A 57,671-nucleotide genomic window follows, 5' to 3' on the forward strand; every position below is an offset into this window, starting at 1 on the left:
AGCTAACCCACGAAAAGCGGAGGCTAACACCGTGTGGGAGTCATTATGTCTATATACCCTAAGGAAATTATGCGATTTACTCTAGCTTTTTTAATCTTTTTGTCACCTTTTTCTGTTGCTCAAGAGGTTAAAACAGAGTCATTTACTATTAATTTACCTGACAAATTAAAAGTCCAAACTGATAAAGTCAGACGTATTTTAGCTTTTGGTCCGAAACATAATCCTTTTATTAGTATTGAGTTTGGGAAAGGCGTTAATGAACAATATTCTGATATTGCTTTAAGAGTAAAGGATACACTAGCTTCAATGGGGGGACGCCTCTCACCAAAAAGTTGCGGTGATGGCTGTGAAGCCATGTATGGAAAAGCTCAAGTGAAAAATGAAGGTTTAACTTTATATTCTTATTTTTATCTTGTAAAAAGTAATAAGCAAAGCTTTATAATCTCGGTTGCTTCTCAAACCAAAATTGAGTCGGGAGAGCTTGAAGTAACCAATATTGCTAAACAGATTTTGCAATCGGGTATATAACAAGTTGCTTAAACGGACACAAACAGCTGGCTGTGCTCGTTCCTCGCAAATTATAGCCAGCTATTTTTAGCCGCTTAGCAAAGCGTTATAACTCACGGAGAGTTTGGTGAAAGATTCTATGTTATTTACTATCCTTGCGGGTGTTAGCATATTTATTGTAGGGCAATTTTTTCTTAAACTTGTACTCGAACCAATTGTTGAGTTTAAAAAATCTCTAGGTGAACTGTCAGCTTTTTTCTTAAGAGAGCAATCTAAAATTACGAATGCCCATTGTACTGTAGAGATAGAGCATGAATTAAAAGGGCTTGCATCAACACTACTATCTACAAAACAAGCTATTCCATTCTATTCGTTTTTCTCTATGTTACGCTGGCTGCCATCGACGAAAGATTTATACAGTGCATGTGGCTCTCTTAATCTTATTTCATATTACGTAATGCCTAATAATCCAGATATTGAATCCAAACCTGATACTTGTTTTAAAATTAGAGATGAAATGAGTAAAATAGCTAAATGTTTAAATGTAAAAATATCATATAGTGAGTTATAACAAGCCACTCAAGCGGGACTAAAACAGTTGGCTACTTTCGCTTCGCTCTGTATTATAGCCAACAATTTTTAGTCCCTTAGTGGGGCGTTAAGTTGCTATCAGAATCGAGAGTTATGCGAGCATTTAAAGTAATAAACCTTAAAAAAGAAAATAAGCTAAAAAGTCAATTTTCACAATTTTTAGTTCCGTACCTCGAGTACGAAGAAGGGTTTAATCACTTTTCCAGAATTTGTGTCTTCGATCATTTCCTAGATTCTGAAGAAGCTATTAAGTTAATTGACAATATATCCAAAGAAGAAAGGATAAATAGAGATATAAAATGGTCTGCTTTATATAAAGCTATAAGTAATAAATTTGATATTTATATGCTTAAGTACAGAAGTGGTAAATTAATATTTAAAGAACCTAGAAGTTCAGAGTTATTGTGTAGAAGATTGGGCAGAATGGATATTGATGGGCATGTTTGGTTTGTAATTCCCGAATTAGATCTTTGTTACCAACAAAATTGGGACGACACTCATTTAGTTTACTATCAAGATCCCTCGAAGCTCGAGGGCTTTTTAAATATAGTTTATGACTCTGGTTTGTATTGGCTAAATTAGCAACTTAACAAGTCATTGCAAAGGACAAAAAACAGCTGGCTGTTTTCGTTCCTCAACATTTTAGCCAGCAATTTTTTGCCTCTGAATGAGGCGTTAGAAAGCCTATGAAGAATTTGAGTTACCTTTTAACTTTGTTGTTTTTATTTGGTTGTGGAAAGAAAGAGCCTGACATTGTTTGGGATTGGGGGTATTTACCTTCATCAGAAATATCTAACTCTAAACGGGAACAATGTGCTCACGAGTATTACCAGTCTTTTCCAATTTCGACAGATAGTGGAGAAAGCCTTAGGATTGGACATAGTTCTATTTCCGGCCGTTCTCATAAATACTATATTGGTTCTGGTTGTATGGTTGCTACTGTAAGCACAAGAGTCTATTTAGATGCTGACAAACAAGCTAATAATTTTTACTCGGTTTCTGTCTTAATGCCAACTTTAGATGATAGGTGCAGGAGTAACTCTTATATACCAGCATGTAAGGAAAGCTTAGTTAGTCACACTGTCTTATTTTCTAGAGATATTTCAGCTAGTGAGATTGGTGACTATTTTAAAAGTAAGACTATGAATCAAATCGTAAGTTACGACGAACACAGTCGTGTTGTATCTTTTCAACTCAGAAATAAAAGCCTTGAGTATGGGATGCAGGCTTTCTAACAAAACAAATTAAAAGTGCGGACAAAAAACAGTTGGCTTTGTTCGTTCCTCACAAATTTTAGCTAACTATTTTTTGCCGTTTATTTGTTTTGTTATACCTTTAGATGACTTTAAGCAGCTAGTCATAAACTTAAACATTCATGCACTAAATATAAGGATTTATCATGGCAAAATATAGTATTTCGTATGCTCGATATAAAATTGATGCAAAAGGAAAAAAAGGAGGAGTAACAAGCACAAGTAAAACTGTTGATGCACCTACCCCTGAGGTTGCTATGACAATGATTCAAAGTCAGCATCCCGATTACACAATTGAATATCGTAAAGTTCAAGAAAAGTAATCTTAAAAAAGTACTACTGAATAAGGAAAGTTAAGTCATGAAAGAAAATCTAACATCAGAAAACCATAGAGAAATGGAAAAGTTTTTGTCTAGGGTTTTGGATGGGTATAAAAGCGGAAATATTTCAAAGTCTGATGCTGTTAGTGGGCTTGCTCATGTAATGGCCGCTTTAGATATTAATAATACACCAGAGGCTATTTCTTGGTTTAATCAAAACGAGCTAGATTTTTTTAAAGATCCAACAGATATAAGTTCATAGCAATTAAATGGCAGGTATAACAAGTTGCTTAAACGGAAAAATAACAGTTGGCCATCGCTTCGCGATTATAGCCAACCATTATTTTCCGCTTAGCAAGGCGTTAGCTGCATCGAATATGCTAATTTTCTCTACGTGATAAAATAATAAAAGGAAGTTTCTCTCTTGAAAAAATTATCTATTTACCTCTTTAACTTATTGTTGCTAACTATATTGTCTTTATGCTTTTTGAGTTGGTACACAGGCTCGGGAATTAGAATTTCAGATGGAAGATATTTAGGCTATTCTGCAAAAACTAATGAATGGCTTATGTTTGAATACCAAAACATCCCCGTTTTGCATGATGGCCCATACGTATTTCGAAACAATGGCAATCGATTTGCCAACTACATTACTGGAGATAACAACTCACCCGCCAAACTCTCTCGTGTTGATATTAAATATACCGTTTCGGTGACTGTAGATAATCAGTTCAATACTAACTTCACTGTTAATCTCAGAAATAGCTATCCTCGTTCAGAGTTAGACATTCCGAGCCCTGCTAGATATTTAGCAATTTCGGATATGGAAGGTAATTTTGATGCAATGATAAACCTTCTAAAATCAAACGGTGTTATAAATGATTCGTTAGAGTGGAGCTTTGGTTCAAGCCATTTAGTGCTTATTGGTGATATGGTCGACCGAGGAAAAAACGTAGTTCCTTTATTATGGTTAATTTACAAGCTGGAAGCAGAAGCTAAGTCAGCCGGAGGCTATGTTCATTACATTTTGGGAAATCATGAGCGTTATTTATTAGATGGTAGAGTTAAATCAGCAGCTAAAAAATATTATGGAACATTTCGAACTACAGGAATGTCTCCTCGGGAATTGTGGTCTGAAGATTCCGAGCTAGGGAAATGGCTGCGGAGTAAGCCTGTTATGTTAAAGGTGGGTAGTACATTATTTGTACACGGTGGCGTTTCGCCAAGAGCTTTGACCTACAACTTGTCGTTGGAAGATATAGATGCAGAGGCGGAGCGTAACTTTGTCATTGGCGATACAGTTAGGCGAAATATTGATAACAGTATTATTCATGGCTCTGATGGCCTTTTGTTCTATCGAAACCTAGCAAAAGATATGAGTAAATATGAACTCGGCGATAAAGTTGGTGTTGATCATGTAGATAAAGTACTTTCAGAATTTAAAGTCAATAGATTAGCGATTGGACATACTTTAGTACGTAATATTGGCCACGATTATGGTGGTAAAGTTATACGTGTTGATGTACCTCATTCAGAGGGTACAAGTGAAGCTTTGTTAATGGAAAACTCTTCATTTTGGGTGGTAGATAACAAAGGAAAAAAATCACCTTTAGGCAAGTTATAAAGCAGCTAACAAGGGTTTTCAAGTCGGACAAATTACAGTTGGCTTTTTGTTCGTACCTCACTTATTTTAGCCAACAGCTTTTGCCGCTTAAAACGGCGTTATGCTTTTAATAGGGGGCAGTGTGATAATTCACTTCACCAGAAAGTTTGATTACCTTAAATCTATTTTGTCTTTTTGTTCATTTAGGCTGAGCTATTGTGGTGAGTACTTTGGTGATAATACAGGCAAAGTAATTTCTAGAGCCGCACATCCAATGGTATCTTTCAGTAACTATAACGATGAAGAATTACATACAAAGATCGTAACGTACGGTGGGTATGGTATCGCAATTAAAAAAAGTTGGGCTGTCGAGCACGGGCTAAGTCCAGTCAACTACGTTGAGAAAAACTCACCCGTTGCACAAGGATTAGTCTCTTTATTGAAAGCACGACAAAATAAAAAAATACCTAGCTCACTTCGCTTACCAATCATTCAATTGAAATGTTTCACCAAGCATGTCTATGGCTTTAATAGCAAGTTCAACGAGCCTAGCTTCGATTTCAAAGCAGAAAATGAATGGAGGTTTGTTCCTAGCCTAAAGCAGATAGGTCGCAATAAAATATCAGAGAACTTTTCCACCTACGACAAGAACCAGCAGAAATATAATAAACGGTTAGAAAAGTACCCGTTACGATTTTCTCTTACTGACATAGCTTTTGTTTACGTAAAATCGGAGATTGAGAGAAATGAAATAATTACACAAACTGGTTTGCTAGCATCTCAAGTCAAGCTGAGGCTATGGGTAGAAAAACATAACAAGTGATGAAAAGAAAATTACAGTCGGCTATAATTTTCCACTTAGGTAAGCGTTATGTGATCAAGGAGAGTCTCACAATGATATTTGAATACATTCCTCAGGTTTTGGGGATATTAGCTTTATCAATCTATTCAGTACGTAGGTTTAAAAATGGATATGATGAGAAGAATTTCTTTAATGTCGCTACTATTTGGGCTGTAGTAGCTTTAATAACGTTTTGTTTTTCAATCATGTCTTTTGTTGTTCTCAATATATATTTTGGCGTTATTTATTGCGCTGTTTTTGGTGTTTCAATTGTTGTTGCTATGAAATTTCGTAACACAGAAAAACAATAATAAGTAAAACACCCATTCTAATTTTGCACTTTCAATTAGAATCGAGTACACATCGATTAGATAAGCTAAGTTGGCTTCACTTCAAAAGGAAAGTATATTTTTGTTAAACCGTACGGTTTTTTATTATGTACTTTTATTAAAAATATCTTCTAATGTTAAACTACAAAAAACTTAACTACTTAATATAGCCATGGTATTTTACATTCCTCTATTACAGCCTCATTTTAAACACATTGAAATTGGCGATACGTTAACATCGCTTTGGAGTGGGTGTGGCAGTATTGTTCAGTGCCAGCTTGATGATGAGCCTTGTGTCGTCAAGGCAATTAAAATACCAAGCCACATACACCATCCTAAAATTAAACAAAGTGAAGTTGCACTTAAAAGAAAGCAGTACTCCTATAGTGTTGAATGCACTTTTTATAAGCTTTATAGTCCGCATTTACCAAAACATGCGCAAAGTATTGAATGTATTGGTGCAATTAATAAAGACGATGAATATGCGTTAGTGTTTAAGGACTTCACCAAACATGGGTTTACTAAAGCAGGGCCACAACATGTTAAAGCTATATTAAAGTGGCTTGCGCACTTTCATGCGTTTAACTTAAGTAAACCCGCAGATGGGTTATGGCAGCAAGGCAATTATTGGCATTTAAGCACGCGGCCAGATGAGTTTAATAAATTAAGTGAACACGCCGATAAAAAGTCCGATATTAGAAGTGCTGCACATAAAATAGATAAAATATTGCAAACATCGCACTATAAAACGCTGATTCATGGCGATGCTAAACTTGCCAACTTTGCGGCTGATGAGCAAAGTGAAATACTAGGGTATGACTTTCAATATGTGGGTGCTGGGGCAGGGATTATAGACGTGATGTACTTTATGACCAGTTGCTTTAATGATAAGCAGCTACATGATCACGCAGATGAATATTTAGCTTATTATTTTACGCATTTAAAAAGTGCGCTTAAAATTTATCAGCCAACTATTGATGCTGATGATGTTACTGCACAGTGGCAAGCATTATGGCCGCTAGCATGGGCTGATTTTTATCGCTTTTTAGCAGGCTGGAGCCCTGAGCATTTTAAAATTAATAGTTACATGCTTAAGCAGGTAAATATCACGTTAGCGAGTAACATTTAATAAACACAATGGGTTGATGGCTTGCATAAATATCAAGCAAAACAATGCATTTTGGCACGACCTATGAAATCTTTACTTAAACTACAGGTCAAATGACCTTTTTTAATATAAAATACTGCAAATTCTTGTATCAGTAGGTTTATATCATGGCAATTCACGTTATTTCTCACCCTCTTGTTCAACATAAACTAGGCCTAATGCGCGCACACGGTATTAGTACTAAAAGCTTTCGTGAATTATGTTCTGAAGTTGGAACCTTATTAACTTACGAAGCAACTAAAAACCTACAGTTAGAAGATAACGAAATTACAGGCTGGGATGGCAATAAATTAAAAGTAGAGCATATTAAAGGTAAAAAAATTACCGTAGTGCCTATTTTACGCGCTGGTCTTGGTATGATGGACGGAGTTATGCAGTTATTACCAGCAGCTAAGGTGAGCGTTGTTGGCCTTGAACGTAATGAAGAAACACTTGAGCCAGTTCCATATTTTGAAAAGCTCGTTGGTAATATTGATGAGCGTTTAAGCTTAGTGATTGACCCTATGCTTGCCACTGGCGGCTCAATGATTGCCACAATCGATATGCTTAAAAAAGCAGGCTGTAAAGAAATCAAAGTAATTGTACTTGTTGCTGCGCCAGAAGGTGTGGAAAAAACATTAGCTGCGCATCCGGATATCGAAATATTTACAGCTGCTGTCGATAGTCACTTAAACGAAAAGGGCTATATTATCCCTGGTTTAGGCGATGCGGGCGACAAAATATTCGGTACTGTTTAGGAGTATTCAGTGCAAAATAATGACACCTTTTCAGTAAAAACTATTTTAACGGGCGCGCAAATGTTGTTTGTAGCATTTGGTGCGCTGGTATTAGTGCCACTTTTAACGGGCTTAGATCCTAATGTTGCGCTTTTTACCGCTGGCATTGGTACTTTGCTGTTTCAGGTAGTGACTAAAGGCCAAGTGCCTATATTTTTAGCTTCATCGTTTGCTTTTATTGCACCCATTATTGCTGCTGTGCAAATGTGGGGCGTGCCGGCCACTATGGGCAGCTTAATGGCCGCAGGCTTTGCCTATATGCTTTTAAGCTTATTAGTAAAATTTAAAGGCGTTGCAACGCTTCATAAAATTTTACCACCTGTGGTTGTAGGCCCAGTAATAATGGTTATTGGTTTAGCGCTTGCACCTGTTGCTGTAAATATGGCGATGGGTAAAAGTGGCGACGGTAGTATCCAAATTATTGATTACACCAGCGCTATTTATATTTCGTTGTTTTCACTGGTGGTTACGCTTATTTTTGCAGTGTGGGGAAAAGGCGTATTTAAGCTCATACCCATTCTGGCAGGGGTTGTAGCAGGTTATTGTTTATCGCTTGCTATGGGGGTTGTGCAATTTGATGCGGTATCTAATGCACAGTGGTTTGCTGTACCAAATTTCACATGGCCTGAGTTTAAATGGCAGGCTATTTTGTTTATGGTGCCTGTAGCAATAGCACCTGCAATTGAGCATATTGGCGATATGATGGCTATTAGCCAAGTAACCAATAAAGACTTTTTGAAAAAGCCTGGGCTTCACCGTACGTTGTTTGGTGATGGCCTTGCTACTTCGGCTGCATCGTTATTTGGCGGCCCGCCTAACACAACTTACTCAGAGGTAACGGGAGCAGTTATGCTTACCAAAAACTTCAATCCTAAAGTAATGATGTGGACAGCCATTATCGCCATTATTTTAGCCTTTGTTGCTAAAATGGGATCTGGCTTACAGACTATACCTGTACCTGTAATGGGCGGCATTATGATTCTACTTTTTGGCTCTATTGCTGTAGTGGGTTTAAATACATTAGTAAAGTCGGGCGATGATTTAACCGCGCCGCGTAACTTAAGTATTGTTGCACTTATTTTAGTGTGCGGTATTGGCGGTATGCATATAGGTGGTAGCCAATTTAGTTTAGAGGGCGTAAGTTTATGCGCTATTTTAGGTATTGTACTCAACCTTGTATTACCTAAGGCGCAGCCTCAAGAGAGTTAGTAGTGCACATAAGTTAAAAGTATTGCACCAAAATAGCGCATTTTCAATGCGCTATTTTTTTAACCTACTAATAAATATACAAAAATAATAATGGTCTAGTATCTGCATTTAATTTCAACAACGCATTGTATGCAAAGGAGTTACTATGTCAGAGGCCAATATTGTGGATATAACCCCGTTTTTAGCAAAACACCAACTGCCTTTAAAGTATCAATATTTGAGTGAGCAATATTTTGTTCCACTCGCGCATGACATCCTCGAATCTAAAAAAACAAATACTCCTATTTTTGTTGCCATAAATGGATGCCAAGGCTCAGGAAAAACAACACTCGCCGATTTTTTAGTTACGTGGTTTTCTAAAAACACACCTTTTAATAGTGTCGCGTTGTCTATTGATGATTTTTATTTAGCAAAAAAAGCTCGTAGTGAGCTTGCCAAAGATGTACATCCTCTTTTTATTACTCGCGGGGTTCCGGGGACTCACGACGTAGCATTAATGAATAGCACAATAACTAATTTACTGGCAGGAGAGGTAAACGTACCGCTCCCACGTTTTAATAAACACGAAGACGACTGTGTGCCAGCAAGTGAGTGGCTTACAAACGAAAAGCCAGTTGATATTGTTATTTTAGAAGGGTGGTGTGTAGGCAGTGAGCCACAACCGCTGTTTTCATTGAGTGAGCCGCTTAACGAGTTAGAGCAAAAATTTGATAAAGAAGGCGTTTGGCGCCGCTGTGTAAATAGCTGTTTGGCAAACGAATATAAAGCCGTTTTTAACCTAATTGATTACACCTTGATGCTAAAAGCACCGAGTTTTAGTGATGTTTTTACATGGCGACAAGAGCAAGAACAAAAGCTAATAGCCAAAGAAGGTGAAGGCTCAGGCACCATGACTAATGAGCAATTGGTGTACTTTATTTCTCATTTTGAGCGAATTACACGTGAGAACTTAAACACACTGAGCGCTAAAGCAAACGCTTTAATCGAACTTGATAGCAACCGCGATATTAGCGGTATGCACCTAACAAGTGATGATACCCTTCAACCGATTATTTTTACAGATTTAGATGGCACATTACTCGATCACGCTGATTACAATACAAGTAATATCAGTGAGTTGTTAAAGCAGCTACAAAATGCGCATATTCCGGTGGTGTTTAATACCAGCAAAACATTTTGTGAAGTTATAGAGCTTAAAAACGATTTAAATATTCAACAACCCTTTATTGTAGAAAATGGCGCTGCTGTTTACATTCCAGAAGATTATTTTGAACTCAAGCCTATTGGTTGTAAAAAAGTAGGCGCGTACTGGTGTTATGCAATGGCAAAGCCGTTATCGAGTTTATTAAATGATTTAAATACTTTAAAGGCGGATTATAAAGCGCATTACAAATTATTTAGTGACTTATCGAGTGAGCAAATATCAGAGCTTACTGGCCTTAGCGATGCACAAGCAAGACGCGCACAAACCCGCGATTATTCAGATCCTCTTTATTGGTATGGCAACGACGAATTACTTACAACCTTTGTAAACGATGTAGAAGCCCTCGGTTACGATATTAAAATTGGCGGGCGCTTTATACACATTGCCAAAAATACCGATAAAAGCGCTGCACAGCAGTGGTTAGTTAAACAGTTTACCCATCATTTCAGAAAGCCTCTCACGGTCATAGCACTGGGTGATAGCGATAACGATAAGCAAATGTTAGAGCACGCAAATATCGCCATTATTATCGCCAATCCGGCCAGTAAAAAGCCGGTTAAATTGTCGCACAACAAAGCACGATACTCTCAATCACCGGCACCGCTGGGCTGGATTGAAGAAATAACATCGTTGCCGTGTATAAGCAGTATTTTAAGTATTTCTGAGGAGCAAAAATCTCATGGCTGATTTTTATCAAAATGGCATTATTACAACATTACATAATATTGCCGACAGACCTATAGAAGATCTAGAAAAAGAGCTACTTACTTTTAGTAAGCAGCGCCCAATGGGATTAATACTACCTTCGTTATTTAGTGAATTAGAAGGCCCTGCGCTACAAAATATAGTTAGCGAGTTGCGCGAAGTACCATATTTATCACAAATCACGATAGGCTTAGATAGAGCCGACGAAGCACAGTACCGCCATGCACTTGGCTTTTTTAAAGAGCTAAACCAAAATCATAAAGTATTATGGAACGACGGCCCACGCTTACAAGCGCTTGATAAAGAATTACAAGAGCTAGGTGTTGCACCACGTGAGCTGGGTAAAGGGCGTAATGTGTGGTATTGCATGGGCTATAAATTAGCTACAGCAGAAGTAGAGTCTATCGCACTGCATGATTGCGATATTTTAACCTACGACAGAAGCCTACTTGCTCGCTTAATTTACCCCGTTGCGCATCCGCGTTTTAACTATGAATTTTGTAAAGGATTTTACCCTCGTACTGCTAATGGAAAAATTAATGGCCGCGTATCACGCTTATTAGTAACGCCGTTACTTCGTTCGTTTAAAACAATTTTAGGTAATACTGATTATCTTGAATATATGGATTCATTTAGATATCCGCTTGCAGGTGAGTTTTCGTTTAGACGTGATGTATTAAACGATATTCGTATCCCAAGTGACTGGGGCCTTGAAATAGGTGTACTAAGTGAAATGTATCGTAATTATTCACATAACCGTTTGTGCCAAGTAGATATTGCCGATAACTATGATCATAAGCACCAAAAGCTTTCACTTGATGACCAAAGCGCAGGCTTGTCTAAAATGTCGATTGATATCACTAAGGCATTGTTTAGAAAGCTGGCAACGCAAGGCGTTACGTTTACGAGCGAAACTATTCGCTCACTAAAAGCAACGTACTACCGTATTGGTTTAGATTTTATAGAAACCTACCATAACGATGCGCTTATGAACGGGTTAACACTTGATGTACATCAAGAAGAAAAAGCAGTAGAAATGTTTGCACAAAATATTATGGAAGCAGGCCAACACTTTTTAGAAAACCCAATGGAAGCGCCATTTGTGCCAAGTTGGAACCGTGTTGTATCAGCAATGCCAGACGTATTTGAGCGCTTAAAAGAAGCCGTAGATCTAGATAACGAAGAATATAGTTAACCTGCGTACAGGTTAACTAGCCTATAAGTCTAAACAATAAATATTAGGGGCGCGTGTGATTTCAGTTAGCGAATTATTTTTACAACGAGTAGAGCAACATCTTCATATTATTTATGAGGGGGTTGAGCTGCCTTTATCGGTTACTGAGCTTTCTCAGCAACTCATAAAAATTATATTAGGTAGCAATGCACTGCGTGACCCAACGCCTCATACAAACCGGTGGGATGAACAAGATATTGTATTGATTGCTTATGGCGACTCTATTATTAAGCACGATGATAGTGAATTTGCAGTATCGAGCCCTATAGAGGCACCGCTTAAAACATTACACAGGTTTATAAAAGAGCAATGTGATATGCAGCTTAATGCGCTGCATATTTTGCCATTTTATCCGTATAGTTCAGACGAAGGCTTTGCCGTAATGAACTATGTGCAAGTGAATGAGTCGTTGGGTGATTGGGGAGATATTAAAAACATCGCTAAAGATGTAAAGCTAATGGCGGATTTAGTTATTAACCATTGCTCAAGCAGAAGTGTGTGGTTTGAAAATTTTTTAAACGACTTACACCCGGGTAAAGACTACTTTAAAACGGCTAACTTAACCGACGATTTAAGCCAAGTTGTACGTCCGCGAACCTCATCGTTATTAAATACGGTAACTACGCCAAGCGGCGAAAAACACGTGTGGTGTACGTTTAGTCACGATCAGGTTGATTTTGACTTTGGCAATCCAGATGTACTTAAAGAGTTTGTGGGAATAATTAGGCATTACTTAGATAATGGCGTACGTTTATTTAGACTCGATGCGGTCGCGTTTTTGTGGAAAGAGCTTAATACAAGTTGTATTAACTTGCCGCAAACACATGAAGCCGTAAGGCTAATGCGAACGCTTATTGAGCACGCAGAGCCCAGCGTAGTTATTATTACCGAAACCAATATTCCAAACCAAGAGAACTTATCTTATTTTGGTAATGCCAACGAAGCGCACAGTATTTATAACTTTGCACTGCCGCCTTTATTACTACATACATTACTTAGTGGCGATAGTACTGCAATTAAGCACTGGATGATGAGCATGCCGCCTGCGCAAAATGGTACGGCATACTTTAACTTTATAGCCTCACACGATGGAATAGGGCTCAGACCAATTGAAGGTTTATTACAACCCAGCGAAGTGGCTTCACTAGTAAGTACCACTATGCAATTTGGTGGTCGGGTATCTATGCGTACTAGTAACGATGGCACGCATACACCTTATGAGTTAAATATCGCTTTATTTGATGCAATGCAAGGTACGCACAATGGCCCAGATAAGTTTGGCCTTGAGCGGTTTATGTGTGCTCACGCCATTATGTTTGCGCTTGAAGGTATCCCAGGGCTTTATATTCATAGTTTGTTGGGTACAACTAACGACTACGAGCGCTTTGAAAACTCTCAGCATAATCGTGCGATAAATCGTCATCGTTGGCAAGAGTCAAAGTTATTGGCTGCAATTGGTGAGAAATACAGTCATCACCATAAAGTGTTTAATGGTATAAAAAGTTTATTAGCTGTACGCAAAAAGCAAAGTGCCTTCCACCCAAATGCTACACAGTTTACGTTGCATTTAGCGGGGGGATTATTTGGTTTTTGGCGACAAAGTATAGACAGACGCCAAAGCATATTTTGTGTTTATAACATTAGTGATAAACCACAAATACTTACATTGGCCGATTTAAACTTAATTAACACCCAAAAGTGGTTTGATTTGGTGGCAGATAAAACGATTGAAGAAAGCCAATTAACAATAGAGCTAGAACCATACCAAAGCGTGTGGCTGAGCAATATAAAATAAAATGTATAAAAAAGGCTCGCAGTGCGAGCCTTTAATTTAACTAAGTTATTTAATTATAAGCTGTAGCTTAAGTTAATGTAGCCAAAGCGGCCAATGTTGTCGTAACTTGCGCTACCCGCGCTTGTACCACGTGAACCGTACGGAAGTTTACGATTAAATACGTTATCAACACCTACTTTAACTGCTAAACCGCTATCGAAGTTATAACCGACTGTCATATCGGTAATAAAGTATTTACCGTAAGACATTTGATTACTTGGGTTCGGGTTGTTTTCAAGCTCAACATTTGTATATAAATCTACTTCACTTAAAAAGCGTGTTTCAACTGTTGAGAAAAAGTTATCCATAACATAACTTACAGATAAGTTAGTTTGCCACTTAGCTTCACCGGTTGTACCTGCGTATTCAATGTAGTTACTAGGGTCGTCTTGGAACGGGTAATCTTTGCGTTCAATTAAATATGTACCAATTAAGCGAGTTTTAAAGCTACCTTCAAGCGCTTCAAAGTCGTAACCTAGTTCAAAATCTATCCCTGATGCTTTTTGGCCAGCAACATTTAATACAGAGTTTTGAATTAAAGTAATTTCGCCACTTGCATTACGTGTAATTAAGTTACAGTACTGATTGTTTATACCTGTTGCGCTATCAACACAGCGATCAAGAATGTCTTGCGCGTCAATTGTGTCAATTGCATCTTCAAGTTCAATTTCCCAATAATCAATAGTAAGTAGCGCGTTTTCTAAAAACTCGGGTTGGTAAACAATGCCTACAGTTGTACTTGTTGACTCTTCGCCTTTAACATCGCGGTTACCACTGCTTAAACCATCTAAAGTGGCTGAATCGTAATCTGAATTAAAGTCACTCGCTACGCCTAATGCGGCACAGTTTGCAGTACGTGTTGCACCGTTTGATAAGTCACCTAAGTTTTCAGCGCGACAAGGGTCGTCTACATTGTAAAAAGTTTGACTCGGTGCACCAAATACTTCACTAATGTTTGGCGCACGAAGTGCTGCAGATTGAGTTACGCGTACACGTAGCTCATCATTTACAGTCCAATCAAGACCAAGTTTCCAGCTTGTGGCTTCGCCAATCGTACTGTAGTCAGCATGACGTACCGCAGTATCAAATACTAAGTCTTGAATAAGTGGCAAATCAGTTAAAATTGGCATCGTCGCTTCAAAAAATACTTCGCGTACGTTGAACGAGCCTTTATCTTCGCCCAGTGCGTTAAAGAAAGTACCTTCTGCGTTATCTGGCTCTTTTGTTTCGCTCTCTTCTTTGCGGTATTCTGCACCAAATGCAACACCTACATAACCTGCTGGTAATTCAAAAATAGCGCCATTAGCAAGTGAACCAGAAACAACCGTTTGCTTAATAGTTGAAGTGCCAACAGATACCGTATTTATGTAATCAATGGCTTGTTGAGATGGTGCACCAAAACCCATAATATTTACAGGAACACAGCCATCAGCTTGGGCTGCAGCACTACGACATACTACGTTACCATCTGTATCTTCAACGGCATCAAGTGCATTAAAGTAGTTAGCTAAAATCATGTTAGCGCCGTTTTCACGCTCTAGATCAGTTTGGCCATAAACAACTGATGTATCTAATTCCCAATCTTCAAATACAGTACCTTTTAAGCCGGTAACAAAACGCGTAGTTTCACGGGTGTTGTTTTCTACGCGGCGGCCAAGGTCGGTCATCATGCGGTTAACCATGATTGAATCAACACCTTCCTCTTCCATACGTGCTTTAATGGCTGGGTCTAGGTAAGGGTTGTCGATTTTAATGCTATTGTCGCTGTCAAAAAAGAAAAACGCAGGTTGACCGATGCTTTCGCCTTGGCTATTTACGTATTTTGCATCAAAGTAAACGTTTAAGTCGTCGGTAACATCGTAGTTAACTTTAAAGTTTACGTTGTAGCGCTCGAATTCAGGTTGAATTTCTTCAAATTGACCAAGATTAAACGAATCACAGTTTGCACACGACAAGCCATCTACATTATCACCTATGTATAAGTCGCGAGCGCTGCTGTCGGCGTTAAAGCTATTTGTATAGCCATCTTCAAGTGCGTAAACACCGGCGTTATTAATGGCGTAATAACCAGCATTAGGTGTTAAGATTTTGTCAGGGAAGGCTGCGCTATCTTTGTTTTCATCTGTTTGGGCTTGATTACGTAAACTACTAAACGAAGTGCTAGTCCATGGGTGGTCAAGTGCGTTTAATGAATCTTGGCCTGAGTACTCAATAGCAAAAGCTGCATTACCACGACCGTTATTAAAGTTAGAGCCGTACGAGAACGTCGCTTTTTCGTTGTTGTAGCTGTTTAAATCGGCAAAACCTCTGGTAACACTAAAGTCCATACCTTCAATATTGTCTTTTAATATAAAGTTCACAACACCTGTAACCGCGTCAGCACCGTATACAGCGGACGCACCACCTGTGATAATTTCTACACGCTCAACCCATACACTTGGAATCGTATTTGTATCTACTGATTGAGAGCCTGCAGAGCTTGATACATGACGCTTACCATTTACAAGTACTAAGGTACGGTCTGTACCCATGTTACGTAAATCAAGAATATTTAAACCAGCAGTACCAATAAAACGGCCCGAGTTAGCCATAGAATATGTATTGCCAAGTGCTGGTAAATTGTTAAGTGCTTCACCAATGTTTACAGCGCCAGTATTAATAAGCTGTTCACCGCTTATAACCGTTACTGGTGCAGGTGCAATAGCACCTTCACGTAAAATACGTGAACCCGTTACTTCAACACGTTCAATTTTTGTTGCTTGCTCATCTTGTGCAAGCACTGAATTACTTGCTGTTGCAGCAGCAGTAATTAATGCACATTTAATGCTAGTAGAAAGTAAATTATGACGTTTCATGTGTTTCCCAAAGGAGGTTTTTAATAATTAAATACAATATTTATTTTTACTGAATACAGTGTGTATTTGGTAAAAGCCTATAACTTTTGTTATGAGGCCGGCGATTATTGCATGCTGATAATTTTATTAAAAGAAGCTAACTTACTGTAAAATAAGCAACTTGAAATAATCTGAATATCTATTATTGCCTTTTTTGCACTAGTTTGGGGTTGTAGATTAGGTGGCTTTTTATGCTGAATTTACATGGTGGATTTACTTTGTATTCATGCTGTTTATATTTTTATAGTTTTTATAATTTTAGAGGTGGTTTTTTTAGCAATTATTTTTTAGTTAAAAATACTTAGGATTATTCTAATTAATATAGAAAGCAGATGTTGAGTGTTATATATACATAGTTGTAAGTATTGTGTATGTAAATTCCGTTTTAAAAAGATATTAATGTAAGGCTTTACTCTCAAAAAAATCGAAGTTTGAATATTTTTCATCATTAAAGTCCAAAAAGCTTTGATGGTGTAAACCCCCTTTACAGTTTTGATGGCCTCAATTGCTCCTTAAGTTACTTTAGCGCGTAAACTTGGTACAATTTAGCTGTTTTTAATTAATAGGTTTGACCATGAAGTATTTAGTTATTATTTTTACATTGTTGTTTAGTTCAATGTCTTTTGCACAGCAGGAAGTCGATCTTGAAATAAATATGAAGAATACGGGCCTTGCGTATAAACAAGCAGTGCAGGCAACTCAACTTAGTGAATTTAATACTGCGATTGATGAATTTATAAAGCTGATAAAAGTAAGTAAAACCGCGAAGTTCTACAAAAAAGCTGAACAGTCGTTACAAGGCCTTGATAAAGTGATTGCCCAAGCTGAACTTGCTAAAAAAGCAGCGAACGAGCAGGGGTTAAGTGCGGCAAAAGAACCGTTAAAAAATATAGATAATTTACGTAAAAAATATCATGAGTTACATGAGCCTCCAGGTTTTTTTGAATTATTGTTCGGCTCATAAACCTAAACTACATGTATCTTTAGTAGCTACTTTTAAGCTAATTGCGTGAAAAGTATCTGCGGTAATAAATATAAGGAAACACAATGGAAATTTCAGTTTCAATGTTAGAAGGCCAAAAGCAAAGCGCTAAATTTGGCGACCTAGAAGTAATAAGCGATCAGAGTGTTAGCGCCGGTGGTAATGCAGAGCACCCAGAACCGTTTGATTATTTTTTAGTAAGTATGGTTTTGTGTGCAGGTTTTTATGCACGTAAATTTTGTGAGCAGCGTGATATTTCAACGCAAGGTATGACGCTTACTCAAAATAATGAAAACGTAGACGACAATGGTAAGAAGTTATTTTCAATTGAGATTAACCTACCAGACGGTTTTCCTGATAAATATAAAAAGGCGCTTATTGCCGCCGTTAATACCTGTACGGTAAAAAAAGTAATTCAGGCAGTGCCAGAGTTTTCAGTAGTGGTAAAATAATCCCCTCTAAATTAGGTAGCTTCAACAAGCTACCTAATTATGTATTGAGCTCCACCGCTTAACTTATTTCTTTTTCATTCCTTGTATTGCTTTAAAACGTGGGTTGTTTTTACAGATTACAAATACGCGGCCTTTGCGTTTTACAATTTGACACCGCGGGTGTTGCTTTGCACTTTTTAAAGAACTTAATACTTTCATACCTTTTCCTTTTTAACTGTCGATAAACCTTTAAAACGACGATTAAACTGCCCAACGCTGCCATCTTTAGCTATAGTTTTTTGTTTGCCTGTATAAAATGGATATGAGTTACTTGACTCGTCAATAGGTACATACGGATATATATTACCGTCTATTTTTACTGTGTGGCTTATTTTAATGGTTGAGACAACAATAAAGTAAGAATCGGCAGCGGTACCGTGAAAAGCAACCATATGATAATCTGGATGAATATTTGACGTATTTATTCTCTCATTGCAAATTATTTAAATATTCCCCAAAAAGGCCGTAATTGCTGGCTATTTGTTCAAATAAATCAAAAAATAAGCACTTGAATTAAAAATACTGGCTATTGTTGTTTAGGCTGTTATAACTATATTTAAGAGTTAATAATGTTAGCAAGTATGGTTATAGAGCTATTACAGAGGTAATGTATGAGTAACGCAATACAACAACAAGAACAAATAGATCAAGGGGTAATGGAAACCCTAAGAGAGCGCGACCACAGTGCCTTGGCGCAACAAGTAAACCCTTTAACCTGCAATCACAATGATATTGTAGAGTTATTAGCACGGTATATGGCATTAAGCGAACAAGAAGATGATGAGCTGTTTGATGATTGGTTTGATAACCTGACTAAAGAGCAACATATTGTTTTAAAAGTATTTGAAATTTACCGTGGTCAATATGAGCATCAAAACTAATAGTTAAACTGCATTAAAGCGAATCACACTAAATTTAAACTAATGATTTAGTGCAATTCGCTTTTATTACTTGGTTACTTAGAGCTTATGCTTAGTAAAATAGGCTGTCTCTTTAAGTTTCACTTGTGTTTACATTACTTTTCTTTATAGAGCGCTAGCTAAGTTGCGCCATTTAAAAAAGGAGCTGTTCGGCTTATTTTAGATTGAGCTACATCTCTAGGTTTACCTTGCGCTACAATTAACCCGCCTTCGTCGCCGGCTCCTGGGCCAATATCAATAACCCAATCACTATTACTGGCTACTTGCATATCGTGCTCAACCATAATAACGGTGTTGCCGGCATCAACGAGCCCATTTAATTGCGCCATTAGCATGGCCACATCTTTAGGATGCAGGCCTGTGGTTGGTTCATCTAAAATATAGAGTGTATCGCCGCGTTGTGTGCGCTGTAATTCTGTGGCAAGTTTAATGCGCTGGGCTTCACCGCCCGAAAGCTCAGTAGCAGGTTGGCCTAAACGTAAATAGCCAAGGCCTACTTGTAGTAATGCATTTAGCGCACGTAAAATAGCGGGTTCATCGGCAAAAAATGTATGCGCCGACTCAACTGTTAAATTAAGCACATCGGCAATGGTTTTATCTTTGTAAGTAACCTCCAGTGTTTTTTCATTATAGCGTTTGCCGTTACACACAGGGCAAGGCGAATACACACTAGGTAAAAATAAAAGCTCTACGCTTACAAAACCAACACCTTCGCAGTTTTCGCAGCGACCCTTTTTAACATTAAACGAAAAACGACCTGCATCGTACTTACGTGCTTTAGCCTCAGAAGTGCTCGAAAACAATTTACGAACATGATCGAATAACCCCGTATAAGTTGCAAGGTTAGAGCGAGGTGTGCGGCCAATAGCTTTTTGATCAACTGTTATTAGGCGCTTTATGTGCTCAAGGCCCTCGGTAATTTTACCTTGGGTTGGTGTTTCGAGTTCTTGCTCGAGTAGCTCGGCTTCATCTGTAGGTATTTGCAGCTGCGATTTTTGGTCAAGTGCATCGTAAACAAGCTCAACTAAAGCTTGGCTGACTAAACTCGATTTACCAGAGCCAGACACGCCTGTAACGCTTGTAATAACGCCTAGCGGAAATTCTACATCGAGTTTTTTTAAATTATTACGCTTAATACCGGTAAGTTTTAACCATGCTTTTGCGCTGCGTTGTCGCTTGTTACTTTGTTTTAAAAGCTTTTCATCATTTTTAAAAAGGTATTGGCTAGTGTGCGAGCTGGTCACTTTTTGCAAACCTTCAACAGGGCCGCTATAAACAATATTACCGCCGTGAGTGCCCGCATTTGGGCCTACGTCAACCACCCAATCGGCGTGGCGAATAACACTTACGTCGTGCTCAACCACAAACACTGAGTTACCAGCGGCTATTAGCTCATCTAACGCGGCTAATAATGCTTGTGTATCTGCTGGGTGTAAACCTGCTGATGGTTCATCTAAGACGTAAACCACCCCAAATAATTTAGAGCGAATTTGCGTTGCAAGCCTCAAGCGTTGTAATTCACCAGGCGATAAAGAAGGAGTGGTGCGTTCAAGCGATAAATACCCTAAGCCAAGTTTGGTAAGTGCTTCTACGCGCTTAAGGATGTCGCTGGCTATACGCTTTGCGACTATGGTTTTCTCGGGATTTGCAGCGTTACTTTTAGCGGGGTTACTAGCTGAAAACCTTAATTTATCTGCCAGCTCATTGAGCGTTAATTGCGAAATTTCGCCTATATCAAGGCCTGCTACTTTAACCGATAGAGACTCTTTTTTAAGCTTTTTACCTTCGCACTGCGGGCATTGTGATATTTGCATATACTGCGACACGCGCTTTTTAGTACGTGGGCTTTGAGTGCTCGCAAACGATTGTAAAACAAACCGTTTAGCACTTGCAAATGTACCCATGTAGCTAGGGCTTTCTTCATTTTTAATAGCTGCTTGTGTTTGCTCAAGTGTGTACTCAGGAAATACAGGCACTGTAGGTGTCTCGTCGGTAAATAAAATCCAATCACGGGTTTTTTTGGCAGGGTATTCCACGGTTTATTAATATCGTGGCCTAAAGAGGTAAGAATACGGCTTAGGTTTTTACCTTGCCATGCCGGAGGCCACGCGGCTATTGCGCGTTCTTTAATTGATTTAGTAGGATCGGGTACTAGCAGCTCTTCGGTTACGTTAAATACACGGCCAATACCATGGCACTCTGGGCAAGCGCCTTGTGGCGTATTAGGTGAAAACGCATCGGCGTAAAGTATGCCTTGCCCTTTGGGGTATTCGCCTGCGCGTGAGTAAAGCATTCGCAGCGCATTAGAAATAGTTGTTATGCTACCAACTGATGAGCGAATCGACGGTGCGCCACGTTGCTGCTGCAAAGCAACGGCAGGCGGTAGCCCTTCAATAGAATCAACATCGGGCTCATCAACTTGATCTACTAACCTACGGGCGTATGGCGATACCGAATCAAGATAGCGGTGCTGCGACTCAGCAAACATCGTTCCAAATGCAAGCGACGATTTTCCAGAGCCTGATATGCCGGTAAAAACAACAAGTGAATTACGGGGGAGATCTACATCCACAGCTTTTAAGTTATGAACACGTGCGCCTCTTACTTGAATGCTGTGCTCAGGGTTTAATAAAGCCGATTGTGCATTACTAAACGCTTGGGTACTTGTAGGTGTGGTTGGCATGTAGTTTACTCCTGTTTGAAAACCTTATAATTACGCGAGCCTTTCAAGGTATAAAACTTACAGTAGTCTCACTGAATGTGCGCTTATTCAAAATATACGTTAAATTATGATTATTGGGCGTTTACATAATAGGTAAAAACTGAGAGTATAAATTTTCAACGATTTCTTTTAATAACACAATTTAATGAAGGGAAGTTGCACTGTGTTTAAAGCCTTAGTTTTGATTTTTATCGTGTTTTCATCGGCAGTTGCTGCCAACACCTCAAACACTCTTAATAATGTATTAAATGTTGACCGTGCCATACCCAGCAGTATTCACTTATCGTTTGCAAACGATAGCAACATAACCCCTAAAAAAGGGGATTTTAAAATCGTTAATTATGTATTAATGAGCAATGAAGAGGGCGAACGCTGGGCTGTTATAACACTTACTAACTTATCGTCTGGTACTCGAGAATTAGGTGAGGAGCACTTACTTGCACTTTTTGCTGACGGCAGCCGATTTATGCCAATGGAATTTAAACTCGGTTTTAAGGGCAACGAAACACAATCGGTCACGTATCGTTTGCCGATTATAAGTTCCCTATTTTAAGTGTGTATTCGAGTAACGATTTGTAATTAATAACGATGCGATATTAAATTAGGGGTATTTCTAAAATTAAGGATTTTTATGAAGTTTGAAGATGCGCAACAAAATATGAACCTCGCATACTTCGGTGGTGGAACCGGTGTATTAGTGTCTGGCTTGGTTTGGTGTATAGCTGGCTTTGTCGCATTACTGCATTCAAATCAATCGAGTATGCTTACTTTGTTTTTTGGTGGTATGTTTATACATCCTTTAGCCATGCTACTTTCAAAAGCGCTTAAACGCACTGGCAATCATGACCCTAAAAATCCATTAGGTAAATTGGCCTTAGAAAGCACTATTATTTTATTTGTTGGTTTGTTTTTAGCGTTTTACGTAGCAAAACTTCAAGCTGAATGGTTTTATTCAATAATGTTGATGATAATTGGTGTTCGCTATTTAGTTTTCAATACATTATATGGCATGAAAGTATACTGGATTTTAGGTGCTTTGCTTATGTTTTTTGGCATGTTGTGTATTGTATTAAATGCCAATTTTGTAATCGGCGCCTTTATTGGCGGGATAACCGAAATAGTATTTGCGCTAGTAATATTTGCCCAATCGAAAGGTATGGTTTTAAAAACAGAATAACAAGCTCTTATAATCGCAAAATAGTATGCTGTTGGAGTTACCCTTCAGCTTGGTAATATAGCAAAGGCTTTTAAAGTATTGAGTATCTGCAAATTGCATGTATCTATAAGTTGGCTTTGAGCGAGATATATTTATTCAGGTGAGTCATCATTAACTTAGTAAGAAAGAGAGGAGACTTTCCTATTTTTTACACACAAAGATAAGCTACAGGAAGAATAATATTTACACCTGGCAATAACTTACACTATTTGCTATTAATATAAGTTCACAAAATAAGGATGTTTTCGCGCTAAAATAGGGAAAGTGTCCTCTGATAAAGATGTTATGTGAATATTCTAACAAAGGAGTGTATATGAAGATTTCGATATTAATCCCAGTTCTTTTTGCTGTTCTTAGCGCTAGCGCTATAGCTAAAAATAAGACCATTTATGCCGACATACAGGTTACAGATGTAGATCCTACTAGTGATTTTATTTGGGAGCGAGCAAATCAAAATACGCCCAAGTATCCAATCGAGCTGGCTCGCTCAGGGGTAAGAGGCTGCGCTGTTTTGTCCTTTAATATATCAGACTCTGGGAAAACCGAAAATGTTGAGGTTATCAATTCACTGCCTAAAAAACATCTTGGTAAATATTCTCGAAAAATGTTAAAAAAATGGAAATGGGTTCCTGCAACAACAGTTTCAGAAACTGCCTCAGAAAAGAGAACATTAAGATTAGATTTTTGTATGGGTGGTGAGTCTACTGAGCAAGCTGAAAAGGCTTGTAAACAACAAACAAAATTAGCATGTGGCTAATTCACATAACAAAGTGACTATGGTGTCAATTCCTAATTTTAAACCATTTTAGGATCCCACATGACACCATCCCTCACCATAGAATTTATGATCACTACCAGCTTTCGTATACACGCAATAATGGCTACTTTTTTAGGCTTTCCTGCTTTAACCATGCGTTGATAAAGGTCTTTAAATTTAGAGTTGCACTGAATGGCTGACATCATTGCCATATACATTGCGGTTCTAATTTTAGGTCGGCCGCCACGTATCATTCGCTTACCTTGATACACGCCACTTTCACGATTAAATGGGGCTACACCCACTAAAGAAGCGGCCTCTTTGTTGTTCACATAACCTAACTCAGGCATATCACTAAGCAAGTTAAATGCGACCACATTGCCAACACCAGGCACACTTTGGATAATGGCATTTTTTGCTTTGTATTCGTCACATTCCTCAATAGTTTTTGAAGTTTTAAATCGACTTTATCTATTTGGTTTTTCAGTGCAGTTAAGATAGGTTTTATGAGTGACGATAGTGTTTTTGGCATTATTTGAGAGCGATTTTTCTCCATCGTTTGCATATCCATTAACTGGCGTCTTCTCGATAATAAATCGCTCATCAAGCGCATTTGCTATGGCTTTAAAGATGATAAAGGCGGTTTAATCGCTTCACCAAAGTGGGCAATAAGTTGTGCATCAAGTTTATCCGTTTTTGCTTTTTGGCCGATAGCGCCTGCGAAGCGTTTTATGTTCACGGGATTAGCAATAACGAAGGGAATATTTGCCTCAGCGCAGGCTATAATAAAAGGCTGTTCAAGACGTCCAGTTGCCTCAATAATAACGCGTGTTACTGGGTGTTTTCTTAAGATTTGAATGGCGTGTTTAATGCCACTTTGATTGTTTTCTACAGTAAAGTAAATGTCTAAAGGCCTGATATAAATATCGAGTTGTGTTTTACCTGTATCGACACCGACATTAATTTCATTTTGATTATTTTTTGTATTCATAATAAGCTGACTCTGCCTTGCTATTTGGGCTCGAGGCCCCTTTGACTATCCGAGTTTAATGCTTGGAGTTTATACAGCGTTCTAACTTGTTACCGGTCTCTCAATAGAGGAGCCTACGCTCAATCGAACTACTGTATAAAAGGCTTTGGTTGCAGCCAAAGCTTGGGCCTCACATTACCCGAACTAGGTTAGAATAATAATTAATTTATGGGTTATTATCCATACAAGTCACTCAAGCAGGACAATGTTCCTCACCCGTTTTAGTGGACACCTCCTCATCACTTTGAGGAGGCTAAAATGCCTAGATATACCCAACCTAGAAAGACATGGTTTTACCCCGTTAATTTCAAAATCAAAGCAGTCGAACTAAGCTTACAAGACGATGTCATGTCAAAGGACGTTGCCGAGGCGCTAGATATTCATCCGTTAATGCTTAGTCGTTGGCGCAAATAGAAAAGACACCCACTCAAAATTTTGCACTTTTACGCTCAAAGTACTACGCTTTATTTAGTGCAAAAAACAAGCAGGGTATCTTATGGCCATCGCAAGAAAACGACAAATAAGTTTGGTTGATACAAAATATTACCATTGTATTTCACGTTGTGTTCGTCGTGCATTTTTATGTGGCGAAGACTGTTTTACAGGCAAGTCTTACGAGCATCGCAGAGGGTGGGTTGAAGATAAACTGCTTGAATTAGCCAAGGTATTTTGTATTGATGTGTGTGCTTATGCTGTAATGAGTAATCACACCCATTTAGTATTGTATGTTGATGATAAGAAAGCGAATAGGCTAAATGATAAAGCGATTATTATTCGCTGGCATAAACTCTGTAAAGGTACATTGCTAACGCAAAAATATGTACAAGGTGAAAAGCTAAGTAAAGTTGAACTCATCTTTTTTAACCAAACAGTTAAACAATACCGAGAGCGCTTATCAAGTATCAGTTGGTTTATGCGGCTATTAAATGAAGACATTGCGCGCAGAGCAAATAAAGAAGATAACTGCACAGGCCGCTTTTGGGAGGGGCGCTTTACGTCTCAAGTATTATTAGATGAAGCAGCCCTTGCGGCCTGCATGGCCTATGTAGATTTAAACCCCATTAGAGCGAAAATGGCTAACACCCCAGAGGAGTCAGACCATACCAGTGTCCAACAACGTCTAACATATGCAAAAGAAGGCAAACAACCAAAACAGCTCCTTCGCTTTGCAGGCATGCCACGTCAAACAATGCCAAAAGGGCTGCCGTTTGAGCTTAAATCGTACCTTGAACTTGTTGAATTAACAGGACGTTGTATACGAGAAGATAAACGTGGTTATATTGAAAGTTCGCACTCACCCTTACTCGAAAGAGTGAATATCTCCCCAGAAAACTGGTTAAAACTCACCACGCAATTTACGCGCGTATTTCATGGCGCAGTTGGCAGGCCAAGCTCACAAGTAAGTTATTGTGAAAATTTAAACAGAAAGCGGCGAGCAAATATCAGTAACTGCGAAAAGCTACTTGCATAAAGCTTAAGCTACTCAGTAAAACTATTCAGTAATAAATCACAACTGCATCATGCAGCCATTTTTATGCGTGTGATTTAGGTTTAATAGGGTTAATGAAAGTAATTCAGTAGGAAAGGTAAATTTTTAACCTAAAGATAAATTTTATGAAACAGTTTAGCTTGTATAATTAAAGTGGCTGTCTAGTTTCGTCTCCCAAGCTTCAACAGACTTAAGCTTAACTCTTTCCTTTAACCTTACTTCGTAATACTGGACTTCCCATACATTTGAGCTGGATGAGGGTAATAAGTTGATACGTAATAATGATATTTATTACGCTTTTACTCTCGGCTAATTGTGCTATGAGAACGATTTAGTAATCGGCCCACCTCCTGAACTTGTAGTTTAGTAGAGGGGGTGCACTTCGACCTTGAATTTGGCGCACAGTTTGGCTTGTATAATTAAAGTGGCTGCCTAGTTTCGTCATGGTCAATTAAGCATCAAAACTAATAGTTAAATTGAATTAAAAAACCACACTAAAGTATAACCAATAAATTAGTGTGGTTTTTAATGTATATTTTTTAATTAGCTTGCCGTTGAGGTTTATTTTTAGCTGTTTTTTAAAGTGAAATACTTTAATGTTTCTTTCATTGTGGCAGCCTCGTTACTTAGCTCTTCTGCCGCCGCAGCACCTTGAAGTGAGCCTGCTGCATTTTGTTCAACAACATCGCCTACTGATGTGATGGAACGAGAAACTTCGTCTACAGCATGTGCTTGTTCGCCTGTAGCTAACGCAATTCTATTCACTAATTCAGTTGTATCATTGATTCTTTTGAAAATATCTTGAAGTGCTTCAGATGTGCTTTCAGCAATGGCTGTGCCGCTGTCAGTTTTAGACGAAGACAGCTGAATTAACTTTGCGGTCTCTGCAGCTGCGTTTGTACTTCTTGATGCAAGCCCTCTTACTTCGTCAGCTACAACCGCGAAGCCTCGACCTTGCTCGCCTGCTCTAGCTGCTTCTATTGCAGCATTAAGTGCTAGTAAGTTGGTTTGTTCTGCAATTTCATCGATAGTTTGAAGAAGTGTTGCAATATTTTCTCCCGCGACTTTAATCTCATTCATAGCAATAACCATTTCTTGCATGTGTTGTTGACCTTCAGTCACTGCTGTTTGGGCTATGTTCGAATATTCGCTTGCTTCTTTGGCACTAGCCGCATTTTCACTTGTTTGTACTGATAATTGCTCTAAAGCAGCAGCAATGGTTTGTAAGTTACCTTTTTGTTGGTTAGCACCATCGGCAAGTGCGTGGCTAAAACTAGACACTTGAGAGCTTCCCGTAGCAATTTGATTTCCGGCACCTTGGATGTCAGCAAGTATAGAGTGTAGATTTTTAACCATGTCTTGCAACGCTTGTCCGAGTATATCTTTATCGGACGTTAATATAACTTCTGCAGAGAGATCACCATCAGCAATTTTACGCGCTAACGTGGCTTTATTTTGTAAACTACTAACCATCTCGCGAACTGCTGCGTATAGGCTGGTATCTAACTCGTTGTTATTCTGTAGCTCTATCGTTAGATCGCCTTGGGATACATGTCTTACAATATTAGTTACATCAGAAGGGTCGCCACCTAAATTACTTAGTGTTGAACGTGTAATAAATACCGCAATAATAATGCCAAATAAAAGAGCAAAAAAGGCGATGACCTCAACCATTATTGTTGCTGTTGAATTATTTTTTTGTAGATTTGAGCCTAATGTACTCTGACTATCTTCTATTAATAATTTAAGCTCTTCAGTTGTGTCAGCAATTTCAGGCCCAATACGGTTTAGTGTGCTGTTAACTAAAGTGTTTCTGTTGTTTACTACCTTTACTACGTCATTAAAAGCTTGTTTATATATAGCACTGTTTTTAATTACACTTTTAAGTAGTGCTTGGCGCTTTGAGTCTTGTAATTCATCGTTTAGAACTTTTAGCGTTACATCCATGTTAGTAAACTCTTGCGCAACACGGTCTGCATCATTTTTTGTATTAGAGGTTAAAAACTTCATTACATACAAACGCGCTAATAATAAATTTCGTGTTACTAGAGAAGCATTATAAGCTGCTAACATATCATCATCATTTTTTGCTGAGATCAGAATGTTTGACAAATTTCTTTCTATTAATGCTCCTTTTATGTTCAGTACGTTATTAATTAACTCATTTTGTTCTTTTTTGAGTATAACAACGTCATCAAAAGCACTATCGTATTGATTCAGTAGCGAACTTAGCTTCTGAACTTTTTTTATGCGTTCTGGGTTTGTAATAAGGCTACTGGCTTTAGTAATGTATTGCTTAGTTTCCTGTAAATAAGATTCAAATTCTTGTCTGTCTTTTGTACCAGAGGTAATAATGAAGTCTTTTAAGTTCATACGTAGCATCAGCATACTTGCTTGTACCTGATCTACAATGTCGTTAACTTGCGCCAAAGATCTATAATCATCAAACCCTTTTGATGTTGAAGTCAGAGTAACGTAACTTGTTATGCTAACAGACATAAGCAAAATTAGAATAAATGAAAACCCTAAATATAGTTTTCTTGAGAAGTTGAGCATTATCAGGCTTCCTGATTAAATAATTGAGTTAAAATAATATGAGTGCATTGTATCTTTAATAGGTAAAACATTAAACCAAGTTATTACAAATAAAAGACATATTGCACTACCAATTTGTTAACCAATGTAAGGTTTTTGGCCACCTATTAAGAAAAAATGGTTTGCTAATAAGCTACAACTTTGGTTAAAAATGACGAAATTAAAGCCTGCAACTTAATTCGTTGTAACCAAATCAGAAGCAACTAAAGTAATGAGGGAGAGTCAATCAGTCGTCAGTAAATGGGTTGCTAAATAAAAGTACGGTAAGTCGGGTTACTTCTAGTAAATTTGTCATTTTGTCGGATATTGTGGCTCCGCCACTTACCCGATCAACGTCAAAAGCTAGGTTAGTTAAGCCTAAGCCGCCACCCAACACGCCTTCAAAGTCTGCTTATTACACTTCCCAGCCACACAACATAAAATATTGATAATAATCGGTAGGGTATTTTACTATGTCGGATGGCGCTTCGCTTATCCGACTTATACATACACAAAGCTGTTTATTTGGATTCACCTTCCGTCCAAAGTAAAAACGTCTATTGAACACTAATATCTTGCTTTAAAAGGTACTTAACTGCTTTATCAGTATGGGGCTTAAACGCCTTCCAACGGCCAATTGCTTTATTATTAAGTGGTTGGCGTACTTGCATTTTACTTGCAGTAGAAACTGGTGCGGTGTTTAAGTGAAAATCTATACATTGCTCCTGCCAATCTAAGTTACAAAAGCTGACTAACTCTTTAATTTGTTGCTCGGGCTGTGCGACTAATTCTTCGTATTTTACTAATTTTATATTGCTGTGTAGCATGCTGAAGTGCTGCATTAGGTTGTAAAAACGGCTGTAAAATTTAGCGGTGTCGAGTAGGTCGAGCGAGTACGCGTAGTAGGGGTTATTAATGGTAAATAATTGGCGATAGTTGCCAATACAGGTGTCCATTGGATCGCGCAGCATACAAATGATTTTAGCGTTTGGCAGTGCTTTGGTTATTAAGTCGATATAAAAAAAGTTAAACGGGAGCTTATCAATAAAGTGTTTATGGCTGCCTGTTATTACGCGTGTTGCGTTTAAATAGGTTGACCCAAGCTGATTAAAATCAAGCTCGTAGGCTTTACTGAGCGTTTGAGTGTCGAGCACATGGGGTGTTTGTGTTTGGCTCAGCTTTTTAACACTTAGGCCAAAGTCTTGTAATTCACCGGCTGATTGCACGTCGCTGTGGCTCGATAAAATACGCTCAACCAATGTGGTGCCAGAGCGGGGCATGCCTAATACAAAAATAGGTTCGGCCGTTGGGTTACCTTGTGTTAGCGCTTGTGTGTGTTGTTCACTTAAGCGTTTAATATGTTCAAATAATTCAGTTGAGCTTTTATGGTCAAACGGCTGCACAGCACGTTTTGCTACTTTACCTTGCTCCAGCGCGTTAAAAGCCTCTGAATATTCACCAATATCTTGATACTCTTTTGCTAAAGCATGGCCAATATGCAGTTTTGCATCGGAGTGCGTTACTTGCTCAAATACGTTTTTTAAGCGCTCAATATGGTTGTTTTGCTTACTTACTTTAGTTAAATCACTTAATGCAAAATGACTTTGATGATGCAGCGGGTTAAGCGCTATGGCATTTTCAAAAGCGTGTTGGGCTTTATCAAATAGTCCTAAAAACTTAGCGCTTACACCGTAGTTATAATAAAACGGTGGTTGAGCATTATTAGCTGCTGTAGCCAGTGTAATAGCGCGCTCAAAGTAGTTAAGTGCGTGTTCGTGAATGCCTGCTTGAGTAAGTGCAACGCCAAGTGTGTCGGCATCAAGGGCTTTAGTTATTTGTTTTAATGGCACCGATAGGGCAGTATTTTTTGCTTTTTGTAATTCGCCAGTAAGTGCGTAACATTTAGCAAGTTGCGCGGTGTATTCAATACTTTGGCCAAGTGTGAGGGCTTTTTCGATGAGCTTTATTGCTTTGTGTATTTGCCCAACAGTTAAATTAACCATTGCCAGCAAAAAGTACCCATCAGCAAAGTCTGGTTTGAGTGTAACTAACTCCACTAGGGCTTTGTGTGCTTGCTCTATTTTACCTTGGTTTAGGGAGTGTATTGCGCTTTGATGAAGTTGCTTTAAATTTGGCTGCATGGTTTGGTAATTATTATTTTGTAAAAGAAAATAAAAAGGCTCAAATAAATTTGAGCCTTAAAACATTGTTTAAAAATTACTATAAATTATATTTCAAATTTGTAGTTAAATTTAACACCTACCGTAAGCGGGCGATTAATGTAATGGCCGTAGTTACGTTGTATGTCGGCACCATTTGCTGATGTTATATCGGCATTTGAACGACGAACGGATGTAACCGCGTATTTGTTGAATAGATTATCAACATATAGGGTAGTTGACCATGCATCAGCTGTTAATTTAGCTGATATATTACTTAAGCTGTAACCTGGTAGTGTTTCGCCATTATCACGAAGACCTACTCTTGAAAGCACGTCGCTTTGCGCAGTTAAACCGTAGTTAATATCAAGCGTTTTGTCGTTAAACACGTCTGTTTGATAGTTTACACCCATCGAAAATTGATTTTCAGGTGAGCCTGGTAAACGGTCGCCATCTTCTGCGCCATCGGTACCATCGGCATTAAACAAAAATGGTGCGTCTGATGTTAGCTCTGCTTTTGTGTAAGCGTAGGTTGCGTATACTGAAAACGAGTCAGATAAAATGGCACGGGTTGAAATTTCTACCCCTTTTGCATTCGCGCTGCCTGCGTTTGAAAGGTACGTTAATTGACCTATATCTGTAGCGCCTGTAATTTGTGCATCATCCCAATCTACGTTAAATAACGCGGCGTTAAAGTGTAGCTGGCTTCTAAACCATGTACTTTTAAAGCCTAGCTCGTAGTTTGTTGTGGTGTCGGCTTCATATAATAATTCGTCAGGTTTACCACAACCTGTTTGTTGATCCTCAACAATTGGATCTGGGCAAGACACTAAACCGTTTGAACCGCCAATTCTGAAACCTTCGCTTACTGTTACATAGCCCATTACAGAGTCAGTAAACTGGTATTTAGCATTAAATTTAAATAAGTTACCGTTATCGGCTGCTTCGTCTTTTTCGTATGCAACGGTGATGTCGTCAGGACCCGCGCCACCATACAATGTATTTGCTAGTGGGAAGTCAAAAGCCGCTTGCGACTCTATATCGTACTTATAAAAACGGGCACCAATGGTCACATCTAATTTGTCGGTAACTTGGTAGCCAACTTCGCCAAATAGTGCAGACTCAGTTACGGTACTTTTTGTAAGCTCTAAGTACTCTAATGAGTCAGGTCTTAGCTGCTCGCCACCAAAGTTATCAACAGCGAATTGGTCAAACCCAGGAGTAAACTCTCTGCTTGACGCTTCGGTTTCTGTTTTGTTGTAAAAGCCACCCACAATCCAGTTAAAGTCGCTGTTGCTTTGCGACACTAAACGCAGCTCTTGAGTGAAGGTATCTTCTTCGTCAATTTCACGGGTAAACGTTGAAAACGAAGGGAATTCTTCATAGCCGTAATCAAGACGAATAAGTAAATCTGTTTGGTCGCGTTGGCCGTCGGCATCAAAGCTCGAAATACCGGTTGCCGATACTAGCTCTGCAAAACCTAGGTCGGCTTTTAGTTCGAGGCTTAGTAATTGATCTTCTTTCTCGCGCGGCTCTTCAAAGCGATAAGCCGATTCGTATTTACCTATTACATCGCTTAAACCGTTGTTTGCATTAAGACTGTTGTAATGAACAATCGAGCGGCCTTCGCTATCTTGGTTTTGGTAAAAGTAGTTAAGCGTACCTTCAAACGATTCATTTGGTTTAAAGCGAACAGAAATACGACCTGTTGTGGTGGTTTCGCCGTTGGCATCTTTTACATTTTTAAGATTGTTGTTAACTGCTGAGCTGTCGCTCCAATCAGGATCTGGTAACGATACGCCAGGCTCGCGCACTACGTAACCGTAATCGATAAAACCAGGGTCTTCATATACGTTTAAGCTGGCGCGTACTGCAAGCTTGTCTTCAATAAGTGGCAGGTTAAATATAAAACCGCCTTCGCCACCTAAAGAGTCACTTTCTTTTGTTTGAAACAGATCGCCGTAAACTTCAAGCGATGTAAAATCAAGCTCAGGTTGTTTAAGCATGTAGCGAATTGCGCCGCCTAATGTGCCTGCACCATAAAGCGTGCCTTGTGGCCCAATTAATACTTCAACGCGCTCAATATCTACCAAGCGCATATCAACCGAAACCGGAATTTCGTTAATGTAAGTAGATACAGTGCCGCCATCTGATGATGGACCAGATGAGTTTGTATTTAAACCACGAACAATAATAGGCGAGCCTGAGCGGCCACCTTGATCGGTAATTGTTAAACCAGGTACCCAGCGCGCTACATCCGCAAGCTCATTGATATTTTGATCTTTCATAATATCTGCATCAAGGGCTGTAATATTTAACGGTGCATTTTGCACAGAGCCGCTGCGCCTTGTTGCTGTAACTTCGATTACTTCGAGTGATTTGTTTTTAGCTGCAACTTCTTCTTGAGCAAGTGCGGCATTAGGCAATAAAAATACGCTAGAAACAGCGCTCGAAATAGCCAAGGTTAACAAGCTTGGTTTAAACATAAAAAATGATCCCCGGTTCAAATGTTTTACATTAGTAAATTAAGTTAAGCAGTTTATCAGGGAGTGAAGTAGCTGGGAATATTTAAATTGAATTTTAATTCACTTTTATAGAATAAATATAGTTTGTTTGTGGGGTTTTTATTTAGTTAATAGGCAATGCAAGCAATAGCTTAGTGATATTAGGTACGGTTAGGTTGAAAATTTTACTTTTGTTTAAGGGTAAATAGTCATTCATTTTTTAAAAATGGCTTTATGACGTGCTCGTTAAACAAATTATTACATTAAAATTAATAGTTTATAATGTCATTAGTTATGCTTTTATAAGCACTATTAAAGTATATTTTTATCCCCATTAAAAGTGTTAAGTCGCCATTATTAGTGACAGTTTAAGTTATTGAGTGAGCGTGCTTGATTGCCGCTTCGCATTCTCTTTTTTATTTTGTCCGCACTTTTTTGTGCGTGTTTTTAAGGATTAACAATGAGCCAACTATTTTCACCTTTATCACTTGGGCAAGTAACACTAGATAACCGTATTATTATTGCACCCATGTGCCAATATTCAGCAAACAATGGCGCTGCTAGCGATTGGCACACTATTCATTTAGGCCAATTGAGTTTAAGTGGTGCCGGGTTACTTATTTTAGAAGCAACAGCAGTAAACCCAGTTGGGCGTATTAGCTATGGCGATTTAGGACTTTGGAATAACGAAACCCAGCAAGCACTAGGCAAAAGCCTAAAAGTAGTAAGGCAATATAGCCCTATGCCTATTGGTATTCAGTTAGCGCATGCCGGGCGCAAAGCATCAACTGAAAAACCATGGGACGGTGGCGATGCCATTGCACCTGATGAGGTAAATGGCTGGCAAACGTTCGCCCCTTCTGCAATTGCGTACGACGATAGCAGCCCAGTACCAAAGGCAATGAGCCAATCTGACATAGATTCACTAGTTAAAGACTTTGTCAGTGCAGCTAAACGCGCAGATGAACTCGGCCTTGATTTAATCGAGCTGCATGGTGCGCACGGTTACCTATTACATCAATTTTTGTCGCCACTTTCAAACAAGCGTGATGACAACTACGGTGGTAGCCTAGAAAACAGAATGCGCTTATTGCTTGAGGTATTTAAAGCAGTACGCGCGGTGTTCCCAAGTGAAAAAGCAGTGGGTGTGCGTATCTCGGCAACCGATTGGGTTGAAGGCGGCTGGGATTTAGAGCAATCGATAGTGCTTAGTAAAGCGCTTGATGAACTCGGCTGTGACTTTATTCATGTAAGTACTGCGGGTTTAAGCCCAGAGCAACAAATACCAGTAAAGCCTAATTTTCAGGTGCCGTTTGCAACAGCCATAAAAGAAGCTGTGAATATGCCTGTTATAGCGGTGGGATTAATTACACAGGCGCAACAAGCCGAAGATATTATTAGTGAGCAGCAAGCCGATGGCGTAGCACTAGCGCGTGGTATTTTATATAACCCGCACTGGCCGTGGCATGCAGCTGCAGAGCTTGGCGCTACAGTAACTGCACCTAAACAATATTTACGTTCAAGCCCACATGGGCAGCCATCACCAATAAAATAAGTAAATTACGAGGTTATAACCCAACCCGCGTTTGCTGGTTGGGTTTTATTATTTTTATAAAGTAGAGACACACATGACCCAAACAGGCGTTTCAGGGCAACCACTTAGCAATACACTCGTTACTATTATTGCTTTGTGTTGCGGCCTCATTGTTGCCAATATTTACTACGCTCAACCTATAATTGAGTTACTAGCCCCAGAAGTTGGATTAAGTTCACGCAGTGCTAGTCTTATCGTATCGCTTACACAAATAGGCTACGCTTTGGGGTTGTTTTTTTTAGTACCGTTAGCTGACTTAATTGAAAATAAGCGTTTAATGCTTATTACTTTAGCTGTGTCGTTTTTGAGTTTAGTGGGTACGGCACTGGCTGATTCACCCAATGTAATGCTTATTTTGTGTTTGATGATAGGTATAAGCTCGGTGTCTGTTCAGGTGCTTATTCCGCTTGCTGCGCATTTATCGTCTGACGAAAAACGCGGACAAGTCCTTGGCAATATTATGGCGGGTCTCTTGCTAGGTATTTTGCTGGCAAGGCCTATATCGAGCCTAATAGCCGATCACTTTGGTTGGCGCGCTGTATTTTACTTTGCAGCAGGGTGTATGGTGTTTATTGCAGGAGTAATTTATTTTGCTATTCCAAGCAGGCAACCTACTCATAAAACAACGTATTTTAAGTTATTAAAATCGCTTAAGCAGTTAATGATAAGCCAGCCAGTGCTACGCCAACGTTCACTTTTTCAAGCGTTAATGTTTGCATCGTTCAGTTTATTTTGGACAAGCGTACCGGTTGTGCTTGCTCGTGAGTATGGTTTATCGCAATCAGAAATAGCATTGTTTGCACTAGTGGGCGCCGCAGGTGCTGTAGCTGCCCCCATTGTTGGTCGCTTGGCAGATAAAGGTTATACGCATCAGGTATCGTTATCTGCCAAACTCATTGCAGTAGTGTGCTTTTTACCAAGCTTATTTGAGTTACCTTACGGTATTATAATATTGGCATTAACCGGTGTGTTTATTGATTTTGCTGTGCAGGCCAATATGGTATTGGGTCAACGTGCAGTGTACGCACTAGAGCCACAAAGCCGCGCGCGTTTAAACGCTATTTACATGACGAGTATATTTGCAGGTGGCGCAGTAGGCTCGCTTATTGCCAGCCCATTATATGAAGCGGGCGGGTGGACTGGTATTGCACTGGTCGCTACGGGCATGCCGCTTATTTCGTTGATTGGCTATTTGGTTACAACTAAAAAGCAAAGTAAGGCTGTGAGTTAAAAATCACTGCAAAGAGCGCAATAAAGTCACCATGTGCGTGGTGACTTTGGTAGTTAATTAAGTAGCCTGTTTTTTTGCGTTTGAAAACGAGCTACCAACAGATGCAATAATCACAAGTAAAATAGCGAGCCATTGCCATAAAGTAAGCAATTCACTCAGTATAATAAACCCTGCGAGCGAGGCTATTGCAGGCTCTAAACTCATCATTACGCTAAACCCTTGTGAAGGCATGTTGCGAAGCGCAACCATTTCAAGTGTGTAAGGCAGTGCGCTTGATAAAATAGCGATACCTATACCCAGTGGGATAATTTCCCATGTAAACGCGGCGCTTTGCATAATGCCGCCGTAAGGTACTAAAACTATAGCGGCAACAGTCATTCCCAATGCGACAGTGGCTCCACCAGAGTTTTGTGTGCCCGTTTTTTTTCCAAATAATATATAACCTGCCCAACATGCACCCGCACCAAGCGCAAGCGCTACACCTAACGGATCAAGGCTATCTTGGCCGCTCATATCAGGAAGCAGAAGTAAAATACCGGCAATAGCACAGGCAACCCAAAATAAGTCACGTTTATGGCGTGATGAAAAAAGGGCAACAGAAAGCGGGCCTGTAAATTCAAGCGCTACACCAATACCTAGTGGAATGCGTTCAATGGCGTAATAAAACAAAATGTTCATGCCACCTAAACTTAAACCATACACAATTATAGAAATACGATTACCCGACGTGGGTAAGTGTTTCCAAGGCTTAAACACTAAGCAAAGTATAAAGGCAGAAAAACCAAGCCTAAGGGCCGTCGTGCCTTCAGGGCCAACAATAGGAAAAAGCTGTTTTGCAAATGACGCGCCCGTTTGAATGGTCATCATAGCAAGCAGTACACACACTATAGCCAGTAAATAACTTTTTGAAGATGCTTGCATTTTAATCCTTGAGTTGAGTAACTCTATCAATTAGTTACGTAATGCAGGGAGTATAAAAGCTAAACTCGCCCAATATTAATGGCGGCATAGTATCTTTTTTTAAATTTATAGGTAAGTGTTTGCGACCAAAAATAACGCAATTAAAAGTATATTAAATAGGGTGGGTAAATAAAGTAAGAGGTAAAGTTAGCAAACAGATGTTTGCTAACTTTAATAATTTGATTAAAAGGCCTTAGTGAGCACTTTTATTAACTAAGCCATCAAGCGAGTAGAGGCCTCGTTTTTCATCATTTTTTCGTTTAATTTCTTCAAGTGCACGCGATTCTACGGCATCAAATAAAGCATTAATTAAGCGGTTAAAATGTTTGTGCATTGCAGTACGTGCTGCATTTGCATCATGCGACTTTAGGGCTGTATAAATAGCGGTGTGTTCATCCATAACGCACTCGTTATTGTTTTTACACACACTGCCATAGTCAGCAACAATTTGTGGGTTTGTTAAACGTAAATCCCACAAGTTAGACACTGCAAATTCAAGTGCTTTATTGCGCGTTGCTCTAGCTATAATTTCGTGGAACTCACGGTCGGCTTGCTCAACATAAAGGCCTTTTTCCATGGCAATTAATGTTTTATTTAGTTGCTCTAGTTCTTCTTCTGTAATGCTTTGAGCAGCTAAAGCGGCAATTTCGCCTTCAATTAATGCGCGAGCTTGAGTAAGTTCAAATGCACTGATCTCTTTTGATTTTATAGATGCATTTTTTTGTTCTACTACGTAAACACCAGAGCCGGTTTTAACTTCAACTCGGCCACGTACTTCTAATGCGATAATAGCTTCTCTAATGGTAGGGCGACTTACATCAAACATTTCTGCAAGTTCACGTTCAGGTGGTAAACGACTCCCAGCAGAAAATTCGCCTTGATTTATTAAAGACTCAATTTTATCAACTATGCGCCAAAATAAGCGACGATTACCCATACTTTACCTTCATTACCTTAAGGAATAATGGCCTCTGGGGCCTAAAAGTCAAAACCAACTGTTAATACCAGAGGTTACCTCAAAATTCACTATTATGTCAAAATTCTAACGCGATGTTATGGTTAAAAACCACTATACACCAATGGTTGCATTCTTGTATTACCAATTTAGTTTAAAATAATGCAATTGGCTAGCTTGATTGGTAATGTTTTTATGTGTTAGGTTAGTTTTAAGGTTATTGAATAATAAACATTGGTAATAATCCGAATTTGGGTTGTTAGTGCTAAGTTTGCTGTAGAAGTATTTGATTGCCCATGGATGGGGATCGCTATTTTTAAATGTGTTTTATAAAATGTGTCGTTGTACGAGAGCTATTTAAGCTTTCTTCTGGGCGTTAACTGTCGTTGGTTAACGCCCATATTTTATTTAATTAGTCGTTAGGATATACAACCCCAAGCTGTTTGCGCGCTTCATCAAGAACGCTCATTACGTTACTGGCTAAAATATGTGTATTAACGGGTGACTCAAGAATATTTTGTTTCACTAATGACATAAAATGCTCAACTTCGTATTTCATAAAGTGCTCATCAAACGGCTGGGATATAACCTCTATATCACCATTATTAGCAATAAACTCCATCTTTTTAAGTTGCGATACGGCTTCTATACGTATGCGTCCAAGCTCACCTTGTATTTCGGTTATGTTGTCGCCTTGCGATATTTTAGAGTAGCTAATAACGGCTTGTTTATCTGAGTAGTTTAGTAATACATCCCCCGCACCATCAACACCGGTATCAAGTAATACGCCACTTGCACTTACGCTTTTTGGTGCCCCCCAAAGTGCAATTAATAAATACAGTGGGTAAATCCCTAAATCAACTAAAGCACCATTAGCAAACTCGGGTAAAAATGTGTTTGGGCGTTCGCCATTTTTATACTTATCGTAACGCGATGAATATTGACTGTATTGGCCAATATATTTACGTGGTGTGCCAATCTTTACCATTGCCTGTTGCAGCAGTTCAAAGTTAGGCAAGTGAGTGGTCATCATGGCTTCCATGTAAAGACGCTGATGTTTTTTTGCTGTAGCTATAATGCTTGCAAGTTCTTTAGAATTGGCTGCAGATGGTTTTTCGCCAAGGATATGTTTACCCGCTTCTAGGCACATAACGGCATATTTTTTGTGTAAGCTGTTAGGGGCAGCTATGTAGACAGCATCGACATTTTGATCTTGGCAAACTTGCTCGATTGAGGTGAAAATAGTTGCTTGTGCATTTTGTGGGTGTTTGGCTAAAAATGCTTCGCCGCTTGATACTGCGCGCGAGCACACCCCATATAAATTAAAATCGTTTAAAGTATTTGCAGCAGCTAACAATGTGTCGCTAATGAAATTGGTGCCAACAATAACAAAGTTCATGCCCACTCCTTAGAAAATATAAGAGCGAGAATTGTATCATTTTAAATTTTCGCCTGTTTGTTTTAAGGGTTAAGTTTTTAATGTGTTTAGGTTTTAATTAACGTCGTTTTTTAGCTGAGGGTTTATGCAATATAAATAGCGATTAATTAGCAGGTTTTATGTATTGTGGTGTAAATAAAAAGTAAACGGTTAAGTTGTATGAGCACAGAGTATGATTACATCATAATTGGCGCAGGTAGTGGTGGCTGCGTAATGGCATCGCGCTTGTCTGAGGATAAAAATGTAAATGTGTGCTTAATTGAAGCGGGCGGCAGCGATAAAAGCGCATTTGTACAAATGCCAGCAGGCATAGCCGCGAGTGTACCTTATGGCATAAATAGCTGGCATTACAATACGGTGCCACAAAAAGCGCTTAATAACCGTTGTGGATTTGTGCCGCGTGGCAAAGTGCTGGGTGGTTCAAGCTCGACTAATGCAATGGTTTATATAAGAGGTAATAAGTACGATTACGACCAATGGGCGGCTAATGGCAATACGGGATGGGATTTTGAGAGTTTACTTCCGTACTTTATTAAAGCTGAGAACAATAAAGCGTTTACAAATAATGAGCTGCACGGAACAAAAGGCCCGCTACATGTACAAGAGCTAAATAACCCAAGCGATGTAAACCAGTATTTTTTAAATGCAAGTGTTGAGCAGGGCGTTAATTTAAGCGACGATATAAATGGCAAAGAGCAAAGTGGTGCACGTTTATCGCAGGTAACTCAGCACAATGGCGAGCGTTGTAGTGTAGCAAAAGCATATTTAACACCGTATTTAAAGCGCCCCAATTTAACGGTATTAACCCATAGCCACGTTAATAAAATAAACATAACCAATAAGATAGCGCAAGGCGTGCAAATAGAGCGTAATACAGAGGTTATTAATTTACGTGCTAAAAAAGAGGTAATACTTAGTGCTGGCGCTATTAATTCGCCGCAGGTATTAATGCTTTCAGGTATTGGCCCTAAAGCTCAGTTAGGCGCACATAACATTAAGGTTCAGCACGTACTTGAAGGTGTTGGTGCTAATTTACAAGATCACTTAACGGTAGTGCCACTTTATAAATCAAAAACAAGCAAGGGTACATTCGGTATAAGCCCGCTAGGTATTGCAAGCATTATAAAAGGCTGCTGTAATTGGTTTAGTAAACGAGAAGGGCGATTAACCAGTAATTTTGCAGAGTCGCACGCGTTTATAAAATTATTTGAAGACTCGCCAGCGCCCGATGTGCAACTAGAGTTTGTAATAGGGCTGGTGGACGATCATAGTCGTAAATTACACGCTGGGCATGGTTACAGTATACACAGCAGTATTATGCGCCCCAAAAGCCGAGGAACTATTACATTAGCCGACAGCAACCCACGTAGTGCTCCACTTATAGACCCTAATTATTTAAGCCATCCAGATGATTTAACCATAATGCTTGCTGGTCTTAAAAAAACGCTCGCTATTATGCAAAGCAAAGCCTTTGATACTATACGCGGTAAAATGCTCTATCCGCTTGATATAAATAATGATGAACAGTTAATTGAGTTTATACGCAAAACGGCAGATACCGAGTATCACCCAGTAGGGACATGTAAAATGGGGCAAGACTCAATGGCAGTGGTAGATAATAATTTACGAGTACACGGGGTAAGCAACTTACGCGTAGTTGATGCGTCCATTATGCCTACCATTATTACTGGCAACACAAATGCACCGGTAATTGCGATTGCTGAAAAAGCAGCTGATTTAATTAAACACGAAAACGTATAATTGAATCAACTGTAATAGGGCTATTAATTAGGTATAAAACTCATTTAGCCATTGTTGCCAATCGCTTTCAAGGTGCAGCATTTGCTGATGCTTTTTAGCGTTTAGATGTTTGATTTCGTCCTCGCTTGCCATATAGGGTCCAACGCGGCAAAGAGGGCAATGGTTAGATGTTAAGTATGCAGGCTTGATAAGACGTGAGCTTAATTCGCTAGCGTGTGTATCAATACTTTTTGGGCTGAAAACGTAAGTTATGCCGCTTGTGTCTTTTACGTGTTTATCGCGGTCAACATTACGAATTTTATAACCTTCAAAGTTGCTAATATCAAAAGGGATTTGGCCTAAATAATCTGCGGTTAAACCGTTATTTAAACTCCCTTCTATATTCCATTCTCGATAAGGTTTTACATCCTTTGAAGTGATGTAACACAGCATTGGACCATTTTTATCAAGCGCGTATTCGTTAGCGTATTTAATAAATTGATGTAGTAAAGCGCGGTTTAACACGTTCATACTGGTTTGGCGGGTGTTGTTTTCAAACGCTTCACGGCCAACAAACGCAGGTATAAGCGGAAACTGAAAAATAACCACGTCAAAGCTGTGCTGGCTTTCACTTAGAGCTTGCCAACATGCGGGATTTGTTACATCAAAACTATTAAGCACTTCAACGTTGTGCGCTTTTAGGTTGCTAAGTGCATTGTGCTGATATTTTTGCTCAATAGTAGTCTGGTCATCGTAAGTGGATGCAACCAAAGCTTTTGGCGATAGATGAGTGTAAATAGCGTTCGAAAACGATAAATCGCCATCGCCTACGGTGAGTATTCGCCATTGAGGATTTAAATACATATTTTATTTAGCGTTTATGTTTGTAGCAGTATTATTTATATCGCTATTTGTTTGTGAGTCTTTTGCTAGTAAACGATGAAACGCAAGTCTGGTTTTTAATCCTTCGATTGCGATTTGTTTAATAATAAGATTAAAGGTAATTAAAATAGCCAAGGCAATATGAATAGGGCCGTGAGTAAATCCTGCATCTGTATCGTACAGTGTTAAACCAAAAAGCAAAAATAAGACGACTAAAAATATTTCGAGTAATTGACTTGAATAAAAGCTTAAACGGCCTTCGCTTTTATGATCTTTTTTAATGCGAATAGCACAAAAAAATGGGATCACTTTGATTTTAAATGCAGCGTTTTTTTCTACGTAGTTTTCGCCAAGTTCGTCGAGTTGTTGGCGCAGTTGGTCAATCATGGTGTGTCCTCAAATAGCAGTGCGCGGATATTACCCTATTACCACGCAATATTTAAGTTTACAGCTGCTATTTAGGGTAAATACTCATACCAATAGTCAGAATGTGACAAACAAACACAACAGAGGTGAGTACAAAGCGCATTTTTTGATAATCTTTATGATAGGTTTGCCATTGTGGCGTGGCTTTTTCAAATATAAGTACTAACCAAAAACTAGCACCTAGCCAAGCCAGTGCCCACTCTACAGGTAAAAATGATACAAATGGAACTGGGATAACAGGTAATACCGCTTTAATTGCATTGCTATAGCTTTGCTCTCCGGCGCGCCACAAGTTACCTGACATAAATGCTAAAATGGCGATACTGTAAAAAGTAAAAAACTCTAAGTTAAGGCTATTACTGCCAAACATGAGTGGCCAACCCACACACCCTAAAAACGGGATTAAGCCTAAGTAACCTAGTTGTATGTGGTTAACAAATTTTTCCATTACGGCGTGCCTTATATTTAATGACTTATGTGAAGGGCGGCTATTGTAGCAGTATTGCTATTAGCGGTCTTAATAATTCACCAGCGTTTGCAATTCAGCTAATCTTTACGATAACAATGATTATATAGTTCAATCCGAAAAATCGATTGTTTTAATCTAAACAATCAATTTTATTTAATTTCCCATTGGCCTTATTGTATTAATCAAGCCAACGCAGAAGGTCGTTTAAAACGAAAGCGTTGATTACTTTTAAAATACATAAACACAGATGAGGAAATACCATGAGCACTTCATTAATTAATACAAAATTACAACCATTCAATGCAACCGCTTACCACAACGGTGACTTTGTAGAATTGTCTGAAAAAGATGTTCTAGGTAAATGGTCAATCTTCTTCTTTTACCCAGCAGACTTTACATTTGTATGTCCTACCGAATTAGGTGACCTTGCTGATTACTATGCACAACTTCAAGAAATGGGCGTAGAAGTTTACTCAGTATCTACTGACACTCATTTTACTCATAAAGCATGGCACGATACGTCAGACACAATCGGTAAAATCACTTACCCAATGATTGGCGACCCAACTGGCCGTATTACTCGCAGCTTTGGTGTAATGATTGAAGAAGAAGGCCTAGCACTTCGTGGTACTTTTGTTATGAACCCTGAGGGCGAAATCAAAGTAATCGAAACTCACGATTTAGGTATTGGTCGTAGCGCTAAAGAACTAGTACGTAAAGTACAAGCTGCACAATACATTGCAACTCACGACGGTGAAGTTTGCCCTGCATCTTGGCAGCCAGGTGAAGATACACTTGCTCCTTCACTAGACCTAGTTGGTAAAATCTAAGCACAGGTTTACCCATTTTTACAAGGGCAGGTAACTGCCCTTAAATCAACAAACATTCGTTTGTTGGTGCCTCCTGTATCAATATACTTGTTTAAGCACATGCATTATTTGGCATGGGAGGCTTGCTGTTTAAATTTTCCTAAAAGGGTTAAGCCATGTTAGATAACAACATAAAAAATCAATTAAAAAGCCATTTCGAATCGCTTACTCAACCTGTTGAGCTGCTTATTGCCTTGGATAACAGCAAAAAATCAGCAGAAGTAGAAAGCTTAGCAAACGATTTAGCCTCACTGAGCGATAAATTTGCGGTAATGAACAATCCAGATACAAGCGCGCGTCGCCCGTCAATGGTTGTACATTCACCAATTAAAAACACTCATATTACGTTTGCAGGCGTACCTATGGGTCATGAATTCACAAGTTTAGTGTTAGCACTTTTGCATACTGGCGGACACGCAAGTAAAGCTAAAAGCGAAGACATTGAGCAAATACAATCGCTTACTCAAGTGCTGAACTTTGAAGTATACATAAGTTTAAGTTGCCAAACGTGCCCGCAAGTAGTGCAAGCACTTAACACTATGGCAGCGACAAACAGTAATATTAAAGCCACGATGATCGATGGCGCATTATTTCAAGACGAAGTAGAAGAGCGAAATATTTTAGCTGTACCGGCTGTATATTTAAATGGCGAACCATTTAGCCAAGGTGCACTGAGTCTTACCGACATACTTAATAAAGTAGATAGCAAAGGTGCACAGCGCCAAGCTGAGTCGCTAAGCAAAAAAGATAAATTTGATGTACTTGTAATTGGTGGTGGGCCTGCGGGCGCATCGGCTGCGATTTATTCAGCACGAAAAGGCTTAAATACCGGTATTGTTGCCGACCGATTTGGCGGACAAGTTGCCGATACATTAGCAATAGAGAACTTTATTTCGATTAAAGCGACTGAAGGCCCCAAATTGGTTGCTCAGCTTGAAGAGCACGTTAAAGAATACGACGTAGATGTAATGCATAATCAGCGCGCAGCGGCACTTGGTTATAACAATGGCTACGAAATTACACTTGAAAATGGCGCAGTACTTAAAGCTAAGTCACTCGTACTTGCAACTGGGGCACGCTGGCGTGAAATGAACGTACCAGGGGAGCAAGAATATCGCGGCCATGGTGTGGCATATTGCCCACATTGCGATGGTCCTTTATTTAAAGGTAAGCCTGTTGCCGTAATTGGCGGTGGTAATTCAGGTATAGAAGCGGCAATCGATTTGGCTAATATTGTGCAAAGCGTTACGGTACTTGAATTTGCAGACACATTACGTGCTGATGAAGTGCTTATTCATAAAGCTAAAAGCATGGCTAATATTACTATTATCAAAAGTGCACAAACAACCGAAGTACTTGGTGATGGTAAAAAAGTAACTGGCTTAATGTACACAGATAGAGTGTCGGGTGAGAGCAAAGAGCTTGAACTTGCCGGTATATTTGTACAAATAGGCTTAATACCAAATACCGAGTGGTTAAAAGACAGTGACCTTGAATTAAGTAAATTTGGTGAAATACTGATTGATGCTAAAGGCGCGACTTCATTACCAGGCATTTACGGCGCGGGGGATGCAACCAATACCCCGTTTAAACAAATTATTATTGCAATGGGCAGTGGTGCAACAGCAAGTTTAGGTGCATTTGATTATTTAATTCGTCATTCTGAAGAAGCTGATCAAAGCGCTGCTTAATGTAATTAGTAAACACCCTCTTGATATAACAGCAAGGCTACACCCATAGCTGTTTGTTAACCCAAGCCGCCCTTCTCCAAAGGCGGCTTTTTTGATTCCGTATTAGATTTACAAATCTAATCGTGGCTTTATAAAATCTAAAAACGCTGTAATGCGAGACGATATCGCATTATTTTTATAATACACGGCTTGTATAATTTCTCGGTTATTAGGTGAGCTAACTGCACTGGGTAACACTTCAACTAATTTACCTGTTTTTAGGTCATTGCTAATCATAAAGTGAGAAAGTAGCGCAACGCCTTGATTTGCAATACATAGTTGTCGTACTGTTTCGCCGCTGCTTGCGCTAAGCGAAAACGTAAATAAAGCGGGCTTTACTAACGGCCAAGTATTTAATTTAGGGGAGTCACTAAAACCAATTAACTTGTGATTATGTAAGTCATCTATTTGCGTAATTGCTGTGTTATTTTTTATATATTCTGGGCTGGCTACAATACGCAACTGACTACTGCCGAGTTTACGAGCATGTAAGTTTGAGTCTTTTAAATCACCAATGCGTATGGCTAAATCGGTTTTATGTTCAAGTAAATCAATAATGCTGTCGTGCGAGGTTATATCAAGCGTTATGTGAGGGTATTGCTTGGCAAATTCGCCAATTAAAGGTGTAAGTTGGTGTAATATAAACGGGCTTGCAGCATCTATTCGCAGATTACCACTTGGCGCTTGTTTTAAAAGTTTTATGGCCTCTTCACCGGTATAAAGTGTATTTAACCCTTCGCGCGCATATTTTATAAAAGTATGGCCCTCTTCGGTAAGTTCTAATCGGCGTGTTGTTCTGTTTAGTAAAGTGCATTGCAGTGTATTTTCAAGGCGTGATACAGCTCGCGACACTTTAGCCACTTGTTGGTCGAGCAAATTTGCCGCTCCCGAAAAGCTTCCACTATCTACTACCGTTATAAACGTTTCTAAATCTTCAGTTTTTGAATGAACAGCCATAAATATACCAACACCATATTTGCATTATTAGCAAAAGTATTTTGTCATTAATGCTGTTTTTTGCAAACGATATTTAGCCAAACTAGATTCTTCAAATATTAATGAGGATATAACTATGCCATTGGCTTTGTGGGCGCTTACCTTAAGCGCATTTGCAATAGGAACAACAGAGTTTGTAATAGTGGGATTAGTACCCACCATTGCAAACGACTTAGGCGTAAGCCTACCTTCAGCAGGTCTGCTTATAAGTCTATATGCGGTTGGCGTTGCCATTGGTGCGCCGGTGCTAACAGCTTTAACGGGTCGTTGGAATCGTAAAGCGGTATTAATAAGCTTAATGGGCTTGTTTGTATTGGGTAATTTACTTGCTTGGCAAGCGCCAGGTTACGAAACATTAATACTTGCTCGCATTTTGACGGGGCTGGCCCATGGTGTGTTTTTTTCAATCGGATCAATGATTGCCACAAGTCTAGTAAGCAAAGACAAAGAAGCCAGTGCAATTGCGATTATGTTTACCGGGCTTACTGTGGCACTAGTAACTGGTGTGCCACTAGGTACATGGATTGGACAGCATTTTGGTTGGCGTGCAACGTTTTTAGTTGTTTCGGTATTAGGTTTAATTGCATTAATCGGCAACTCTATTTTAGTGCCAAAAAACTTAAAGCAATCAATACCAGCCACGTTTAAAGAGCAACTACAAGTAATCGTAAAACCGCGTTTATTACTCGTATATTTAATGACGATATTGGGCTATGGCGGCACGTTTACAGCGTTTACTTATTTAGCACCTATTTTAGAGCAACAAACAGGCTTTGCGCCTTCGGCTATTGCATTAATAATGCTTGTTTACGGTGTATCGGTAGCGATAGGTAATATTTGGGGTGGAAAGTTGGCTGACAAACGCGGCCCAATTAGCGCACTGAGTATTATATTCAGCGCTTTGAGTGTTATTTTACTAATATTTACCCTTACGATGGAATCAAAAATTGCCGCTGTACTTACTATTTTAGTCTGGGGCGCATTTGCTTTTGGTAATGTGCCAGGCTTGCAACTTTATGTGGTAAAGCAGGCGCAAAAACACACGCCAAATGCGGTAGATGTTGCATCAGGATTAAACATAGCCGCATTTAATATTGGTATTGCACTTGGCTCAATTATTGGTGGTAGCGTAGTAGAGAACATGACTCTGCAAGATACAGCATGGATAGGCGCCGCTATCTCTGTTTTAGCACTCGGTGTTACACGCTACAGCGGTATGCTTGATAAACGTGAAATTCAGCAAGCATAGAGTCTTAGCAGGGTCTGTTGACCTTTTAGGATTAAATTTGTTCAATCTAGGGAGAATTTAATCACGGAGCGAGGTTTGTAACCTAGTGGGCTATGGGCTAAGTAAAAATCGAGGGACAAAGAGTAAATCCACCCTAGGAAGAACCTACAGGCAGCGCGTATTTGGCATTTATGCTGCGTTATCGCCTATTAATGTGGAACAACCACACTGCATAGGCTCTGCCTTGCCTAAATACCAAATACACTGCTGAAAATGTAATCTCTAAAGATTAACAGACCCTAACCTTGAAACTAAAATTAATGACCTCATACCTGTTATGAGGTCATTGATTTTTAAGTGACAGCCGTAATAAGAAGTAAAAGGTGTATTTTGTAAAGCTTCAGTGAAGTTTGTATTTCAAAACCGATTATTTTATAAGGATAAACCATGACAAAACGTGTAATAGAAATGCCAGAACTTGGTATGGGAACATTCCGCTTAGAGGGCGACACTGCCTATAACTCAGTAAAAATGGCACTCGAAGTTGGGTTTCGCCATATTGATACCGCACAAATTTATGGCAACGAAGAGCAAGTAGGCCAAGCCATAAAAGATAGTAATATTCCGCGCAGTGAAATATTCTTAACCACCAAAGTGTGGAATAACAAATTAAATAAAAGCGACTTTATCCCAAGCGTTAAAAAGTCACTTGAAAAGCTACAAGTTGATTCGGTCGACTTACTGCTAATTCATTGGCCATCGCCCGCTAACGATGAGCCAATGAGTGAATACCTTACTGAATTACTAAAAGCGAAGCAGCTTGGTTTAACTAAACACATTGGTGTATCAAACTTCACCATTGCAAACTTAAACGAAGCAATGCAAACACTTGATTCGCGTGAAATATTTACCAATCAGGTTGAGGTTCACCCATATTTAACTAATACTAAATTGCGTGCATTTTGTGCTCAGCACGATATACACGTGACAGCGTACATGCCATTTGTAGTAGGCAAAGTGCTTAAAGATCAAACCATTATCGACATCGCAAACAAGCACGATGCAAGCCCAGCACAAGTTGTTTTAGCATGGGTTAACGCCAACGGCATGACGACAATTCCATCATCAACTAAGCGCAAAAACTTAGAAGATAACTTTAACGACCACGTTAAATTAGATGATGAGGACATAGCCCGTATTGACGCCCTAGATTGCGACGACCGTCAAGCAACGCCTGATTTTGCGCCACAATGGGATCAGTAATAAAATATACAACACGATATTAGGTGCAGTAAAACTGCACCTTTATTTTTTAAAAAAGGACTCCGTATGTTAACGGTAATCGCCACTATATCGAGTAAAAATATTGATGCAGACGTTGTATTAACCGCACTCGAAAATCTGCAAAAGTACTCTCGTCAAGAAGTAGGCTGTCTACGTTATGAGCTATCGGTTAAAAGTGATGCACACCAAACGACTTATTTAGTGAGTGAGCAATGGGCATCTGATGAACATTTTGAAGCGCATAAAATTGAGCCACATTTTAAAGCCTTCGGTACGCAAGTAACAGGCTTAGTAACTAGCAGTAATATTGATGTGTATAAATCTATAGGCTAAATATAGCTAATAGATTCAATTATTTTAAACGGCGGCGTAATTATACATCGCCTTTTTTCTAGTTCTTATTTATATTTGAGGTCGAATTTACTGCAGACTGTTTGGTATTTAAGCAAGGCGGAGTCTGTGACGTGTGATTATCCCCCATAAACATGAGCTGCTCTTTGGGTTCTTTCTAGGGGCGATTAACTCTTTGTTGCTCGGTTTTTACTTAGCCCACTAGGTTACAAACCTCGCGCCGCGATTAACCCCCCTAGATTGAACAAATTTCAATCTACAAAGTTCAATACGCCCTAATAGACAAATCGTACTTTAAAATAAGCGCATCTATGTAACGGATGCGTAATGTATGTTGTTTTTCATGATCGGCGCCATGCCCTAACGCTTTGTTTAAAAGCTTTAGGGCGGGGTGTAGTAGCGCTCTTTCTTCTTGGTTTAAACTTGTTTTACTGCGCAGTTCAGTAATATCGTCAACTAATAGTCTGCCAATGTCTACCGAGACTATTTCATCTATTAATCCATTTTGAGTAAGTACGCCATACTTACTGCATAAAAACTGTTGCCAAACTTGCTGTAAGTGCTCGTCTATTTCACAGCCAAATAGCTCTTCATTAAACGTAAACCCTTGCTGAGCGAGTTTAGTTAGGCTTGCACTATATTGCTGTGCAAAATAATTAAAAGCATGGCTTGATGATTCTATTTTTTGTTTTAAAAGACCTTGCCCCCAATTAACGCAGCCGCGCGGATAATAATCGTCATATTCTTCGCATTCATACAAACCTGAATATGAGCTGCAGCTAAGTTGACTTTTAATACAGTAACTTGGTTTAGGGAATACACTTCGCTCTTGCCAAGCTAAAAGTATATCTGCATCTATGTTTAATGCTTGGCACAGTTCATCGGTGTTATAAAAATGAGTTGCTAAGTAGTCAGATAAACGCATAAAGCCTCTGGTATCGTTAAAAATAAAATACTGTTTATATATACAGCTATTCATTTTGTATTACCAAACCTAATAACACAAGCGATTTTATAATTAAATGTGTGCTTATACCTCCAAAAATACCGGTAAGTATGTTACAAATAGCGCAAGTTTTATAAATAATGAATTTTTATGCGCACCCTAGAGAAAATTAAACAAGCAAGCCTTATTACAGCTATTAAAACGCCATATTTAGCAAACGGTGAAATTGATCTCGCAAAGTACGATGAACTCGTTGAAATACAAATTGCAGCGGGTGTTGATGGCATTGTAGTCGGTGGCACAACTGGCGAAGGCCAGTTAATGAACTGGGAAGAGCATTTAATGCTTATAGCGCACAGTGCAAACAAGTATGGCGACAAACTAGTCATTGTTGGTAATACCGGTAGTAACAATACCCGTGAAGCTATCAAAGCAACTAAATATGGCTTTGCCAGTGGTATGGATGCAGCACTGCAAATTAACCCATACTACGGGCGTACGTCTATTGCCGGTGTTAAAGAGCACTTTAAACGCGTGTTAGATATTGGACCTGCATTTATTTACAACGTAGCAGGGCGTACAGGTCAAGACCTAACACCTGATATTATTGAGCCACTGGCACAGCATGAGCATTTTATTGGTGTTAAAGAGTGTGGCGGTAATGAACGTATAGCACACTACGAGCAGCAAGGTATTGCATGTTGGTCGGGTAACGATGACGAAAGCCATAATGCACGCCATATGCATAAAGCGCACGGTGTTATTTCGGTGACATCTAACCTTATTCCTGCGTTGTTCCGTCAGTTGATGGATACGCCAAATAACGAGCTAAATGAGTCGTTACAACCATTGATGAACTGGTTGTTCTGTGAGCCAAATCCGATTGCTATTAATACCGCTATGATGATGACTGGTGCAGTAAACCCTGTGTTTAGATTACCGTATTTACCGCTTAGTGATGAGCAACAAAAAGTCGGTTTGTCGCTCATAAATCAGTTAAATGAAACAGATATAGTAGGTGGTAGGGCGCAACGCTTAAATTTAGCTGATGTGTTAACTCTTTCTTAAGTATAGTTTTCTGGCCATGAATAAAGCATGCTTACATATGTATACTTATGGCCTTTTTTATTGCCAGTAGTAATTTAGTTTAAGTTTCCAGCTTGTTAAGTTTGTATGCTTATAGCTAATGCGGACATCAAAATTTTGATTTATAGGTATTGATATTTCAGCCTGAACTGTTGATTTTTCATTGTTACCCAAGATAAACTGCTCGTGAGATGCCCTTAATTTAATATCTGAATACAAGGTTGTTATTACACCTAGTTCTAACGATGAATCGTAAAGCTTCTCTGTTACTGCAAGGTCTCCTACATAAGCGTTAGCAAGCGTAAAAATTAGCGTTTTATTGTCATTAAACAAAAAAGATTTACCTATTCCCCCCATTAAAAATGTGTTTGTACAATTCTGGCAGAGTGTACTTTGCCTTTCAAACCCTGCATTGATTTTCCAAGACCAATTATTCTCTTGGGGCCATTTTACATAGGCTGGCGAAAACGATTCTAAATCGAGTAGGTGCAACTTATCGACGTAAACAGCTGAATCTAAAAAAGATACCTCTGAATCGATCATTTCTAAGTTAGAAAACGCAATTCGCGCAACATCTGAAGCTAACGAGTCAAAGTAACTGAGCCTAAAGCCTAATGCCAGGCTGCTTTGTTCATTTATGCGAGTTGAAGAAGTAGAGATTTTTGATGGTTTTTGACCTTTGTGAGGTGCTTGTTGAGAATATGATGAAACAATCATTTCGTTGCCAATAGGGAGTGCTAATCTCGCTTTAATGAGCGTGCTTTTTAAGCCTTTGATATGTTCAACATCGTGTTTTTTTATTTGTTGTAATTGCACTAGCTCAAATAATGTTTCAATAATTCGCTTTTTACTTTTTACGTTTAGTGTTGAAAATTCATTATGCTTAATATGCTCAGGTGTGTTGTATATTTTCTCTGCAATAGCAGATTCGCTGACAGTGAGATTATCCATGAACTTAATAAAAACAGTGCTTCGGGATGGCGTAAATAGTGTTTTTTTCAATAATTTATTATTGTTATAGGAAGCTTGGTGCAATTTTGAAAACACAGTGGTTGGGATCATCCATGGAGAGCTGTTATTCGTTAATTGTTCTCCAATGACGAGTTCAATTAGTTGTGCAATGTGAAAAGCGCAATTTTCATCGGCAAAATAATAATCGAACTGTGCGCCGAGTAATTCCCACAAGTGATTTGCAATAAATGTTGTGTCATCATTATTGAGATTGAGCTTATATTCCCATAGATCTCTTAGTTCTATTTCACCGTAGTTATGCTGATGGCGATAAAATAATTGATCAGAAAACCCGGCTTTATATCCACCAAATAATCCTTTAGTGATATACACAAGACCGTTTTCGTTTTCTGGCACATGAGCACCATAATTTATGCTGTAATCGAGTAGTTTATTTTTTGTGGCTGTTGAACGATTAAGTTTTAACAATAAATGGCCATAAAGTGACGCTGGATTACTCATATAGCCTGATGCAAATATAAGGCTTATAGAATGAATAGGTTGCTCATCTCGCCAATGGAATAATTCGGGACATAGAGTTTTTGGCTGTGAAAATGTGAATCCTTGTTTTTCTAACCACGTGTATCGAGCAGGGTACTTACATTGCATTTGCGAGTCATTATTAAAGCGTTCTACGGTCGCCTTGAGTTCATCAAAGGGGCTCTTGTGGCCATTAATTGATATAAAAAATGATTCGTTGGTAATATAGCTTTCGTCAAACGTTGGCTTTTTGTAATGACCTAGTTTTAACCATGTAGGATGCTGGGCTAACTGCTGTAAATTTGTTGATGCTTGAAGGTTAAATGATGTAATAAAGAAAATAAAAAATATAAACGTGTAAACTTTCATAAATACCCAGCGGGCTTGGGGCAAAAAGAGTAAAGGGGCTAAATTGGCCCCTTTATAAATTATATTGCAGAGCAGTTAACTGAAAACTGGCTAGCGATATTGCTTTCAACAAGTGTGTAAAGTGCTTGTGCATCGTTTACAGATGTTTGAGCAAAATCGTTACGGATAGTTGAGATCAATTGTGGGTGAGTTGCACTGTCGCAACCACGAACGTTTAACATTGCAGAAATGTATTCACCTTCACCTTGTGCAATTTCTTGCTCTAGGATTGGAAACGTTTGCTGAATAAATTGTGCTGTTTTGACATTAGCACCTTTACAGCTCTCTACAGATGAAACGTTAGATGAAACAGCAGTTGTTCCTAAATCCCAAATAATATTTGAAATTGCAGCGGCAGTACCGTTGTCAGGAAAGATCGTTGCGCCGATACCACATTGTTGCCATGGGTTAACGTTAGCCTGAGCTGGGGTTACTATAAATGCGCTTGCTAGTGCTGCTGCAGCTAAATATTTTTTTATCATTATTAATCCTTATTTTAATGTCCCTTAAATGGGGCTTGAATTCTATAGATATGTCAGCTTTAGGGCAATAACACTTCTGATAAATTTAATAAAAAGTATATTTTGTTAAATTTGATGAGGGAGGAGCTTCATTTAACCCTGTTTTATAGTATCAAATCGAAGATCTTATTGGATCAGTGCCTTTACGATTCAACAAAGCAAAATATTTAATTAGTAATAAGGTATAAAGCTAACTGTTAGTACTTTTTTGCTGTATAATTTGCGACCCTTGATAAATGTGGCCGCAGGTTATACAGCATGAATTTTAAATCTTTTAGTTTTGCCCCTGAACTTATTCAGGCGTTAGACGAACTTAATTACCACACCCTTACGCCCATTCAGCGCGCAGCAATTCCAGCTGTTCGTAAAGGTAAAGATGTTTTAGCCAGTGCACAAACTGGTACCGGAAAAACTGCCGCGTTTGCTTTACCTATCATCCAAAAATTGGTTGAGTCTGAACTCAGCACAACGAATGCACCTCATGCATTAGTACTTGCTCCAACGCGTGAGCTTGCAGAACAAATTGCAAATAACTTTAGAGATTTTGCAAAGCATACATCACTTAAAGTCGTTAGTTTATTTGGTGGTGTGAGCACTGCTGGTCAAGCAAATTCTTTAAAAGAAGGTGTTGATATTGTTGTTGCAACACCAGGTCGTTTATTTGATCATATTCGCCTAGGTAATTTAAGCCTTGCAAGTGTTAAGCACCTTGTTCTTGATGAAGCTGACCGTATGCTTGATATGGGCTTTATCGAAGATATGCAAAATGTAATTAAAAGCTGTGCAGAAGAGCGCCAGATCTTACTTTTCTCAGCGACATTCCCTGCAGCAATCAAACAGTTTGCATCTAAGGTATTAAAACAAGCTGAAATAGTGCGTGTTGATCAAACTAACAGTACAGCAAGTACTGTACAGCATGTTGTTTACCCTGTTGAAGAGCGTCGTAAGCAAGAGCTACTTTCTGAATTGATTGGTAAGAAAAACTGGCAACAAGTGCTTGTGTTTGTAAACATGAAAGAAACCGCTGATGAGCTTGTAAAAGAGCTAAACCTTGACGGTATTCCAGCTACGGTATGCCACGGTGATAAGTCGCAAGGTAACCGTCGTCGTGCACTGCGTGAGTTTAAAGAAGGTAAAGTACGTGTTTTAGTCGCAACCGAGGTAGCGGCCCGCGGTATTGATATTGACGGTTTACCACGTGTTATTAATATTGATTTACCTTGGCTTGCTGAAGATTACGTACACCGTATTGGTCGTACGGGCCGTGCAGGTAATCATGGGCAAGCTATTTCGTTTGTAAGTCGCGAAGAAGAAAATACCTTATTTGAAATAGAAACGTTAATCGGCCAAAAAATAAAACGTGTATATTTAGAAGGTTATGAAGTAAGTAACCGTGAAGTACTTATTGATAAAATTGGTAAAAAACCTGCGCATTTACGCCGTACACGCTCTAACAAGTTATCAGGACAAGCAACCGGTGAAGCGAGAGCGGTAAATCGCTCACGTATTTCAAGCGTCCGTAAAAGCTTAAAAGGCGAAAAACTGTCACTTAAAAAGTCATAGTTAACGCCGTTTAGTTAAAAAACCTGAGTTTACTCAGGTTTTTTTGTGTCTTGTAAAAACACCTTATCAACGATGTTTGCGTAAGTATAAGCAGCTTGATCGTCTCCTTTATTGGCAATAATAGACAAGCCAACGGGTAAATTAGTTACTTTACCTACAGGTAGAGTAATGTGTGTTGTGCCAGCTATTGCCGACAATGAGCTACTACTGCCATTAAAGTTATCCCCGTTAACTAAGTCTGTTTTCCAGGCGGGGGATACTGTAGGCGCTATAAGAATATCAAGCTTATTATTTTTGTATACATTAGCAATGGCTGTTGTTGCTAAAGTACGATAACGTTTTTTAGTCTGCTGGTATTTTTGCTTTTTATTTAAATCAATAGCCTGCGATTGAATAAGAATGTCTTGCTCAAAGTGAGGCATCTCTTTGTCTTTGTTTTGAATATTAAAATCAATAAGCGCTTTTAGGCTTTTAACAGCTACTTGTGTTGGAGTGCTTGCGAGGTAGTGATTAATTTCGGCTTTAAAGTCGTAAAGTAAAATATAGTATTCATCAACAAATAGCGTATCTAAGTTATCAGTAATATCTACATTAATAACAGTGTGCCCAGCCTGTTCTAATGCTTGTAACTGCTTGGCATAAAGGTGCTGTGTCTCAATTGTAAATTTATCGCTAGGTAGCGCACCAATATTAAGTAATGATTTTGATTTTAGGTTACCTGTTTTTAATTCAAATCCGGTAGTTGTTGCATCAAGAGAATCCTCACCTTGCAAAACCGACAAAACCAGTAGTGCATCTTTCAGTGAATGCGCCATCGGCCCTACTGAATCTTGACTACTTGAAAGAGGCACAACACCTGAGCGAGATACTTGGCCCATGCTTGGTTTTATTGCATAAACTCCATTTACTGAGGCAGGGCACGTAATTGAACCGTCAGTTTCAGTCCCTAATGCTATGGGCGCAAAGTTAAGTGCGACTGCTACAGCAGATCCTGCGCTAGAACCACATGGGTTACGTGTTACATCGTGAGCATTATGTGTTTGCCCACCCACAGCGCTCCAGCCTGAAGATGAATAGGATGAGCGAAAATTAGCCCATTCACTTAAATTAGCTTTGCCTAAAATTATAGCGCCTGCACTACGTAGTTGTTTAACAACGAAAGCATCATTATTAGTAACATTATTTTTAAGTGCTAAAGAGCCCGCAGTTGTGGGAAGTGAGCCTTTAGTTTCTATATTATCTTTAAGAAGTACAGGTATTCCATGTAATGGCCCAGCCCATGTGCCTTTGGCGGCAAGTTCATCTAACGTTTTAGCTTGAGCTATTACTGTAGGCTCTAAACTAATAACCGCATTATATTGTGGGTTAAGTTTATTAATTCGGTCTATATAACGTTGGGTGAGTTGTTGCGCATTAACTAAATTATTTTTATATGCATTATGGATTTCATCGATGGTTTTTAGTTCTTGTGCTTTAGCGTTAAAAATTGCTAATACACTAAGCAATGAAAAGGTAAATGTTTTGATCATTATTGAGGTGCTTGAGTTGTTATTATTTTCTGTACATTTAGCACAAAAAAGCCTCACAAAGTGAGGCTTTTCGATAGACAGCTTAAAAAAGAGGTTTAAGCGCTTTCTAACATAGACAGTGCGACCGCTTCAGCAGCTTTAATACCATCAATACCCGCTGATAAAATACCGCCCGCGTAGCCTGCACCTTCACCTGCAGGGTATAAGCCTTTGGTATTTATACTTTGGAATGTTTTATCGCGTTTAATACTAATAGGTGACGAAGTACGTGTTTCAACGCCGGTTAATAAACCGTCATTAGTTGAAAAGCCACGAATTTGTTTATTAAACGCTGGTATTGCTTCGCGAAGAGCATCAATTGCAAATTGTGGTAACACTTTACTCAGGTCAGTTAACTTAATACCGGGTGTGTAAGAGGGTTGTACTTCACCTAGGTCTGAAGATGATTTCCCCTTCAAAAAATCGCCAATTAACTGTGCTGGTGCGTCGTAGTTTCTACCACCAAGCTCATACGCTTGCTCTTCAAGTTTGCGTTGTAAGTCTATTCCAGCAAGTGGATTACCAGGGAAATCTTGCTCTGGTGATATACCTACAACAATAGCGCTGTTGGCGTTGCGCTCACTTCGTGAATATTGGCTCATACCATTGGTAACAACGCGGCC

The 57,671-nt window shown here is 39.0% G+C and carries 49 protein-coding genes and 4 pseudogenes (1 of these 53 running past the window's edge); 33 read left to right on the forward strand and 20 right to left on the reverse strand.

The annotated features are described in order from the left end of the window. Positions 1-45 precede the first annotated feature (45 nt). From V6260_RS02820 to V6260_RS02890, 15 genes are all read left to right on the forward strand, one after another. Positions 46-528 (forward strand): hypothetical protein, encoded by a 483-nt coding sequence (locus tag V6260_RS02820; RefSeq protein WP_341592583.1) that lies wholly within the window; start codon positions 46-48, stop codon positions 526-528. A gap of 106 nt (positions 529-634) precedes the next feature. Further along, a complete protein-coding gene (locus V6260_RS02825) occupies positions 635-1,078 on the forward strand; it encodes a hypothetical protein (RefSeq protein WP_341592584.1) in 444 nt (147 codons plus the stop codon). Between the two features lie 113 nt (positions 1,079-1,191). After that, a complete protein-coding gene (locus V6260_RS02830) occupies positions 1,192-1,680 on the forward strand; it encodes a hypothetical protein (protein WP_341592585.1) in 489 nt (162 codons plus the stop codon). 104 nt (positions 1,681-1,784) lie between these two features. Beyond that, positions 1,785-2,333 (forward strand): hypothetical protein, encoded by a 549-nt coding sequence (locus V6260_RS02835; protein ID WP_341592586.1) that lies wholly within the window; start codon positions 1,785-1,787, stop codon positions 2,331-2,333. A 164-nt stretch (positions 2,334-2,497) separates the two neighbouring features. Continuing rightward, complete coding sequence (locus V6260_RS02840) at positions 2,498-2,674, forward strand: hypothetical protein (RefSeq protein WP_341592587.1); 177 nt, start codon at positions 2,498-2,500, stop codon at positions 2,672-2,674. Between the two features lie 37 nt (positions 2,675-2,711). After that, positions 2,712-2,933 (forward strand): hypothetical protein, encoded by a 222-nt coding sequence (locus V6260_RS02845; protein WP_341592588.1) that lies wholly within the window; start codon positions 2,712-2,714, stop codon positions 2,931-2,933. Positions 2,934-3,095: 162 nt separating this feature from the next. Continuing rightward, positions 3,096-4,295 (forward strand): metallophosphoesterase, encoded by a 1,200-nt coding sequence (locus V6260_RS02850; RefSeq protein ID WP_341592589.1) that lies wholly within the window; start codon positions 3,096-3,098, stop codon positions 4,293-4,295. A gap of 121 nt (positions 4,296-4,416) precedes the next feature. Then, the gene (locus V6260_RS02855; protein ID WP_341592590.1) at positions 4,417-5,097 is read left to right on the forward strand and encodes an abortive infection system antitoxin AbiGi family protein; all 681 of its coding nucleotides are present in this window, start codon (positions 4,417-4,419) and stop codon (positions 5,095-5,097) included. Between the two features lie 71 nt (positions 5,098-5,168). After that, complete coding sequence (locus V6260_RS02860) at positions 5,169-5,426, forward strand: hypothetical protein (RefSeq protein ID WP_211001385.1); 258 nt, start codon at positions 5,169-5,171, stop codon at positions 5,424-5,426. A 190-nt stretch (positions 5,427-5,616) separates the two neighbouring features. Beyond that, positions 5,617-6,573, forward strand: a complete 957-nt coding sequence (locus V6260_RS02865) for a kinase (protein WP_341592591.1) — start codon at positions 5,617-5,619, stop codon at positions 6,571-6,573. 146 nt (positions 6,574-6,719) lie between these two features. Continuing rightward, entirely contained in the window at positions 6,720-7,349 is a 630-nt protein-coding gene (gene upp, locus V6260_RS02870) for a uracil phosphoribosyltransferase (protein ID WP_193226868.1), read from the forward strand. A gap of 9 nt (positions 7,350-7,358) precedes the next feature. Next, on the forward strand, positions 7,359-8,597 hold the full coding sequence (locus V6260_RS02875) for a uracil-xanthine permease family protein (protein ID WP_341592592.1): 1,239 nt from the start codon (positions 7,359-7,361) through the stop codon (positions 8,595-8,597). A gap of 145 nt (positions 8,598-8,742) precedes the next feature. Beyond that, entirely contained in the window at positions 8,743-10,488 is a 1,746-nt protein-coding gene (locus V6260_RS02880) for an HAD-IIB family hydrolase (RefSeq protein ID WP_341592593.1), read from the forward strand. Continuing rightward, positions 10,481-11,701: a glycosyl transferase gene (locus V6260_RS02885; RefSeq protein WP_341592594.1), complete on the forward strand. Its 1,221-nt coding sequence runs from the start codon at positions 10,481-10,483 to the stop codon at positions 11,699-11,701. The genes V6260_RS02880 and V6260_RS02885 overlap by 8 nt, the downstream gene beginning before the upstream one ends. Positions 11,702-11,756: 55 nt before the next feature. Further along, positions 11,757-13,535 (forward strand): sugar phosphorylase, encoded by a 1,779-nt coding sequence (locus tag V6260_RS02890; RefSeq protein ID WP_341592595.1) that lies wholly within the window; start codon positions 11,757-11,759, stop codon positions 13,533-13,535. A gap of 53 nt (positions 13,536-13,588) precedes the next feature. On the opposite strand, the gene V6260_RS02895 is transcribed toward V6260_RS02890, so the two are convergent. After that, entirely contained in the window at positions 13,589-16,429 is a 2,841-nt protein-coding gene (locus V6260_RS02895; RefSeq protein ID WP_341592596.1) for a TonB-dependent receptor domain-containing protein, read from the reverse strand. A 613-nt stretch (positions 16,430-17,042) separates the two neighbouring features. Here V6260_RS02895 and V6260_RS02900 point away from each other — a divergent pair. Beyond that, positions 17,043-17,432, forward strand: coding sequence for a cytochrome b562 (locus V6260_RS02900; protein WP_341592597.1), 390 nt, complete (start codon positions 17,043-17,045; stop codon positions 17,430-17,432). A gap of 83 nt (positions 17,433-17,515) precedes the next feature. Beyond that, entirely contained in the window at positions 17,516-17,902 is a 387-nt protein-coding gene (locus V6260_RS02905; protein ID WP_341592598.1) for an OsmC family protein, read from the forward strand. Between the two features lie 63 nt (positions 17,903-17,965). Here V6260_RS02905 and ykgO read toward each other — a convergent pair whose 3' ends face one another. Both ykgO and V6260_RS02915 read right to left on the reverse strand, forming a co-directional pair. Further along, a complete protein-coding gene (gene ykgO / locus V6260_RS02910; RefSeq protein ID WP_341592599.1) occupies positions 17,966-18,100 on the reverse strand; it encodes a type B 50S ribosomal protein L36 in 135 nt (44 codons plus the stop codon). Then, positions 18,097-18,366: a type B 50S ribosomal protein L31 gene (locus V6260_RS02915; RefSeq protein WP_341592826.1), complete on the reverse strand. Its 270-nt coding sequence runs from the start codon at positions 18,364-18,366 to the stop codon at positions 18,097-18,099. The genes ykgO and V6260_RS02915 overlap by 4 nt, the downstream gene beginning before the upstream one ends. A gap of 186 nt (positions 18,367-18,552) precedes the next feature. Here V6260_RS02915 and V6260_RS02920 point away from each other — a divergent pair, with 186 nt between their 5' ends. Next, positions 18,553-18,822, forward strand: coding sequence for a hypothetical protein (locus V6260_RS02920; RefSeq protein WP_341592600.1), 270 nt, complete (start codon positions 18,553-18,555; stop codon positions 18,820-18,822). 158 nt (positions 18,823-18,980) lie between these two features. Here V6260_RS02920 and uvrA read toward each other — a convergent pair. Beyond that, positions 18,981-21,544, reverse strand: a pseudogene (gene uvrA, locus V6260_RS02925) (excinuclease ABC subunit UvrA). A gap of 202 nt (positions 21,545-21,746) precedes the next feature. Between uvrA and V6260_RS02930 the strand changes: the two are divergent. The 3 genes and pseudogenes from V6260_RS02930 to V6260_RS02940 all read left to right on the forward strand — a co-directional run bounded on the left by V6260_RS02930 (position 21,747) and on the right by V6260_RS02940 (position 23,556). Then, a pseudogene (locus V6260_RS02930) lies at positions 21,747-22,162 on the forward strand (hypothetical protein). Between the two features lie 52 nt (positions 22,163-22,214). After that, complete coding sequence (locus tag V6260_RS02935) at positions 22,215-22,760, forward strand: DUF7010 family protein (protein WP_341592601.1); 546 nt, start codon at positions 22,215-22,217, stop codon at positions 22,758-22,760. A gap of 352 nt (positions 22,761-23,112) precedes the next feature. Further along, the gene (locus tag V6260_RS02940; RefSeq protein ID WP_341592602.1) at positions 23,113-23,556 is read left to right on the forward strand and encodes an energy transducer TonB; all 444 of its coding nucleotides are present in this window, start codon (positions 23,113-23,115) and stop codon (positions 23,554-23,556) included. A 38-nt stretch (positions 23,557-23,594) separates the two neighbouring features. Here the strand turns inward: V6260_RS02940 and V6260_RS02945 are convergent. Then, a pseudogene (locus V6260_RS02945) lies at positions 23,595-24,547 on the reverse strand (IS110 family transposase). 297 nt (positions 24,548-24,844) lie between these two features. On the opposite strand from V6260_RS02945, the pseudogene V6260_RS02950 reads away from it, so the two are divergent. Both V6260_RS02950 and V6260_RS02955 read left to right on the forward strand, forming a co-directional pair. Next, positions 24,845-24,997, forward strand: a pseudogene (locus tag V6260_RS02950) (transposase); the annotation flags it as partial. An 85-nt stretch (positions 24,998-25,082) separates the two neighbouring features. Continuing rightward, entirely contained in the window at positions 25,083-26,057 is a 975-nt protein-coding gene (locus tag V6260_RS02955) for a transposase (protein WP_341592603.1), read from the forward strand. A gap of 585 nt (positions 26,058-26,642) precedes the next feature. Here the strand turns inward: V6260_RS02955 and V6260_RS02960 are convergent. From V6260_RS02960 to V6260_RS02970, 3 genes are all read right to left on the reverse strand, one after another. Continuing rightward, complete coding sequence (locus V6260_RS02960; protein ID WP_341592604.1) at positions 26,643-28,574, reverse strand: methyl-accepting chemotaxis protein; 1,932 nt, start codon at positions 28,572-28,574, stop codon at positions 26,643-26,645. 632 nt (positions 28,575-29,206) lie between these two features. Next, positions 29,207-30,790: a tetratricopeptide repeat-containing sulfotransferase family protein gene (locus V6260_RS02965; protein WP_341592605.1), complete on the reverse strand. Its 1,584-nt coding sequence runs from the start codon at positions 30,788-30,790 to the stop codon at positions 29,207-29,209. 86 nt (positions 30,791-30,876) lie between these two features. Continuing rightward, positions 30,877-33,294, reverse strand: a complete 2,418-nt coding sequence (locus V6260_RS02970; protein WP_341592606.1) for a TonB-dependent receptor — start codon at positions 33,292-33,294, stop codon at positions 30,877-30,879. Between the two features lie 478 nt (positions 33,295-33,772). Here V6260_RS02970 and V6260_RS02975 point away from each other — a divergent pair, with 478 nt between their 5' ends. Both V6260_RS02975 and V6260_RS02980 read left to right on the forward strand, forming a co-directional pair. Next, a complete protein-coding gene (locus V6260_RS02975) occupies positions 33,773-34,867 on the forward strand; it encodes an NADH:flavin oxidoreductase/NADH oxidase (RefSeq protein WP_341592607.1) in 1,095 nt (364 codons plus the stop codon). A 73-nt stretch (positions 34,868-34,940) separates the two neighbouring features. Continuing rightward, on the forward strand, positions 34,941-36,137 hold the full coding sequence (locus V6260_RS02980) for an MFS transporter (protein WP_341592608.1): 1,197 nt from the start codon (positions 34,941-34,943) through the stop codon (positions 36,135-36,137). A gap of 57 nt (positions 36,138-36,194) precedes the next feature. On the opposite strand, the gene V6260_RS02985 is transcribed toward V6260_RS02980, so the two are convergent. The 3 genes from V6260_RS02985 to V6260_RS02995 form a co-directional block, all read right to left on the reverse strand. Beyond that, entirely contained in the window at positions 36,195-37,058 is an 864-nt protein-coding gene (locus V6260_RS02985) for a DMT family transporter (protein WP_341592609.1), read from the reverse strand. Positions 37,059-37,290: 232 nt separating this feature from the next. Further along, positions 37,291-38,034 carry a FadR/GntR family transcriptional regulator gene (locus V6260_RS02990; protein WP_024591884.1) on the reverse strand — a complete coding sequence of 248 codons (744 nt, stop codon included), beginning with the start codon at positions 38,032-38,034 and terminating at the stop codon, positions 37,291-37,293. A 430-nt stretch (positions 38,035-38,464) separates the two neighbouring features. Beyond that, positions 38,465-39,451, reverse strand: a complete 987-nt coding sequence (locus V6260_RS02995) for a Gfo/Idh/MocA family oxidoreductase (RefSeq protein ID WP_341592610.1) — start codon at positions 39,449-39,451, stop codon at positions 38,465-38,467. 198 nt (positions 39,452-39,649) lie between these two features. Between V6260_RS02995 and V6260_RS03000 the strand changes: the two genes are divergently transcribed. Continuing rightward, on the forward strand, positions 39,650-41,251 hold the full coding sequence (locus tag V6260_RS03000) for a GMC family oxidoreductase (protein ID WP_341592611.1): 1,602 nt from the start codon (positions 39,650-39,652) through the stop codon (positions 41,249-41,251). A gap of 27 nt (positions 41,252-41,278) precedes the next feature. On the opposite strand, the gene V6260_RS03005 is transcribed toward V6260_RS03000, so the two are convergent. From V6260_RS03005 to V6260_RS03015, 3 genes are all read right to left on the reverse strand, one after another. Beyond that, complete coding sequence (locus V6260_RS03005) at positions 41,279-42,094, reverse strand: class I SAM-dependent methyltransferase (protein WP_341592612.1); 816 nt, start codon at positions 42,092-42,094, stop codon at positions 41,279-41,281. A 3-nt stretch (positions 42,095-42,097) separates the two neighbouring features. After that, on the reverse strand, positions 42,098-42,499 hold the full coding sequence (locus tag V6260_RS03010; RefSeq protein ID WP_149593147.1) for a hypothetical protein: 402 nt from the start codon (positions 42,497-42,499) through the stop codon (positions 42,098-42,100). A gap of 67 nt (positions 42,500-42,566) precedes the next feature. Next, the gene (locus V6260_RS03015; protein WP_341592613.1) at positions 42,567-42,986 is read right to left on the reverse strand and encodes a DUF3429 domain-containing protein; all 420 of its coding nucleotides are present in this window, start codon (positions 42,984-42,986) and stop codon (positions 42,567-42,569) included. A gap of 281 nt (positions 42,987-43,267) precedes the next feature. Here V6260_RS03015 and ahpC point away from each other — a divergent pair, with 281 nt between their 5' ends. Both ahpC and ahpF read left to right on the forward strand, forming a co-directional pair. Beyond that, positions 43,268-43,837: an alkyl hydroperoxide reductase subunit C gene (gene ahpC, locus V6260_RS03020; RefSeq protein ID WP_002960601.1), complete on the forward strand. Its 570-nt coding sequence runs from the start codon at positions 43,268-43,270 to the stop codon at positions 43,835-43,837. A 155-nt stretch (positions 43,838-43,992) separates the two neighbouring features. Further along, entirely contained in the window at positions 43,993-45,567 is a 1,575-nt protein-coding gene (gene ahpF / locus V6260_RS03025) for an alkyl hydroperoxide reductase subunit F (protein ID WP_341592614.1), read from the forward strand. A gap of 108 nt (positions 45,568-45,675) precedes the next feature. Here the strand turns inward: ahpF and V6260_RS03030 are convergent, their stop codons facing one another. Continuing rightward, entirely contained in the window at positions 45,676-46,563 is an 888-nt protein-coding gene (locus V6260_RS03030) for a LysR substrate-binding domain-containing protein (RefSeq protein WP_341592615.1), read from the reverse strand. Positions 46,564-46,678: 115 nt separating this feature from the next. On the opposite strand from V6260_RS03030, the gene V6260_RS03035 reads away from it, so the two are divergent. The 3 genes from V6260_RS03035 (at position 46,679) to V6260_RS03045 (ending at position 49,447) form a co-directional block, all read left to right on the forward strand. Next, the gene (locus tag V6260_RS03035; protein WP_341592616.1) at positions 46,679-47,851 is read left to right on the forward strand and encodes an MFS transporter; all 1,173 of its coding nucleotides are present in this window, start codon (positions 46,679-46,681) and stop codon (positions 47,849-47,851) included. Positions 47,852-48,277: 426 nt separating this feature from the next. Further along, the gene (gene dkgB / locus V6260_RS03040) at positions 48,278-49,093 is read left to right on the forward strand and encodes a 2,5-didehydrogluconate reductase DkgB (protein ID WP_341592617.1); all 816 of its coding nucleotides are present in this window, start codon (positions 48,278-48,280) and stop codon (positions 49,091-49,093) included. Between the two features lie 66 nt (positions 49,094-49,159). Then, positions 49,160-49,447: a putative quinol monooxygenase gene (locus tag V6260_RS03045; RefSeq protein WP_341592618.1), complete on the forward strand. Its 288-nt coding sequence runs from the start codon at positions 49,160-49,162 to the stop codon at positions 49,445-49,447. 283 nt (positions 49,448-49,730) lie between these two features. Here the strand turns inward: V6260_RS03045 and V6260_RS03050 are convergent, their stop codons facing one another. Then, positions 49,731-50,390, reverse strand: coding sequence for a DUF6058 family natural product biosynthesis protein (locus tag V6260_RS03050; RefSeq protein WP_341592827.1), 660 nt, complete (start codon positions 50,388-50,390; stop codon positions 49,731-49,733). A 171-nt stretch (positions 50,391-50,561) separates the two neighbouring features. Between V6260_RS03050 and dapA the strand changes: the two genes are divergently transcribed. Beyond that, a complete protein-coding gene (gene dapA, locus V6260_RS03055; protein WP_341592619.1) occupies positions 50,562-51,479 on the forward strand; it encodes a 4-hydroxy-tetrahydrodipicolinate synthase in 918 nt (305 codons plus the stop codon). 57 nt (positions 51,480-51,536) lie between these two features. Here dapA and V6260_RS03060 read toward each other — a convergent pair whose 3' ends face one another. Both V6260_RS03060 and V6260_RS03065 read right to left on the reverse strand, forming a co-directional pair. After that, on the reverse strand, positions 51,537-53,357 hold the full coding sequence (locus tag V6260_RS03060; protein ID WP_341592620.1) for a DUF4105 domain-containing protein: 1,821 nt from the start codon (positions 53,355-53,357) through the stop codon (positions 51,537-51,539). Positions 53,358-53,416: 59 nt separating this feature from the next. Then, positions 53,417-53,878, reverse strand: a complete 462-nt coding sequence (locus V6260_RS03065) for a DUF3015 family protein (RefSeq protein ID WP_341592621.1) — start codon at positions 53,876-53,878, stop codon at positions 53,417-53,419. A gap of 297 nt (positions 53,879-54,175) precedes the next feature. Here V6260_RS03065 and V6260_RS03070 point away from each other — a divergent pair, with 297 nt between their 5' ends. Further along, positions 54,176-55,480, forward strand: coding sequence for a DEAD/DEAH box helicase (locus tag V6260_RS03070; RefSeq protein ID WP_341592622.1), 1,305 nt, complete (start codon positions 54,176-54,178; stop codon positions 55,478-55,480). Between the two features lie 29 nt (positions 55,481-55,509). Here V6260_RS03070 and V6260_RS03075 read toward each other — a convergent pair whose 3' ends face one another. Both V6260_RS03075 and V6260_RS03080 read right to left on the reverse strand, forming a co-directional pair. Continuing rightward, positions 55,510-57,009 carry an amidase family protein gene (locus V6260_RS03075; RefSeq protein ID WP_341592623.1) on the reverse strand — a complete coding sequence of 500 codons (1,500 nt, stop codon included), beginning with the start codon at positions 57,007-57,009 and terminating at the stop codon, positions 55,510-55,512. Positions 57,010-57,104: 95 nt separating this feature from the next. Next, positions 57,105-57,671, reverse strand: partial view of an NAD(P)/FAD-dependent oxidoreductase gene (locus tag V6260_RS03080; protein WP_341592624.1) — the end only. It continues 1,041 nt past the right edge of the window; only the last 567 of its 1,608 coding nucleotides appear in the window; its start codon lies beyond the right edge, outside the window; its stop codon occupies positions 57,105-57,107.

Origin of the sequence: Pseudoalteromonas aliena, from assembly GCF_038155085.1 — a bacterium.
Classification (GTDB): Bacteria; Pseudomonadota; Gammaproteobacteria; order Enterobacterales; family Alteromonadaceae; genus Pseudoalteromonas; species Pseudoalteromonas aliena_A.

What these genes read in the sequence shown, in the direction of transcription:
- V6260_RS02820 (WP_341592583.1), top strand. Translation starts at nt 46, where the DNA reads ATGTCTATATACCCTAAGGAAATTATGCGATTTACTCTAGCTTTTTTA.
- V6260_RS02830 (WP_341592585.1), top strand. Translation starts at nt 1,192, where the DNA reads ATGCGAGCATTTAAAGTAATAAACCTTAAAAAAGAAAATAAGCTAAAA.
- V6260_RS02835 (WP_341592586.1), top strand. Translation starts at nt 1,785, where the DNA reads ATGAAGAATTTGAGTTACCTTTTAACTTTGTTGTTTTTATTTGGTTGT.
- V6260_RS02840 (WP_341592587.1), top strand. Translation starts at nt 2,498, where the DNA reads ATGGCAAAATATAGTATTTCGTATGCTCGATATAAAATTGATGCAAAA.
- V6260_RS02845 (WP_341592588.1), top strand. Translation starts at nt 2,712, where the DNA reads ATGAAAGAAAATCTAACATCAGAAAACCATAGAGAAATGGAAAAGTTT.
- V6260_RS02860 (WP_211001385.1), top strand. Translation starts at nt 5,169, where the DNA reads ATGATATTTGAATACATTCCTCAGGTTTTGGGGATATTAGCTTTATCA.
- V6260_RS02865 (WP_341592591.1), top strand. Translation starts at nt 5,617, where the DNA reads ATGGTATTTTACATTCCTCTATTACAGCCTCATTTTAAACACATTGAA.
- upp (WP_193226868.1), top strand. Translation starts at nt 6,720, where the DNA reads ATGGCAATTCACGTTATTTCTCACCCTCTTGTTCAACATAAACTAGGC.
- V6260_RS02880 (WP_341592593.1), top strand. Translation starts at nt 8,743, where the DNA reads ATGTCAGAGGCCAATATTGTGGATATAACCCCGTTTTTAGCAAAACAC.
- V6260_RS02885 (WP_341592594.1), top strand. Translation starts at nt 10,481, where the DNA reads ATGGCTGATTTTTATCAAAATGGCATTATTACAACATTACATAATATT.
- V6260_RS02895 (WP_341592596.1), bottom strand. Translation starts at nt 16,429, where the DNA reads ATGAAACGTCATAATTTACTTTCTACTAGCATTAAATGTGCATTAATT.
- V6260_RS02900 (WP_341592597.1), top strand. Translation starts at nt 17,043, where the DNA reads ATGAAGTATTTAGTTATTATTTTTACATTGTTGTTTAGTTCAATGTCT.
- V6260_RS02905 (WP_341592598.1), top strand. Translation starts at nt 17,516, where the DNA reads ATGGAAATTTCAGTTTCAATGTTAGAAGGCCAAAAGCAAAGCGCTAAA.
- ykgO (WP_341592599.1), bottom strand. Translation starts at nt 18,100, where the DNA reads ATGAAAGTATTAAGTTCTTTAAAAAGTGCAAAGCAACACCCGCGGTGT.
- V6260_RS02920 (WP_341592600.1), top strand. Translation starts at nt 18,553, where the DNA reads ATGAGTAACGCAATACAACAACAAGAACAAATAGATCAAGGGGTAATG.
- V6260_RS02935 (WP_341592601.1), top strand. Translation starts at nt 22,215, where the DNA reads ATGAAGTTTGAAGATGCGCAACAAAATATGAACCTCGCATACTTCGGT.
- V6260_RS02940 (WP_341592602.1), top strand. Translation starts at nt 23,113, where the DNA reads ATGAAGATTTCGATATTAATCCCAGTTCTTTTTGCTGTTCTTAGCGCT.
- V6260_RS02955 (WP_341592603.1), top strand. Translation starts at nt 25,083, where the DNA reads ATGGCCATCGCAAGAAAACGACAAATAAGTTTGGTTGATACAAAATAT.
- V6260_RS02960 (WP_341592604.1), bottom strand. Translation starts at nt 28,574, where the DNA reads ATGTCTGTTAGCATAACAAGTTACGTTACTCTGACTTCAACATCAAAA.
- V6260_RS02965 (WP_341592605.1), bottom strand. Translation starts at nt 30,790, where the DNA reads ATGCAGCCAAATTTAAAGCAACTTCATCAAAGCGCAATACACTCCCTA.
- V6260_RS02970 (WP_341592606.1), bottom strand. Translation starts at nt 33,294, where the DNA reads ATGTTTAAACCAAGCTTGTTAACCTTGGCTATTTCGAGCGCTGTTTCT.
- V6260_RS02975 (WP_341592607.1), top strand. Translation starts at nt 33,773, where the DNA reads ATGAGCCAACTATTTTCACCTTTATCACTTGGGCAAGTAACACTAGAT.
- V6260_RS02980 (WP_341592608.1), top strand. Translation starts at nt 34,941, where the DNA reads ATGACCCAAACAGGCGTTTCAGGGCAACCACTTAGCAATACACTCGTT.
- V6260_RS02985 (WP_341592609.1), bottom strand. Translation starts at nt 37,058, where the DNA reads ATGCAAGCATCTTCAAAAAGTTATTTACTGGCTATAGTGTGTGTACTG.
- V6260_RS02990 (WP_024591884.1), bottom strand. Translation starts at nt 38,034, where the DNA reads ATGGGTAATCGTCGCTTATTTTGGCGCATAGTTGATAAAATTGAGTCT.
- V6260_RS02995 (WP_341592610.1), bottom strand. Translation starts at nt 39,451, where the DNA reads ATGAACTTTGTTATTGTTGGCACCAATTTCATTAGCGACACATTGTTA.
- V6260_RS03000 (WP_341592611.1), top strand. Translation starts at nt 39,650, where the DNA reads ATGAGCACAGAGTATGATTACATCATAATTGGCGCAGGTAGTGGTGGC.
- V6260_RS03005 (WP_341592612.1), bottom strand. Translation starts at nt 42,094, where the DNA reads ATGTATTTAAATCCTCAATGGCGAATACTCACCGTAGGCGATGGCGAT.
- V6260_RS03010 (WP_149593147.1), bottom strand. Translation starts at nt 42,499, where the DNA reads ATGATTGACCAACTGCGCCAACAACTCGACGAACTTGGCGAAAACTAC.
- V6260_RS03015 (WP_341592613.1), bottom strand. Translation starts at nt 42,986, where the DNA reads ATGGAAAAATTTGTTAACCACATACAACTAGGTTACTTAGGCTTAATC.
- ahpC (WP_002960601.1), top strand. Translation starts at nt 43,268, where the DNA reads ATGAGCACTTCATTAATTAATACAAAATTACAACCATTCAATGCAACC.
- ahpF (WP_341592614.1), top strand. Translation starts at nt 43,993, where the DNA reads ATGTTAGATAACAACATAAAAAATCAATTAAAAAGCCATTTCGAATCG.
- V6260_RS03030 (WP_341592615.1), bottom strand. Translation starts at nt 46,563, where the DNA reads ATGGCTGTTCATTCAAAAACTGAAGATTTAGAAACGTTTATAACGGTA.
- V6260_RS03035 (WP_341592616.1), top strand. Translation starts at nt 46,679, where the DNA reads ATGCCATTGGCTTTGTGGGCGCTTACCTTAAGCGCATTTGCAATAGGA.
- dkgB (WP_341592617.1), top strand. Translation starts at nt 48,278, where the DNA reads ATGACAAAACGTGTAATAGAAATGCCAGAACTTGGTATGGGAACATTC.
- V6260_RS03045 (WP_341592618.1), top strand. Translation starts at nt 49,160, where the DNA reads ATGTTAACGGTAATCGCCACTATATCGAGTAAAAATATTGATGCAGAC.
- V6260_RS03050 (WP_341592827.1), bottom strand. Translation starts at nt 50,390, where the DNA reads ATGCGTTTATCTGACTACTTAGCAACTCATTTTTATAACACCGATGAA.
- dapA (WP_341592619.1), top strand. Translation starts at nt 50,562, where the DNA reads ATGCGCACCCTAGAGAAAATTAAACAAGCAAGCCTTATTACAGCTATT.
- V6260_RS03060 (WP_341592620.1), bottom strand. Translation starts at nt 53,357, where the DNA reads ATGAAAGTTTACACGTTTATATTTTTTATTTTCTTTATTACATCATTT.
- V6260_RS03065 (WP_341592621.1), bottom strand. Translation starts at nt 53,878, where the DNA reads ATGATAAAAAAATATTTAGCTGCAGCAGCACTAGCAAGCGCATTTATA.
- V6260_RS03070 (WP_341592622.1), top strand. Translation starts at nt 54,176, where the DNA reads ATGAATTTTAAATCTTTTAGTTTTGCCCCTGAACTTATTCAGGCGTTA.
- V6260_RS03075 (WP_341592623.1), bottom strand. Translation starts at nt 57,009, where the DNA reads ATGATCAAAACATTTACCTTTTCATTGCTTAGTGTATTAGCAATTTTT.